This window comes from Caldisericum sp., from assembly GCF_049967455.1.
In the GTDB taxonomy this organism is placed as follows: domain Bacteria; phylum Caldisericota; class Caldisericia; order Caldisericales; family Caldisericaceae; genus Caldisericum; species Caldisericum exile_A.
In genome coordinates this window covers 114,042-161,326 of sequence record NZ_JBMFSR010000002.1, presented here as the reverse complement: position 1 = coordinate 161,326, position 47,285 = coordinate 114,042, and the positions used below count along the sequence as shown (strand labels likewise).

The 47,285-nt window shown below is 34.1% G+C and carries 53 protein-coding genes, 2 tRNA genes, 1 pseudogene and 1 other annotated feature (1 of these 57 only partly in view); of the genes and pseudogenes, 29 read left to right on the top strand and 27 right to left on the bottom strand.

From position 1 onward, the window contains the following. The 9 genes and pseudogenes from tuf to rplL form a co-directional block, all read left to right on the top strand. A pseudogene (tuf, locus tag ACP5SP_RS01725) lies at nt 1-363 on the top strand (elongation factor Tu); the annotation flags it as partial. Nucleotides 364-376: 13 nt separating this feature from the next. Beyond that, complete coding sequence (gene rpmG, locus ACP5SP_RS01720) at nt 377-529, top strand: 50S ribosomal protein L33 (RefSeq protein WP_416084881.1); 153 nt, start codon at nt 377-379, stop codon at nt 527-529. Then, a tRNA-Trp gene (locus tag ACP5SP_RS01715) sits at nt 528-603 on the top strand. The genes rpmG and ACP5SP_RS01715 overlap by 2 nt, the downstream gene beginning before the upstream one ends. 7 nt (nt 604-610) lie before the next feature. After that, a complete protein-coding gene (secE, locus tag ACP5SP_RS01710) occupies nt 611-859 on the top strand; it encodes a preprotein translocase subunit SecE (RefSeq protein WP_416084880.1) in 249 nt (82 codons plus the stop codon). Nucleotide 860: 1 nt separating this feature from the next. Continuing rightward, the gene (nusG, locus tag ACP5SP_RS01705) at nt 861-1,409 is read left to right on the top strand and encodes a transcription termination/antitermination protein NusG (protein ID WP_416084879.1); all 549 of its coding nucleotides are present in this window, start codon (nt 861-863) and stop codon (nt 1,407-1,409) included. 11 nt (nt 1,410-1,420) lie between these two features. Continuing rightward, the gene (rplK, locus tag ACP5SP_RS01700; RefSeq protein WP_416084878.1) at nt 1,421-1,855 is read left to right on the top strand and encodes a 50S ribosomal protein L11; all 435 of its coding nucleotides are present in this window, start codon (nt 1,421-1,423) and stop codon (nt 1,853-1,855) included. Nucleotides 1,856-1,901: 46 nt separating this feature from the next. Next, on the top strand, nt 1,902-2,600 hold the full coding sequence (gene rplA, locus ACP5SP_RS01695; protein WP_416084877.1) for a 50S ribosomal protein L1: 699 nt from the start codon (nt 1,902-1,904) through the stop codon (nt 2,598-2,600). Nucleotide 2,601: 1 nt separating this feature from the next. Next, nucleotides 2,602-2,737 (top strand) — a sequence feature (ribosomal protein L10 leader region). Nucleotides 2,738-2,742: 5 nt separating this feature from the next. Then, entirely contained in the window at nt 2,743-3,282 is a 540-nt protein-coding gene (gene rplJ / locus ACP5SP_RS01690) for a 50S ribosomal protein L10 (protein ID WP_424586901.1), read from the top strand. A 24-nt stretch (nt 3,283-3,306) separates the two neighbouring features. Next, nucleotides 3,307-3,693, top strand: coding sequence for a 50S ribosomal protein L7/L12 (gene rplL, locus ACP5SP_RS01685; protein ID WP_416084875.1), 387 nt, complete (start codon nt 3,307-3,309; stop codon nt 3,691-3,693). Nucleotides 3,694-3,744: 51 nt separating this feature from the next. On the opposite strand, the gene ACP5SP_RS01680 is transcribed toward rplL, so the two are convergent. From ACP5SP_RS01680 to pdxS, 11 genes are all read right to left on the bottom strand, one after another. Next, nucleotides 3,745-4,830, bottom strand: a complete 1,086-nt coding sequence (locus ACP5SP_RS01680; RefSeq protein ID WP_424596538.1) for a Nif3-like dinuclear metal center hexameric protein — start codon at nt 4,828-4,830, stop codon at nt 3,745-3,747. 18 nt (nt 4,831-4,848) lie between these two features. Next, nucleotides 4,849-5,406, bottom strand: coding sequence for an HDIG domain-containing metalloprotein (locus ACP5SP_RS01675; protein WP_424586899.1), 558 nt, complete (start codon nt 5,404-5,406; stop codon nt 4,849-4,851). Between the two features lie 4 nt (nt 5,407-5,410). After that, complete coding sequence (locus ACP5SP_RS01670) at nt 5,411-7,003, bottom strand: glycoside hydrolase family 57 protein (protein WP_424596539.1); 1,593 nt, start codon at nt 7,001-7,003, stop codon at nt 5,411-5,413. Next, nucleotides 7,000-7,602 carry a Rho termination factor N-terminal domain-containing protein gene (locus ACP5SP_RS01665; RefSeq protein ID WP_416084871.1) on the bottom strand — a complete coding sequence of 201 codons (603 nt, stop codon included), beginning with the start codon at nt 7,600-7,602 and terminating at the stop codon, nt 7,000-7,002. The genes ACP5SP_RS01670 and ACP5SP_RS01665 overlap by 4 nt, the downstream gene beginning before the upstream one ends. Further along, nucleotides 7,586-8,854, bottom strand: a complete 1,269-nt coding sequence (glgC, locus tag ACP5SP_RS01660) for a glucose-1-phosphate adenylyltransferase (protein ID WP_416084870.1) — start codon at nt 8,852-8,854, stop codon at nt 7,586-7,588. The genes ACP5SP_RS01665 and glgC overlap by 17 nt, the downstream gene beginning before the upstream one ends. A 63-nt stretch (nt 8,855-8,917) precedes the next feature. Then, complete coding sequence (gene ruvB / locus ACP5SP_RS01655; RefSeq protein WP_424586897.1) at nt 8,918-9,874, bottom strand: Holliday junction branch migration DNA helicase RuvB; 957 nt, start codon at nt 9,872-9,874, stop codon at nt 8,918-8,920. Further along, a complete protein-coding gene (gene ruvA, locus ACP5SP_RS01650; protein ID WP_416084868.1) occupies nt 9,861-10,424 on the bottom strand; it encodes a Holliday junction branch migration protein RuvA in 564 nt (187 codons plus the stop codon). The genes ruvB and ruvA overlap by 14 nt, the downstream gene beginning before the upstream one ends. Next, nucleotides 10,417-10,932: a crossover junction endodeoxyribonuclease RuvC gene (gene ruvC / locus ACP5SP_RS01645; RefSeq protein WP_416084867.1), complete on the bottom strand. Its 516-nt coding sequence runs from the start codon at nt 10,930-10,932 to the stop codon at nt 10,417-10,419. The genes ruvA and ruvC overlap by 8 nt, the downstream gene beginning before the upstream one ends. After that, nucleotides 10,922-11,686: a YebC/PmpR family DNA-binding transcriptional regulator gene (locus tag ACP5SP_RS01640; RefSeq protein ID WP_416084866.1), complete on the bottom strand. Its 765-nt coding sequence runs from the start codon at nt 11,684-11,686 to the stop codon at nt 10,922-10,924. Before ACP5SP_RS01640 ends, ruvC begins: the two co-directional genes overlap by 11 nt. A 10-nt stretch (nt 11,687-11,696) precedes the next feature. Further along, nucleotides 11,697-12,275, bottom strand: coding sequence for a pyridoxal 5'-phosphate synthase glutaminase subunit PdxT (gene pdxT, locus ACP5SP_RS01635; RefSeq protein WP_424586895.1), 579 nt, complete (start codon nt 12,273-12,275; stop codon nt 11,697-11,699). 1 nt (nt 12,276) lies between these two features. Then, complete coding sequence (pdxS, locus tag ACP5SP_RS01630; RefSeq protein ID WP_424586894.1) at nt 12,277-13,164, bottom strand: pyridoxal 5'-phosphate synthase lyase subunit PdxS; 888 nt, start codon at nt 13,162-13,164, stop codon at nt 12,277-12,279. Nucleotides 13,165-13,295: 131 nt separating this feature from the next. Here pdxS and ACP5SP_RS01625 point away from each other — a divergent pair, with 131 nt between their 5' ends. Next, nucleotides 13,296-14,642, top strand: a complete 1,347-nt coding sequence (locus ACP5SP_RS01625; RefSeq protein ID WP_424586893.1) for a glycerate kinase type-2 family protein — start codon at nt 13,296-13,298, stop codon at nt 14,640-14,642. 34 nt (nt 14,643-14,676) lie between these two features. Here ACP5SP_RS01625 and ACP5SP_RS01620 read toward each other — a convergent pair whose 3' ends face one another. Then, entirely contained in the window at nt 14,677-16,062 is a 1,386-nt protein-coding gene (locus ACP5SP_RS01620; protein WP_428075918.1) for a GntP family permease, read from the bottom strand. Nucleotides 16,063-16,413: 351 nt separating this feature from the next. On the opposite strand from ACP5SP_RS01620, the gene ACP5SP_RS01615 reads away from it, so the two are divergent. Continuing rightward, complete coding sequence (locus tag ACP5SP_RS01615) at nt 16,414-17,133, top strand: DUF72 domain-containing protein (RefSeq protein ID WP_424586819.1); 720 nt, start codon at nt 16,414-16,416, stop codon at nt 17,131-17,133. Between the two features lie 16 nt (nt 17,134-17,149). Then, nucleotides 17,150-18,013 carry a DMT family transporter gene (locus tag ACP5SP_RS01610; protein WP_416084861.1) on the top strand — a complete coding sequence of 288 codons (864 nt, stop codon included), beginning with the start codon at nt 17,150-17,152 and terminating at the stop codon, nt 18,011-18,013. On the opposite strand, the gene ACP5SP_RS01605 is transcribed toward ACP5SP_RS01610, so the two are convergent. The 13 genes from ACP5SP_RS01605 to ACP5SP_RS01545 all read right to left on the bottom strand — a co-directional run bounded on the left by ACP5SP_RS01605 (nt 17,994) and on the right by ACP5SP_RS01545 (nt 30,036). Next, a complete protein-coding gene (locus tag ACP5SP_RS01605; protein ID WP_424586818.1) occupies nt 17,994-19,184 on the bottom strand; it encodes an alkaline phosphatase family protein in 1,191 nt (396 codons plus the stop codon). The genes ACP5SP_RS01610 and ACP5SP_RS01605 overlap by 20 nt on opposite strands. An 11-nt stretch (nt 19,185-19,195) precedes the next feature. Further along, nucleotides 19,196-19,282: transfer RNA gene (locus ACP5SP_RS01600), tRNA-Ser, on the bottom strand. A 4-nt stretch (nt 19,283-19,286) separates the two neighbouring features. Further along, nucleotides 19,287-20,561, bottom strand: a complete 1,275-nt coding sequence (gene serS, locus ACP5SP_RS01595; protein WP_424586817.1) for a serine--tRNA ligase — start codon at nt 20,559-20,561, stop codon at nt 19,287-19,289. Nucleotides 20,562-20,570: 9 nt separating this feature from the next. Next, nucleotides 20,571-22,994 (bottom strand): transglycosylase domain-containing protein, encoded by a 2,424-nt coding sequence (locus ACP5SP_RS01590; protein ID WP_416084858.1) that lies wholly within the window; start codon nt 22,992-22,994, stop codon nt 20,571-20,573. Between the two features lies 1 nt (nt 22,995). Beyond that, nucleotides 22,996-23,160 (bottom strand): hypothetical protein, encoded by a 165-nt coding sequence (locus ACP5SP_RS01585; RefSeq protein WP_416084857.1) that lies wholly within the window; start codon nt 23,158-23,160, stop codon nt 22,996-22,998. Beyond that, the gene (locus ACP5SP_RS01580) at nt 23,160-23,549 is read right to left on the bottom strand and encodes a hotdog domain-containing protein (protein ID WP_424586816.1); all 390 of its coding nucleotides are present in this window, start codon (nt 23,547-23,549) and stop codon (nt 23,160-23,162) included. Before ACP5SP_RS01580 ends, ACP5SP_RS01585 begins: the two co-directional genes overlap by 1 nt. Further along, nucleotides 23,546-25,630 carry an ATP-dependent helicase gene (locus ACP5SP_RS01575; RefSeq protein WP_424586815.1) on the bottom strand — a complete coding sequence of 695 codons (2,085 nt, stop codon included), beginning with the start codon at nt 25,628-25,630 and terminating at the stop codon, nt 23,546-23,548. Before ACP5SP_RS01575 ends, ACP5SP_RS01580 begins: the two co-directional genes overlap by 4 nt. Nucleotides 25,631-25,633: 3 nt before the next feature. Next, on the bottom strand, nt 25,634-26,206 hold the full coding sequence (locus tag ACP5SP_RS01570) for a YIP1 family protein (RefSeq protein WP_424586814.1): 573 nt from the start codon (nt 26,204-26,206) through the stop codon (nt 25,634-25,636). A 16-nt stretch (nt 26,207-26,222) separates the two neighbouring features. Beyond that, entirely contained in the window at nt 26,223-27,101 is an 879-nt protein-coding gene (sppA, locus tag ACP5SP_RS01565; protein WP_416084853.1) for a signal peptide peptidase SppA, read from the bottom strand. Continuing rightward, complete coding sequence (locus ACP5SP_RS01560; RefSeq protein ID WP_424586813.1) at nt 27,079-28,044, bottom strand: DHH family phosphoesterase; 966 nt, start codon at nt 28,042-28,044, stop codon at nt 27,079-27,081. The genes sppA and ACP5SP_RS01560 overlap by 23 nt, the downstream gene beginning before the upstream one ends. Next, nucleotides 28,031-28,408 (bottom strand): 30S ribosome-binding factor RbfA, encoded by a 378-nt coding sequence (gene rbfA, locus ACP5SP_RS01555; RefSeq protein WP_416084851.1) that lies wholly within the window; start codon nt 28,406-28,408, stop codon nt 28,031-28,033. The genes ACP5SP_RS01560 and rbfA overlap by 14 nt, the downstream gene beginning before the upstream one ends. Further along, the gene (locus ACP5SP_RS01550; protein ID WP_424586812.1) at nt 28,401-29,315 is read right to left on the bottom strand and encodes a cytochrome c biogenesis CcdA family protein; all 915 of its coding nucleotides are present in this window, start codon (nt 29,313-29,315) and stop codon (nt 28,401-28,403) included. Before ACP5SP_RS01550 ends, rbfA begins: the two co-directional genes overlap by 8 nt. A 10-nt stretch (nt 29,316-29,325) precedes the next feature. Continuing rightward, nucleotides 29,326-30,036, bottom strand: a complete 711-nt coding sequence (locus tag ACP5SP_RS01545) for a DUF1614 domain-containing protein (protein ID WP_424586393.1) — start codon at nt 30,034-30,036, stop codon at nt 29,326-29,328. A 69-nt stretch (nt 30,037-30,105) separates the two neighbouring features. Between ACP5SP_RS01545 and ACP5SP_RS01540 the strand changes: the two genes are divergently transcribed. Genes ACP5SP_RS01540 through ACP5SP_RS01515 form a run of 6 tightly spaced genes read left to right on the top strand, consistent with a single transcriptional unit; the run spans nt 30,106 to nt 34,528 of the window. Next, nucleotides 30,106-30,894 carry a prepilin peptidase gene (locus ACP5SP_RS01540; protein ID WP_416084848.1) on the top strand — a complete coding sequence of 263 codons (789 nt, stop codon included), beginning with the start codon at nt 30,106-30,108 and terminating at the stop codon, nt 30,892-30,894. 21 nt (nt 30,895-30,915) lie between these two features. Then, nucleotides 30,916-32,025, top strand: a complete 1,110-nt coding sequence (gene pilM, locus ACP5SP_RS01535; RefSeq protein ID WP_416084847.1) for a type IV pilus assembly protein PilM — start codon at nt 30,916-30,918, stop codon at nt 32,023-32,025. Nucleotides 32,026-32,034: 9 nt separating this feature from the next. Continuing rightward, nucleotides 32,035-32,616, top strand: coding sequence for a hypothetical protein (locus tag ACP5SP_RS01530; RefSeq protein WP_428075914.1), 582 nt, complete (start codon nt 32,035-32,037; stop codon nt 32,614-32,616). Beyond that, on the top strand, nt 32,613-33,191 hold the full coding sequence (locus ACP5SP_RS01525; RefSeq protein WP_416084845.1) for a hypothetical protein: 579 nt from the start codon (nt 32,613-32,615) through the stop codon (nt 33,189-33,191). The genes ACP5SP_RS01530 and ACP5SP_RS01525 overlap by 4 nt, the downstream gene beginning before the upstream one ends. Nucleotides 33,192-33,196: 5 nt before the next feature. Next, nucleotides 33,197-33,466: a hypothetical protein gene (locus ACP5SP_RS01520; RefSeq protein WP_424586391.1), complete on the top strand. Its 270-nt coding sequence runs from the start codon at nt 33,197-33,199 to the stop codon at nt 33,464-33,466. A gap of 9 nt (nt 33,467-33,475) precedes the next feature. Further along, nucleotides 33,476-34,528, top strand: coding sequence for a M24 family metallopeptidase (locus ACP5SP_RS01515; RefSeq protein WP_428066396.1), 1,053 nt, complete (start codon nt 33,476-33,478; stop codon nt 34,526-34,528). On the opposite strand, the gene surE is transcribed toward ACP5SP_RS01515, so the two are convergent. Beyond that, a complete protein-coding gene (gene surE / locus ACP5SP_RS01510) occupies nt 34,525-35,280 on the bottom strand; it encodes a 5'/3'-nucleotidase SurE (protein WP_416084842.1) in 756 nt (251 codons plus the stop codon). The genes ACP5SP_RS01515 and surE overlap by 4 nt on opposite strands. Before the next feature lie 53 nt (nt 35,281-35,333). On the opposite strand from surE, the gene alr reads away from it, so the two are divergent. The 8 genes from alr to ACP5SP_RS01470 are packed head-to-tail and all read left to right on the top strand — an operon-like array spanning nt 35,334 to nt 44,093. Continuing rightward, nucleotides 35,334-36,455 (top strand): alanine racemase, encoded by a 1,122-nt coding sequence (alr, locus tag ACP5SP_RS01505; RefSeq protein ID WP_428075912.1) that lies wholly within the window; start codon nt 35,334-35,336, stop codon nt 36,453-36,455. Between the two features lie 51 nt (nt 36,456-36,506). Further along, nucleotides 36,507-37,028: a ribosome hibernation-promoting factor, HPF/YfiA family gene (gene hpf, locus ACP5SP_RS01500; RefSeq protein WP_416084840.1), complete on the top strand. Its 522-nt coding sequence runs from the start codon at nt 36,507-36,509 to the stop codon at nt 37,026-37,028. A gap of 5 nt (nt 37,029-37,033) precedes the next feature. Continuing rightward, nucleotides 37,034-39,463: a preprotein translocase subunit SecA gene (gene secA / locus ACP5SP_RS01495; RefSeq protein WP_428075910.1), complete on the top strand. Its 2,430-nt coding sequence runs from the start codon at nt 37,034-37,036 to the stop codon at nt 39,461-39,463. Then, nucleotides 39,460-40,551, top strand: coding sequence for a peptide chain release factor 2 (gene prfB, locus ACP5SP_RS01490; protein WP_424586388.1), 1,092 nt, complete (start codon nt 39,460-39,462; stop codon nt 40,549-40,551). Before secA ends, prfB begins: the two co-directional genes overlap by 4 nt. Continuing rightward, nucleotides 40,514-41,404, top strand: a complete 891-nt coding sequence (locus ACP5SP_RS01485) for a YitT family protein (RefSeq protein WP_416084837.1) — start codon at nt 40,514-40,516, stop codon at nt 41,402-41,404. The genes prfB and ACP5SP_RS01485 overlap by 38 nt, the downstream gene beginning before the upstream one ends. After that, entirely contained in the window at nt 41,401-42,057 is a 657-nt protein-coding gene (locus ACP5SP_RS01480) for a cell division ATP-binding protein FtsE (RefSeq protein ID WP_416084836.1), read from the top strand. Before ACP5SP_RS01485 ends, ACP5SP_RS01480 begins: the two co-directional genes overlap by 4 nt. A gap of 34 nt (nt 42,058-42,091) precedes the next feature. After that, entirely contained in the window at nt 42,092-42,928 is an 837-nt protein-coding gene (locus ACP5SP_RS01475) for a cell division protein FtsX (RefSeq protein WP_416084835.1), read from the top strand. Next, nucleotides 42,918-44,093, top strand: a complete 1,176-nt coding sequence (locus ACP5SP_RS01470; RefSeq protein WP_416084834.1) for a murein hydrolase activator EnvC family protein — start codon at nt 42,918-42,920, stop codon at nt 44,091-44,093. The genes ACP5SP_RS01475 and ACP5SP_RS01470 overlap by 11 nt, the downstream gene beginning before the upstream one ends. On the opposite strand, the gene ACP5SP_RS01465 is transcribed toward ACP5SP_RS01470, so the two are convergent. After that, nucleotides 44,094-44,831, bottom strand: coding sequence for a glycosyltransferase (locus ACP5SP_RS01465; protein WP_424586386.1), 738 nt, complete (start codon nt 44,829-44,831; stop codon nt 44,094-44,096). Between the two features lie 119 nt (nt 44,832-44,950). Between ACP5SP_RS01465 and ACP5SP_RS01460 the strand changes: the two genes are divergently transcribed. The 3 genes in view from ACP5SP_RS01460 to metK are tightly spaced (at most 13 nt apart) and all read left to right on the top strand, a layout consistent with a single transcriptional unit that may run on beyond the window. Next, on the top strand, nt 44,951-45,148 hold the full coding sequence (locus ACP5SP_RS01460; protein ID WP_424586385.1) for a hypothetical protein: 198 nt from the start codon (nt 44,951-44,953) through the stop codon (nt 45,146-45,148). Then, a complete protein-coding gene (gene coaBC, locus ACP5SP_RS01455; protein ID WP_424586394.1) occupies nt 45,123-46,301 on the top strand; it encodes a bifunctional phosphopantothenoylcysteine decarboxylase/phosphopantothenate--cysteine ligase CoaBC in 1,179 nt (392 codons plus the stop codon). The genes ACP5SP_RS01460 and coaBC overlap by 26 nt, the downstream gene beginning before the upstream one ends. Before the next feature lie 13 nt (nt 46,302-46,314). After that, nucleotides 46,315-47,285: the 5' portion of a methionine adenosyltransferase gene (metK, locus tag ACP5SP_RS01450; protein WP_424586384.1), read on the top strand. It continues 217 nt past the right edge of the window; the window shows 971 of its 1,188 coding nt (coding positions 1-971); its start codon is at nt 46,315-46,317; the stop codon falls past the right edge of the window.

The following is a 47,285-nucleotide window of genomic DNA, read 5'->3' as shown; positions in this document are numbered from 1 at the left end:
GTTGGAGTCCTCCTTAGAGGTATCGATCACGAAGAAGTTGAAAAGGGTATGGTTCTTGCAGCTCCTGGTTCCATTAAGCCCTACAGAAAATTCCAGGCACGTGTCTATATCCTAAGTAAAGAAGAAGGTGGAAGACACAAACCCTTCCTTACAGGTTATAAGCCTCAGTTCTTCTTAAGAACTGCAGATGTAACCGGTACCATTACCCTTCCTGAAGGTGTCCAGATGGCAATGCCAGGTGATAACGTCGATATGACCGTCGAACTTATCTATCCTGTTGCTCTTGAAGAAACCCAAAGATTTGCTATCCGTGAAGGTGGTAAAACTGTAGGTGCTGGAGTTATTACAAAGGTAATTGAGTAAGAGGAAATAGAACATGAGGGACATAATTCTACTCGAATGTACTGAATGTAAAAGAAGAAACTACGCAACTACTATTAATAGAAAAAATAATAAAGATAAATTGCAGATTAAGAAATATTGTAAATTTTGTAAGAAACATACTGTGCACAAGGAGGTAAAGGCATAGGCTCGTAGCTCAATTGGTAGAGCAACGGTCTCCAAAACCGTAGGTTGGGGGTTCGATTCCCTCCGGGCCTGCCAGTAAATTATGAAAGAGAAAGAAACAGCAAAAACTAAAACCACAACAACACAAACCGTTACTTTGCCAAAGACCTCTTTTAGAGATTTTGTTAGAGGTGTTTGGATTGAGTTAAGATATAAAGTTAAGTGGCCTACAAGGAAAGAGTTGATCCAGGATTCTTCAATTGTTGTTGGTTTTCTTGTGTTTTGGACTATTTATGTTGGTGGTTGGGACTTCTTGTTTGCACAACTCTTAAAACTTGTATTGAGTAAATAAAATGAGAGAAGACGAAACTAAGGTTGCTCGTTGGTACCTTGTACATACATACTCTGGCAAAGAGCAAAAGGTTCTAAACGAACTTAAGGATAGAATTAAAGGATACGGTTTAGAAGACCGTATCCTTGAGGTTCTTTTGCCTGTTGATTACTATAGTGTTGTTGATAAGAAGGGTAAAAGAAAAATTAAACCTGTGAAGGTTTTCCCCGGATATATTCTTGTAAAGATGATTATGGATGATGAATCTTGGTATGTTGTAAGAAATACTCCAGGTGTTTTGGGTTTTGTTGGACCGACAGGAAAGCCTACACCTATCTCAGAAGAGGAAATTAAAAAAATAATAGAGGAACGAGTAACCGAAGAGAAGGCAAAAGAAAAATTACACTTTGATATTAATGATAGAGTACGCATTCTTGTAGGGCCTTTTAAAAATATGGAGGGTGTAGTGGAAGCAATAGATGAGGAAAAAGGCACTGCAAGAGTTGTACTCAAAATGTTCGGAAGAGAAATGCCTGTTGAAATACAGAGTGAATATATTCAGAAAGTTTGAGGTGATTTTATATGGCCAAGAAAAAGAAATTAGTTGGACTTGTAAAACTCCAATTAGAGGCAGGTAAGGCCACTCCTGCTCCTCCTGTAGGTACTGCACTTGGACCAAAAGGAATTAATATAATGGATTTCTGTAAGAGGTTCAATGCTGCAACTCAAGGGCAGGAAGGCTATATTATTCCTGTTTTGATTAGAGTTTATGAGGATAGGAGTTTTGACTTTATTTTAAAAACTCCTCCTGCATCTTCTTTAATTAAGAAGGCGCTTAAGATTGAGAAGGGCTCTCCTGAGCCGAATAAGAAGAAGGTTGGGACTATAAAAAGGTCTCAACTTATGGAAATAGCAAAGATTAAAATGAAGGACCTTAACACAACAGACCTTGAGGCAGCAACTCGAATAATCGAGGGCACCGCAAGAAATATGGGTGTTACGGTCATTGAAGGTTAAGTAAATTTGTGGGAGACTTAAAGTCTTTTACCACAAGGAGGTTAAAGTGAAAAGAGGAAAAAGGTATTTAGAGCTTTTGAAGAAGATTGATAGGCAAAAGGCCTATTCAATTGATGAAGCAATTGAAACTGTTAAAAATCTCAAAAGTGCAAAATTTGATGAAACAGTAGAAGCAGCTTACGTTTTGAATGTTGACCCAAAGCAAGCGGATCAAAACGTGCGTGGTGTTATTACTCTTCCACATGGTACAGGTAAGAGCGTAAGAGTCCTTGTTTTTGCAACAGCTGATAAGGCACAGGAAGCGAAAGATGCTGGTGCTGATTATGTAGGAGGCGAGGATCTCATCCAGAAAATAGAAAAAGAAGGATTCCTTGATTTTGATGTTGCCATTGCAACACCAGATATGATGAAATCCTTAGGACGTATTGCAAAGATCCTCGGACCGAGAAAACTTATGCCAAGTCCTAAGTCTGGAACAGTAACAATGGACATTTACGACACTGTGAAGGAATTTAAGGCAGGTAAAATTGAATTTAGAGTAGATAAAACTGGCGTTATCCACACTGTAATTGGCAAATCTTCATTTACTCCAGAACAACTTAAAGAAAACTTACTTGCTTTAAATTCTGCAATTATTAAATCAAGACCTGCTTCAGTAAGAGGGCAGTATGTAAAGAAAGTTTACCTTTCACTAACAATGTCTCCAGCAGTAAAGGTAAACGTTAATGAACTTTTAAGAGCATAAAATTGAAGTAACTTTAAAACCGAAGACAGTTGGTGGGGATTTTCCCCTTAAAGCTTGCCAACCGAGGTTGAAAGAATAAGGTTGCATGTTTACCTCTTTCGCCCGGTTGGCAACAACCGGGGTTTTTATTTAAGGAGGCTCTATGAAGAGAGAAGAAAAACGAAAGATTATTGATGAGATTGAGGAAAATTTGAAGAAGCTAAAAGAGCAGAGTGTTTTCTTTGTAGATTTTAAAAGTATAAAAGGAAACGACATTACCAATCTAAGAAAAGATTTTAAACTATCGGGTATCTACTATAGAGTAGTAAAAAATGACCTGTTAAGAATTGCCTGTAAGGAGCTCTCAATTGAAGTTCCGCATAATATTTTTGTTGGTAATGTTGCACTCGTTGTTTCTTCAATGGATCCTACTGAACTTGCAAAGAAATTTGTTGAAGCAAAAGATGCAGATGAAAAACCTTTCTTTGAGATGAAGGGTGGCTTTGTAGATGGTAAGTATCTAACTGGTCCTGAACTTGTTGAACTTTCAAAACTTCCACCAAAACCAGTAATTATTGGAAAACTTTTATATCTTTTGAATTCACCAATTCAGAGGCTTGTTACTGTGCTCTCAAAACCAGAGAGAGATTTGGTTACAGTTTTAAACCAAATTAAAGATAAAAAAGAAAGTATAGCAGCATAAATTAAAATTTTAAGGAGGCTTAACATGACAAAAGAAGAAATTATCGAAGCAATTGAAAAAATGAGTGTTTTGGAGCTTTCAGAACTCGTTAAAGCACTTGAGGAGAAATTTGGAGTAACTGCAGCAGTTCCTATGGCAGCTATGCCAATGGCTGGTGCAGCACCACAGGCAGCACCACAAGAAGAGAAGACAGAATTTGACGTAGTTCTTGTTGGTTTTGATCCTGCAAAGAAGATCAATGTTATTAAAGTTGTAAGAGAGACTCTAAACCTTGGTTTGAAGGAATCCAAGGATGTAGTTGAAGCAGCAGAAAAAGAGCCACAGAAGATTAAGGAAGCTCTTCCAAAGAAAGACGCAGAAGAGCTTAAGAAGAAATTAGAAGAAGCAGGCGCAAAAGTAGAATTAAAGTAAAAAGTAATTCTTGAATCTTCTTAACAAAGGCAGGGAAACTTCCCTGCCTTTTTAAATTAGATTGAATGGTGACTTTTCTGAAGTTGAAAGTTTAATATTTGATGGGTCAATATAATTTTTTAATCTTACAAATAGCGCATTTTTAAAAAATTTTTCTGTTTCAAAATGTTCAACGTCAAGCACATTTAATCCTCTTTCCTTAATTGCAAGTGCAGTGTGATATCCGATATCACCTGTTATGAAGAGTTCTGCATTGTTTATTACACTTTCAAAAATTGATCCACACGCTCCGGTACAAATTGCAACTTTTGATATTTTTGCATTTGCATCACCAATGTATCTAACATAAGAAGTGTTTGTTTTTTCCTTAAATGTTTTAACAAAGTTTACAATATCTTGTTCAATTTCAAGGGTTCCAATTGCTCCAATTCCTTCATTTTTCTCAAAAAGAATTTCAAAGACATCAATTGCAGGTTCTTCGTAAGGGTGTGATTGTCTAAGTTTATATAAAGCTTTAGAAAGATCTCTTTCTCTAACAACAACCTCTATTCTTACTTCATTTACAAACTCTCTTTTGTTTTTTTCACCAATAAATGGATTTGCATTTTCAAGTGGCCTAAAAGTACCAACTCCCTCGACATTAAAAGAACACTCATCGTAATTTCCAATGTGTCCTGCGCCGCCTTCAAAAAGTGCAACTCTTACTTTCTCCACAAAGTCCTTAGGAACATATGTTGCAACTTTGTAAACTTTCTCTTTGCTTTGGATTATTGGTTTTTCTTTTTTAATACCAAGCAAATTTAAAAAATAATCATTTAGTCCATTTTCTGCAATGTCAAAATTTGTATGAAAACTTATTATGTTTATTCCATTGGTGATTGCTTCATAAAATGCTTCACTTTTGCCTTTTTCAATATTCTTAATTGCTTTAAAAATTACAGGATGATGGGTTATTATTGTTTTTACTCCAAGTGCTTTTGCTTCCTCAACAACACTTTTTTGTAAGTCAAGAGCAATAAGTATGTTTAAAGCTTCGCTATCCAAATCACCAAATTGAAGTCCAGAATTATCATAATCCTCCTGAAGAACAAATGGAGCAATTTCATTAAGGATATAGATAAGTTCTTTTACTTTCATTTCTTAAAACCGAGTTATTTAAAGTCCAAGCTCATCTGCAATTCCAATAAGAGCTTGTAAGGATAATTCAAGAAACTCATCCAAAGGAATTCCAAGTTCCGTTTCACATGATTTTATTTGTTCTCTATCTGCACCTGCCGCAAAGCTCTTCTCTTTAAATTTCTTTTTCATTGACTTTAATTCAACCGATGCAAGTTTCTTATCTGGTCGAACGAGTGCTACTGCAATAATGAAGCCTGTTATAGGATCTACTGCCCAAAGAGCTTTGTCAAGAAGTGAAGTCCTTTCTACACCATGTCTTTCATTATGTGCTAAAACTGCATGCACTATATCATCTTCAAATCCAAGTTCTTTAAGCCATTGTGCACCAATTTTACTATGAATTTCTGGGTTTTCTTTTGTCTCTTCATAGTCGATATCGTGAAGCAAACCTGTAAGCCCCCACTTTTCTTCGTCTTCTCCAAATTTTCTTGCAAGGGCCCTCATAACAGCTTCTGTTGCAAGCATGTGTTTAATAAGATTTTCATCATGTACTTTTTCATGTAAAAGTTTTAATGCCTCATCTCTTGTAAGCATTTTTTCACCTCTTTTCTTTAAAGATTCTATAATCTAAGAATGGAAATATACTATCTTTTTTTTCAAGATACGATAAGAATGTTTCATCTATTTTGTCTTCTAAGATTTCTTTGTAAAGTTTATTAAAAGTATTTATATGGAATCTTTGCATTTCTGTTGCATAATTAATTGCGCTTCCTACTGTGATCAAAAATGCCCAATCAGAACTTTCGGCTAAAAGCAGTTCTTTTGCACACATGTTTAGAGCTCTTTCTTGTAATTTACTTTTCGGTTTTTCGAATTGTTTTGCAAGATTGAGCATACGCTTTCCAATAACACTTAAATGAGGATAAATCCAATCTGTATTATCATTAAGCCATACTCTAAAATAACCTCCATCTCCCCAAGAGGAGATTGCAGGCTCAGATACTTGCATAACAGGATATCTATCAATATATTCGGATAGCGTTGTTGTCTCAATCACTTCAGAATATTTATCAATCTTTCTCATTAGTGTTGCAAGAAATTCAGGTCCTTCAAACCACCAGTGTCCAAAAAGTTCTGTATCAAATGGAGCAACAACAATCGGTTTTCTGTCCATGATACTTGAAAGATACTCTATCTGTCTTTCTCTATTAAACATGTAATTTCCTGCATGTGTATCTACCATCTCAAGTGCTTTTGTTCTATCGTAGAGTTCTTTTTTATCAAGTCCTGTATTTCCTGTGATTTTATGGATTTTTATTCCAGAATCAACCTTAAATCCTGCTGGGTGTATGTATTTTTTAACTTTATTTTCTTCAATTTCATAAACAATATCTTTATAAAATTCCCTGTAGTTAAAATCTCCCGGATATCCTTCTTTCGCTGACCAGACTTGTTTTGAAGCCTCAGGATCTCTTCCAAAAAATGCAACGCCGTCTTTGCTTACGATTGGCGCCGAAATTCCATAGAAGGCTGTAGGCTTAGCATTTATTAAACCGTGAGCATCTAGTATCGTGTATTCAATCCCGTATTTTGAAAGAATTTCAGAAACTGGTGGCGCATAAGCGCATTCACCAAGCCAGATTCCACGAGGATTCCTTCCGAAGATACGCTTATAATTCTCAACTCCAACTTCAACCTGCACTTCTTGGATTTTTCTATGCGTTTCCAAAGGAAGGATTTCATGTGTTGCAGTGCAAGTAATAACATCTATAAATCCCTCGTTTTGAAGATCCTTGAAGCCGTTTATTACATTTCCTTTTAAGGTGGTTCTAAAAAATTCGTAGAGCGTTTTAAGCCTTTCAAGATAAAAACGGAAATTTTCTCTCTTCTTTTCATCTTTCTCATTTTTAAGAAGATCTTCAAGAAGGGCAATTCGCAAATTTATGTACCGCTTGAACCGATTCATAAGGAGATCATCCAAAAGCATATTGGAAAGGGGTGGCGTAAGAGACATTGTAAGTCTAAAATGGATTCCCTCATTTTTTAACTTATAGAAGTTATACAAGAGCGGAAGATAACTTTCTGTTATTGCTTCGTATAACCAATTTTCCTCTATGAAGAATTCTTCTTCGGGATGTTTTACAAAAGGTAGGTGTGTGTGTAAAACTATTGCAAGATATCCCTTTTTCATTGTCCTTCTCTCTTGTAACGTAAATATTTTATCTCTCTTGCGGTTTTAATTTCTTCATTAATGACCTCTTTCATCTTATCTTTTTCTACTTTTTGTGGTTTTGCTTTCTTTAAGGTTCTTATATCTACAAATTCAGCCTTGCCTTCAGTTCTTTTTGTTGTTGGTATAATAATTTCATTTGATTCAATTATTTTAGCAAATTTGCCATTTTTCTCTATCCCAAGAACTGCTTTTATCTTTTTATCTTCTTCAACTCTTACATAGCTTTTACCATGCTCGATATTAACTTGAATTTCAAATTTTTCATGTTTATCTTCAAAAACTTTCAAAATGCCTGTGCCGCTTTCTTCTTTTACTTCCCAGTTTACAAAGGCATATCCAGGCTCCTTAGGAATTATAATTAAGTGTGTTTCTCCAGTTTTCTCTTGAAGTTCTTTTCTTAATTTCTCTTCAATTGCTTTCAGCTCCTCAAGAGGTTTTTTTGCCTTTTTTATTGCTTTTATTAATTCTTCTTTTTTCATCTTGTTTCTATTTTTAATTCCATGCAGTTTTGCAAGTCTTAAAAGTTCTTTTCTTTTTAGCTTATTGAGATTTTCCATACTGCTCCTCCATTAGTTTCCTCGGAAATTTATATCCTCTTTCAAGGACTATAATATTAGAAGTAGTTACATAAAAGTACTTCTTGTCTATTTCAGGGTTATATCCGATTTCAACTCCATCGGGAATTTCAACGTGTTTGTCAATAATTGCCCTTTTAATCTTTACATTACGACCTATCTTAACTTCTCCAAATATAATTGAGTCTTCTATAATACTTCCTGCCTTTACTTTTACGTCGTAAAAAATAACTGAATTTCTTATTGTTGCACCACTTATAATGGAACCTTCTCCAATAATTGAGTTTTCAACTTTGCTTTCAATAAGCGTTCCGTCAAGTTCACCCTCAGTTATTTTGCAGGGAGGATACTGCCTTGAGTGAGTGTATATTGGCCACGATCTATCAAAAACATCAATTTTGGGATGTGGTGAAAGTAAATCCATATTTGCACAGTAATATGCATCGATTGTACCAACATCCTGAAAGTATCCATAACTTCCGTCTTTATTTCTAAATTGGTGAGAGAAAACTTTGTATCCGTGATGGATTGCATAAGGTATTACATCCTTCCCGAAGTCGTGGGAAGATGTTGAAATCTCTGCGTCGTGTGTAAGTAGTTCAATCAGGACATTGGGCTTGAATAGATAAACACCCATTGATGCAAGACATTTTGTTGGATCATCTTTAAGTGTTGGAGGATCTTTTGGCTTCTCTTTAAAATTTATTATTCTTCCTTCTTGAGTGGTTTCCATTATTCCAAAGGCACCTGCTCTTTCCTTATCTATAACTATTGTTGCAATAGTAATATCTGCATCGTTTTTAAGGTGTGTATATATCATGTCTTTGTAGTCCATCTTGTAAACATGATCACCTGAAAGAATGATTACAAGTTTTGGTTTTTCCTGTTCGACAAAGTACAGGTTCTGGTAAACTGCATCTGCGGTTCCTAAGTACCATCTTTCGCCGAATATCTGCTGTGGTGGGACATCAACTACATATTCGTTAAATCTCACATTAAGAAAATTCCATGCAAGTGCAAGGTGTCTTCTTAATGAGGCTGACTTATACTGTGTTGCAACTGCAATTCTTCTTATGCCAGAATTTACACAATTACTCAAGGTAAAATCTATAATTCTAAATTTTCCGCCAAAAGGCACTGCAGGTTTTGCTCTTTCTTTTGTAAGAGGGTATAATCGCTCTCCTTTTCCGCCTGCAAGCAAATACGCAAAAACATCTTTTTCGATGTCTATCATGATAATCCCCTTTTATTTATTATTATAGCACTATATTTTGAAAATTGAAAAATTGGTTGATTTTTAGAAAAGCGAATCTTTGGATTTAAATCCAAGATATTCCTTTGCGGCTGTTGTTATAATTCTCCCTTTTTGCGTTCTTACGATAAAATTTATTTTTATTAAGTATGGTTCTACTATCTCTTCAATAGTACCTCTATCTTCTCCCATTGCAGTTGCAATTGCTTCAATGCCTGCAGGACCGCCTTTAAAATTATTTAGGAGAATGTTTAGATATTTTCTATCAACTTCATTAAGACCATACTCGTCAATGTTGAGACTTTTAAATGCATTCTGTGCTACTTCTTTGTTAATTATTTTAAAACCATTTACATCTGAATAGTCTCTTACCCTTTTTAAAAGTTGAATGCCTATTCGTGGAGTACCTCTTGCTCTTTTTCCTATTTCATAAGCTCCTTCTTCTGTAATGTTTATGTTGAGAAGTTTTGCGTCTCTTAGGATAATCTTCATTATTTCTTCTGGTGTGTATAGTTCTAGATGGAAAACCATTCCAAATCTATCTCTTAGTGGCGGAGAAATAAGTCCAAAACGTGTAGTTGCGCCGATAAGAGTAAAAGGCTGTAAATTTAATGTTATAGTGTGTGCGCTTCTTTTAGAACCAGTTATAATTGGCAATTTAAAATCTTCCATTGCCGAGTACAAAACTTCTTCAACAGGTTTAGGTAATCTGTGTATTTCGTCAATGAAGAGAATATCATTTGGAGAGAGATTTATAAGGATTCCTGCAAGGTCAGATACCTTTTCAATTGAAGGACCTGTTGCATATTTGAGGCTTACCTTAAGTTCCAGAGCAATTATCTTTGCGAGAGTTGTTTTTCCAAGACCAGGAGGGCCATAAAAAAGTATGTGATCAAGATGATCGTTTCTTGATTTTGAAGATTGGATTGCTATTTTTATACTCTGAACGACCTTTTCCTGCCCAACGAATTCATCAATACTTTGCGGTCTAATGCTTTTCATTGCTTAGTTTTTTAATGCCTTCCTTTATCATCTCTTCTAAGGGTTTTGTTTTATCGAGGCTTTGTACTACTTCTTTAACTTTATTTTTATCAAATCCAAGAGATATAAGTGATTGAGCTACAGTGTCAAGAATTTCATCTTTTGTTTCTTCAAGTTTTTTAAGTTCTCCTCCAATTTCAAGAACAATTCTTTTTGCAGTTTTTTCTCCAAGTCCTTTTACCTTTAAGAATGTTGAATAATCTCCATTCTTTATGGCTTCTTTTATTTCGTTGAGTGTTAAAAAACAGAATATATCAAGTGCCTTTTTTGGTCCAACTCCAGATATTTTATCTGTTATAAGTTTAAAAAAAGTTAGTTCATCTTTATTTTGGAAACCAAAGAGATTAATTTCATTTTCCTTTATATCTTCAAAAATATATAATTCATATTCACTACCTAGTTCAAACTTCTTGGGATATGGCACAAGAACTTCGAATCCGATACCTTTGACATCTAAAACGATTGCATTTTCTTCTTTTTCTATAATTATTCCTCTAAGTTTTCTAATCATCTGATACCTTAGAATAAAAATCGTATGAGTAAATATGGCATAAGGCAACTGCAATTGCATCTGCTGCATCATCTGGTTTGGGAAGATCTCTAAGGCTTAAAATTGCCTTTAGAGCATCTTGGATTTCGCTTTTTGATGCTCTTCCAAAACCAATTACTGTTTTTTTTGCTTGAAGCGGAGTGTATTCAAAAACCTTTTTGTTATGAATATATGAGGATAATAGAACAACTCCTCTTGCCTCACTCACACTTACTACCGTTTTAAGATTTGTATTAAAGAAGATTTTCTCTATTGCTACAAAATCAATATCGTAGTCGTTAAAAATTTGAGATAGGTCTCTATAAAGAACGCCGAGCCTTTCTCCTAACTCGGCATTCTTATTTGTTTTTATAACTCCGTATTTTACAAGATTTATTTGATTTTTTTCTTTTTCAACTATTGCAAAACCTGTTGTTGCTACACCTGGGTCAATACCAAGAACTGTAAATTTGTCAATTTTACGATCCAATTCTTTCTGCAATTGCCTTTAACTCTTCTTCGTCAATATCGTAATTTGTGAAGTAATCCTGAACATCGTCATGATTTTCAAGTTCATCTGAGAGTTTAACTACTCTTACCGCATCTTCTCCTGTAACTTTTACAAGTGTTTTTGGTATCATTACCAAGTCCGCTTCTTTTATCTTAAATCCTTTTGATTCAAGAGCAGTTTTGACTTTATCAAGATCTTGTGGGGCTGTATAAACTGTAAATACTCCTTCTTCTTCTTTTAGATCTTCAGCACCTGCATCCGCTATTTCCATAAATAAATCATCAAAGGACAAACCATTTGAATCTTCAAGTTCAATTTGTCCTTTTGTTTCAAAATTCCAAGAAACAGCACCAGATTCTGCAAGGCTTCCTCCATAGTTTGAGAAGATTTTCCTGAGTTCTGCAACAGTTCTATTTTTGTTGTCTGTGGAAATTTTAATTATGAACGCAGTACCCGCAGGACCATAAGCTTCATAAGTGAATTCTTCATATGTAACACCAGGGAGTTCTCCTGTTCCTCTCATTATTGCCTTTTTGATATTATCCATAGGCATGCCAAGTCTTTTTGCTTTATCAATTGCGTTTCTAAGTCTTGCATTGGTTTCTGGGTTTCCACCGCCTGAACGGGCTGCAATAATTAGTTCCTTTGTTAACTTTGTAAATAATTTTCCACGTTTTGCATCTTGTGCAGATTTTCTTGCTTGTATGTTATGCCATTTAGAGTGTCCTGACATTATAACCTCCCTATTTATTTAAAAAACTTTTAACACTTTCTATAAACATTTTATGAATTCTGGGATCATTTCCAAGTTCGGGATGAAAAGCTGATGCATATACATTACCTTGTTTTAGAAACACTACTCCTTCCTCAAGGCTTGCAAGCGCATCAACATCACTTCCAAGATCGATAGCAACAGGTGCTCTTATAAATATCGCATGAAATGGATCTTCCAAACCTTTTACCTGAAGGTCTACTTCCATGCTATCTATTTGTCTTCCAAAGGCATTTCTTACAACTGTTATATCAAGTATACCAAGTGAAAATTGATTGTAATTTTTGATTCGTTTTGCAAGAAGAATCATTCCTGCGCATGTTCCATAAACAGGCATACCTTCTTTAATTCTTTCTTTTATCACATTTTCAAGACCAAATTTAGTTATAAGCCTTCCCATGGTGGTACTTTCGCCACCTGGCATTATAAGACCATCTATTGCCTTTATTTCTTCTACTGTTTTAACTGGAATTGCCTCTACACCCAGGCTTTTAACCATGTTAATGTGTTCAGAAACTGCACCTTGCAAAGCTAAAACACCTATTTTCATACTATTCGCTCCTTACTTGCATTAATTCATCTTCTGTGAGTTGTCTTATATCAATACCTTTCATCTCTTCTCCGAGTTCCTCTGAAACTTTTGCAATGATTTTCGGATCATCAAAATATGTTGTAGCAGCAACGATTGCTTCTGCTCTTTTTCGTGGATTAGAAGACTTAAAGATGCCAGAACCCACAAAAACTCCATCTGCTCCAAGCTGCATCATTAAAGCTGCATCTGCAGGAGTTGCAATTCCACCTGCTGCAAAATTAACAACGGGAAGCCTTCCTAAAGCTTTAACTTCTTTGACAAGTTCAATTGGGGCACCAAGTTCTTTTGCTTCAACATAAAGTTCTTCTTCGCTCATATTCTGAATTTTTCTTATTTCATCCATAACCATACGCATATGTCTAACTGCTTCTACAATATTCCCAGTACCAGGCTCACCTTTTGTTCTTATCATTGAGGCACCTTCTGCAATTCTTCTTAAGGCTTCACCGAGATTTCTTGCTCCACAAACAAAAGGAACCTTGAACTTCCATTTATCTATGTGATGAGTTTCATCTGCTGGTGTTAAAACTTCACTTTCGTCAATAAAATCAATTCCAATTGCTTCGAGGACCTGTGCTTCAACAAAATGTCCAATTCTGACTTTTGCCATTACAGGAATTGAGACGGCATTCATTATTGCCTTAACAAGTGCAGGATCCGCCATTCTTGCAACACCACCCTGCGCCCTTATATCTGCCGGGATTTTTTCCAAAGCCATAACGGCAACAGCACCAGCTTCTTCTGCTATTTTTGCTTGCTCTACGGAGGTAACATCCATTATTACTCCACCCTTTAACATTTGAGCAAGTCCTCTTTTCACTTTAACACTTCCAAAGATTTCTTCCATATCGTTTACCTCCTAACCTTTATATTTTACATCTTTTTCTTAAAAAATCAATATTGAATTTGCGTTTTCTTTATTGAATTTGTAGACTATATAATTGAAGCAGGAATATAAAACATCATTAGGAGGTAAAAGTGATAGATGAAAAAAAATTATCCCAAAATACTTACAAAGAGGAGTTTATTAAATATCGGACTGTTGTTCTAAAGGCACTAAATAGAGCTCTTGAAAGTGTTGACCCTTATAATAGCGTTAAAAAATTTGTGAAAAGAATTGACGATAAGATTGAGATTGATGGTAAAAGTTACAATTTGAAGGATTTTTCCCGTATATATGTGATAGCATTTGGAAAGGCAAGTATTAAGATGTTTAAAGCAATTTCAGAAATTGTCAAAGTTGACAGTGGAGTTGTTGTAAGCAATGCATTTTCCGATTTTGAATTGTCTAATGTGAGATTTATAAAAGGTGGACATCCTATACCTGATGAAAAAAGTGTTGAGGCGGGAGAGGAAATTCTAAGACTCGCAAGAAACACAAGTGAATCTGATTTGACTTTTGTACTTATATCCGGTGGTGGCTCAGCTCTTGTTGAAAGTCCTTTGATCGAGTTATCAAGACTTCAGGAATTAACCAAGTTGCTTATGAAGAAAGGAGCAGATATTAATGAACTAAATGCAGTAAGAAAGCATCTTTCAAGAATTAAAGGAGGGAAGCTACTAAAAAGTCTTAAGGGAACGGTTATTTCACTTATCATTTCTGATGTAATTTTTGATCCTCTTGATGTCATTGCATCAGGTCCCACTTATTTTGATTCTTCAACTTTTGAGGATGCAGTTTCTATTTTGAGAAAATATAATCTTAACGATGAGTTTGATGATGTTGTAAAAATTTTTGAGGAGGGTTTAAGAGGCAATATTGAAGAAACTCTTAAGCCCGGCGAGAAATTATTATGCGCATTTGAGAATCACATTATTGCTTCAAATTACATTGCAAATAAAGCACTGCTTGAGTTTTTAAAAGAAAGTGGTATTAATACATTTTACCTTGGCCCTGGAATACATGGCATTGCCTCATCTGTTGCAAAGGCGATTGCAGGTATTGGAAGATCAATTGATTTAGGCTATATAGATATAAGAAAGCCTACTGCGATAGTTTTTGGCGGAGAAACAACTGTTGAAGTTAAAGGGAATGGTATTGGTGGAAGAAACTCTGAATTAACACTATATATTGCAAAACATCTTGAGCGGACAAACTTTGTTTTTGCGTCAATTGGAACAGACGGGATAGACGGAGTGAGTCCTGCAGCCGGTGCTATAGCAGATTCGCAAACTTTGGAAAAAGCAAAAAGACTAAATTTAGATATCAATATGTATCTTGAAAATAATGATTCTTTTACTTTTTTTGATAAACTTGGTGATGCAATTATTACTGGACCAACTGGTACAAATGTTGCAGATATTTCAGTGCTTTTGATCTTTTAAATAAGTAAAGGCCACATATGTGGCCTTTACAATATTATCCAAATATTAGTGAAAGAATTAATACTCCTATCATTGCACCAATACCTGTAACAAGGGATCCTGCTGTTTGAAGTTTATATGCTTGTCCTACATCCATATCTGAGAAGTTTGCGACAACCCAGAAGTAGGAGTCATTTGCATGAGATACAATCATTGAACCAGCACCAATTGCAAGAACAACCAATGCTTTTTGAGGTGTTGTAGTGTAACCAAGTGAGGGAAGCATGGGGGCAAGAATAGATGAGGTAGTAATTAAAGAAACTGTTGAAGATCCCTGTGCTGTTTTAATTGCTGCGGCAATTACAAAAGGAAGGAAAAGTCCCATCCGAAACTTTGCAAGTTCTGTTCCTAAAAAGTTTCCTACTCCACTTGCTCTTAAGACACTTCCCAAGGATCCACCTGCAGCAGTAATAACAAGGATTATAGCAGAAGTCTTAATTGCTTCTCCAATCCAACCATCGAATACTTGTTTTTCCCATTTCGTGAGTGTTGATGCAATAAACACACCTATAAGTAATGCAATGTTTGGATTTCCAAGAAAAACAAAAAGTTGCTTCCAAAACCCTGTTCCAAAAGGATTTGAAGGGAATGATGCAATTGAGTTTAAGGCAATAAGAATGAGTGGAAGAACTATTGGTAAAAATGACATAAAGGGACTTGGGAGTTGTCCAAAACTCTGTTTGAGTTCTTTAAAAGTCCTTCCATGACCTGGATCAATCCAGATATTTTTGCCGACTTTGACTGCATAAAGCCAACCAGCAATCGTTGCAGGAATTGAAGCTAACAAACCTAAAAGAATTACAATTCCAAGGTCTGCCCCAATGTTTCCTGCCGCAGCAACTGGTCCTGGTGTTGGCGGAACAAGACAATGTGTTGAATATAGGCCCATGCTAAGTGCAGTGCCCATAACTGCAAGTGAAATTCCTGAGGCCTCTGCAAGGCTTCTATTAAGTGCTTGTAGAATTACAAATCCTGAATCACAAAAAACAGGAATCGAAACTATATAACCGGCTATAGCCATTGCAAGTGGAGCATTATAGCTTCCAACAATTTTTAGAATAGTTTCAGCCATGACAATTGCAGCTCCGGTCTTCTCTAAGAAATATCCAAGGATTGTCCCGAGCACAATTACAATACCAATGCTTGTAAGGGTACTGCCAAATCCACCAGTAATTAAATTTATAACACCTGTGATTGTTTGATTGTCTTTTTTTACATCAAGAAGCGGTGGTGTTCCTGTTAAAACAAAAGAGAGAAATCCATAGATAAGTGCTGCAAGTAAAAGTACTAAAAATGCATTTACCCTTAGCTTTGCTGTCATGTAAACAATAAATGCAATTACCAAAATTAATAAAACTGTCTGAATTAACCCTGAGGACATTTTGCACCTCCTTTAATGTGTTTTTTGTTTTCGATAACAATTTTAAAAGTTTTTATAAAAGTTTGTTCTGTTATCACCTCCTTTTATTCTCTTTCTTAAATTGTAAAAAATTTTTTCATTTCAAGAATATTGTCATCTTTTTTTGATCTTTTTGGAATTGTCATATTAAAGCCCCAAATTTACAAAAATTTTAGTGCAATTCCTTTTACTAAAAATGCTTTAATTATGGGTTTTAACTAATCAAAGAGAAAATACTTTTATTAGATTTATAATAAATTGCTTTAGTTGGGAACTTATAGAATTTTTATAATTTTTCTTTTTAAAGGTGTAAAATATTCATTGGAGGCTTTTATGGAAAATTTTATAGGTACTTCAGGTTATTATTATCAAGGTTGGATAGGTGAATTTTATCCTGAGGGGATGAATTCAAAGGATTTTTTTGAATACTATGAGCGCTTTTTCAATACAGTTGAACTTAACTCAACTTTCTATCATATGCCTCGGAAAAATACAATGAAAAGTCTTAAAAGAAAACTTAAAGAAGACTTTCTTGTAAGTGTAAAACTCAATAGGACAATCACACATGTAAAAAGACTCAAAGATGTTAAGGATTTACTTCAAATGTTTTTTGAAAGTGTCCTTGAATTGGAGAAAAATTTAGGTGTTGTGCTTGTTCAACTTCCACCTTCTCTTAAAAGAAATGACGAACTCTTGTATTCATTTATAGAAATACTTCCAAAGAACGTAAAATTTGCAATAGAATTTCGCCACAAAACATGGCTTGATGATAATGTTTTTCAAATACTTAGAAATAACAATATTGCTTTTGTTGTTACTCATGGAGATAATTATCCGTTGTGCAAAATTGATACAGCAAATTTTGCATACATAAGGCTTCATGGTCCAAAGGAACTGTATGCCTCTTCCTATTCGAGTGAGGAACTTAAAGAGTGGGCAAACCATATAAGATCCCTAAACAAAAAGGGTTTAAGTGCTTTTGTGTATTTCAATAACGATTTTTATTGCTATGCAGTAAAAAATGCCCTTACCTTGAAAAAATTGCTCTCCTGAATTATAATCTTTCATTATGAAAAGTAGAAAAATATTCTCAATAGTTTTACTTATATTTTCAACGCTTATTTGGGGTTCAACTTTTACGCTTGTTAAATCGATACTTAGATTTATAACTGATTTTCAACTGCTCTTCCTTCGTTTCGGTTTTGCAAGCATCTTAAGTGTTTTTGTGGTAATCAAGTATAGAAAATTACTAAAAAATCCCAAGATATTTTTATTTCTTTTTGCGTTAGGGGTTTCTCTTTTTATTGCATATACTTTTCAAACTGCTGGACTAAAATACACAACGCCTACAAAGAGCGCTTTTATAACTGGTCTTTATATAGTTTTTACTCCTGTATTTTCCGCAATGTATCTTAAGGAAAAGCCGAGAAATTTTGAGATTATTGCTTTGATTTTATCTTTCATTGGGCTTTTGTATTTATCACAAATTAATCTAAGAAGTCTTGGCTCTATTAATTTTGGCGATATCTTAACTTTGTTATGCGCGATTTCTTTTGCTTTTCAGATTGTTCTTACAGAGAAGCTTGTTAAAGATTTGCCAAGTTTACTTGTAACTTCATTTCAGATGGTTGTTTCGTTTATATTGTCTATTCCATTTGCCTTTCTAAATAGTACCTTTAATTTAAACACTTTCGTTTTTATTTCGACTTTGTTTTTGGGTGTTGTTGCAAGTTTCTTTGCGATTCAAACGGAGTCTTTTGCATTAAAATATATCGATTCAACTGAAGCTTCTCTTATTTTTATCCTTGAACCAGTATTTGCATATTTGTTTTCCTTCTTTATTTTGGGGGAAAAGCTTAATGTCTATGGAATTATTGGTTCTATATTGATTTTAACATCAATGTTTATAATTGCTATTTATAATAGAGAATAAGTGGAACAAGCATTTCGTCTTCTGTAAGATTTCCGTGCTTTCCTAAGAGGCTTACTTCGCTTTCTTCCGAAATGAATTCTATACACGAATTATCTTTGAAGATTATTACATAATCTCCAACGCGCTCATCAAAGTTAATAGTTTCTCCAAAAAGTCCAAGATTAAATGCTTCTTCTTTGGTTAAAGCAACAATATTTTCAAACTTTTCGAAAAATTCTTTTTTTAATTTTCCGTTTGTGTAAATATAAGGTGCTCTTACATCTGAAGCTGGTAAAAGAATATTTGAGGAACCTGGTTCATCTCTTAGTTTGATAACTTTTCCTTTTGATGTATCAATCTGTCCGTGATCAGCTGTAATTATAAGGAGTGTATCATTATCAATTTTTTCAAGAAGCATCTTTAAGAAGTAATCGATGAATTTTATTTCAGAAATCACCGTTTGAGAAAAAGGGCTATAGTGGTGGGAAAGCGCATCAATACTCCACCAATAAGCATTAATAAATACAGTATCGAGTGTAAGCAACTCTAAAATCTTATTATATAAGTCAGAGAGTGTCAAGTAACCAATTTCTTTTGTCCCTCTATATACTGCTTTATCAAAGGTACTTGAAAGATAATCAGATCTTACAATTGAATAATTTTGTATCCTATAGTCATTTAATATTTCAAAAATTGTCTTAATTGGGATGAACCAACTTTCATCAAATTTTATTGGGCAATTTTTATTCACGGAAAGCTTTTGGAAAAGAGGATTAATAAGATTTCCAAATTCTTTTGCATAGAACCTATATCCCAGTGCGCCATGTATTCCGGGAGTACTTAAAGTGTATATAGAAGGCAATGCTGTTGCAGTTGTGGAAGGAAATGTTGAAGTAATAACTGTGTATAGGCCGTTATTAATCATTTCTTCAAAGGATTCAAGCAAGACTTTATTCCTTACGAAATTAAGAAGATTAAATCCAAGTGCATCGATGAGCAAGAGAACAACTTTTTTCTTTTTAGGAATTTCCAAAGATTGAATTACAGAAAGTTTTTCAAAGTTATTTTGAATTTCATAGTTTTCAAGAATAAAACTTCCTATATTTGAGATATTAAGGCCATTATATATTGGTGTGATAAGACCATTAATTTTTGACTTCTTTTTTATCTCTTCGATCGTATCAATAAACATAATTAATTAGATGGCGGAGGGGATAGGATTCGAACCTACGAGGCTCATCGCCTGCCGCATTTCAAGTGCGGTGCCATCGACCACTCGGCCACCCCTCCACTTCTATTTCCTTGTTATTTTATCAATTCCCATGTATTTTTGCAATACCTTGGGGATAGTTATACTTCCGTCTTCATTCTGATAATTTTCAAGGATTGCAGCCATAGTACGTCCAACGGCAAGCCCTGAACCATTTAGCGTATGAACGAATTTTAAATCTCCATCTTTTGTTTTATATCTTATGTTTGCTCTTCTTGCCTGAAAATCTTCAAAATTGCTTACTGAAGATATTTCAACATATTTTTCTTGTGCTCCCATATAAACTTCTGGATCAAATTTCATCGCAGCTGTGAATCCAAGATCTCCTGTGCACATCATCTTGATTTGATAGGGAAGTTCTAAGGCTCTTAAAATATCTTCTGCGTTATCGAGGAGCTCGTATAGATTTTTGTAAGAGTCTTCAGGTTTTGTAAATCTAACCATTTCAACTTTATTAAATTGATGTACCCTTATAATTCCTCTTGTATCTTTTCCAGCAGCGCCTGCCTCTTTTCTAAAACAGGCAGTATATGCAACATACTTAATTGGTAGATCTTCTTCATTCAAGATTTCATCTCGGTGCAAATTAGTTACAGGAACTTCCGCTGTAGGATCAAGATATAATTCTTCTCCTTCAATTTTGTACATATCTTCTGCAAATTTTGGTAACTGCCCAGTTCCAATCATTGAATCTCTATTAATTAAAAATGGGGGAAAGACTTCTTTGTATCCATGATGTTCTACGTGGTAATCAATCATAAAGGATATCAATGCCCTTTCTAATTTTGCGCCTAATCCTGTCAATACATAGAACCTTGAGCCAGAAATTTTTACTGCTCTTTTAAAATCTATTAAACCTAATTCTTCTGCAATTTCCCAGTGTGGTTTAGGGGTAAAACTAAACTCTCTAATTCTTCCTTCCTTTCTTAAGACTAAGTTTTCTGTTTCATCTTTACCAACAGGAACTGAAGGGTGCGGGAGATTTGGTATGCTTAAGAGTATATCTTTATAGGTTTTCTCAACACCTTCAAGTTCTTTTTCTATTTGATCTATCTTGTCACCTAATTTACGGACTTCTGCACGGATATCATCTACGTTTTCTCCCTGTTTTAATTTTTTTCCAATACTTTCTGAGAGTTCTTTTCTTGTGTGTCTCAAATTATCGATTTCCTTTATGAGTTCTCTTCTTTTTTTATCAATTTCAAGGAATTTATCTACTAGATTTGGATCGGATCCCTTGTTTTTAATTCCTTCTTTTACAAACTCTGGTTTTTCTCTTATCAAATTCGGATCAAGCATTTTAGCCTCCTATGGATTTATTGTAATTGTTTTTTCTCCATATGCAATAACATTTCCATTTGAATCCTTTAAGTATGCTTCAATTTTCATATCACCTGTTCTAAGCGCAAGAATGGAGTAGTTATAAGTTCCGCTTTGATCATTTGTAAGATTTGCAATAGGTAAATTATCAACAATAAGAGTTAATGTTTTGTTATTTAAGTCAAATTGAGATGCATTAACTGAAATATTGACGGGATCGCCAACCTTATATGTATCTTTATCTGTTAAAACAAGCAAATTCTGTGTAATAAATTCATATCTTGGGTCATATTGCGTTGGTTCAGTTCCTTTTACAAACGCTCTTTCTTCTGTAAGATCCAAAGGACATGTGGGGGGTGCAAGAAGTCCCGAATCTTTAACAACCCTTACAACAACAAATCCAAGGTCACGTATATCTGTTGGTGGTAAAAATCCATTGTGGTATGCGTATTTTATTATTGTGGTTCCATCAGCTGGTTTGTCTGTTAAATAACCCGTATCGTTGTATGCATTTTTAAATGTAAGATTTTGAGGTTGAGGAAAATTGTTTTTAGGAAAATATTTCATTGCAGTAAGCATAAATTTCTTCCAGATCATGGCAGGAAACCTTGCACCTGCATTCATTACATCGGGGAATGTAACTTCATCTGAATCAGGTCCTACCCATACACTTACAGAAATATTAGGTGTATATCCGTCAAACCACGCGTCTCTCCAATTGTCAGTACTCCCCGTTTTACCTGCCGATGGAAGACCGTTTATTTTTGCATTTGATTTATGAGCCATTACATAACTAAAAATGTTGTTCATAATGTATGCAACATCTTCTGGAATTGCTCTGTAGGATTGATCCTGGTGTTCGTAAAGAACTCTTCCGTCTGCTGAAAGTATCTTTGTTACAATATAAGGCTCATGGTAAATTCCTCCATTTCCCAAAGTTGCATATGCATTTGCCATCTCGAGTTGTTTTACCTCAAAACTTCCAATTGCAATTGAAGGATAAGAATTTAGTGGTGTTGTTATCCCAAATTTTCTTGCTGTGAGTATTACTCTATCAAGACCAACACTAAGCGCAGTTTTTACTGCAGCAACGTTTGAGGACTCATTTAGAGCATCTCTTACACTTAAATACCCAAAGTATCTTCCTTCCCATTCATGAGGTGTCCAGTTATCAATGGAATAGTTTTCTGAAAGAATTATGGAGGATGGTGTGATAGAGCCATAGAGGATTGCAGAAGTATAGTCAAATATCTTAAAGGAAGATCCTGGTTGTTTTAATGCAACAGTTCTATTAAATTTGGTATTTTCGTAATCTCTTCCTCCAACCATTGCAAGTATTGCACCTGTATTAGCATCAACTGCAGTAAGTGCTGCTTGAGGTTGTATCACTCCTTTTGAGTCTTTTTTTCCTTTTGGAAATATATTGCCTTTTTCTGCATTAGTTAAAACTTCATCTATTGCTTGTGTTGCTGCCTTTTGTAGTTCTGGGATTATGGTTGTGTAAATCTTTAACCCGCCTGCATACAACATGGTTGAACCAAATTTTGATGCAACAAAATCTTTAACATAGTCAATCACATAACCCATATTATCTTTTTCAATAACTTTATTTGTTAGTTTAATCTGTTCATTAATTGCTTGATTATATTCTTCTTGGGTTATTATTCCGTAAAAGAGCATTTTGTCGAGGACTTCTTTTTGTGCTGCTTTTGCATAGTCAAAATTAGCGTAAGGGTTGTATTCGGAAGGTGCCTGTATAATTCCTGCAAGCATTGCTGCTTCTGCAAGATCAAGATCTTTTGCGTGTTTACCAAAGTAAGTTAAGGCAGCCTGTTCAATGCCATATGCACCCGAACCAAAATAAACTTGATTAAGGTACATTTCCAGGATTTGGTCCTTTGTAAATCTTTTTTCGAGTTCTATTGCAAGTAAAGCTTCTTTAACTTTTCTGTCTATGGTTCTTTCTTGCGTTAAAAACATAGTTCTTGCAAGTTGTTGAGTAATTGTGCTTGCACCTTCAATTGTTCTTCCGCCACTTATTAATGCAACATAAATTGCTCTTAGAATGCCTTTGTAATCAAGTGCTCCGTGCTCATAAAAGCGCTTGTCTTCTTGTGCAAGTACAGCTTTTATAGCTATAGGCGAAATTTCACTAAGCTTCACATATATTCTATTTTCCGTTGCATAAACATTTGTTATTAAATTTCCTTTGTAGTCGAATATTTGAGATGCTTGGTCTGGAGAGAAAGAATATATATCAATATTAGGAAGGTCTTTTTTCGCTTTATTTATATAAAATGCAAAAATACTTCCACCAATTATCCCAACAATCAATACAAAAACAAGAAGTGTAACTATAATTGCTTTAAATATGGATTTTTTCTTTTTCTTGTTTTTATTTAGTTCTTCCATTTTAATCACCTGCCCCTTTAAACATTAGGTAAAACAATAAGCCAATTAATCCTTCAAGAAAGAGCAAGACTCTGTATAGTGGAGGCAATTTCTCTTTTCTTAAGAGGATGTTTGTAAGAATCCCTGTAACAAACCAAATCGAAATTATAACTATAATCATTCTCATTATTTATACGCCTCCTTGATGAAGTATTTTCCTAATCCTGTTGCTTTTATTTCACCATTTTTATCTTTAATTTCACCGTATGCTTGAAAGATATTATGTTTTGTCTCTTTTGGATATCCATAAGCAAATAGTTTCTCGTTTATGAGGCAGTGTTTAAGGTATTTTACATTAAGTTCCACAGTGTAGAGGATATAGCCTTCAAGAAATTTTACATTCGCCATCATATCGTCAAGAATTGCAGCTATGATACCGCCGTGTATAATACCTGGATATCCTTCATAATCCTTGTCCAATGAGAATTCTGCATATGTAAATCCATCTTTTAACTTTATATCCAATTTTAAACCCTTAGGGTTTTCTTTGCCACATACAAAACAATTGAAGCTCATCTTACCTTCTCAAGGGGTGCATAGCGTAGGTCTAAGTTTTTAACTCCAATTTTTAAAAATTGAATAGTTGCATAAGGAATGTCTCCCTCAAAAGCTACATCTAAAACTTTACCTAAGCCCCAAACTCTATGAAGCACCATATCGCCTTTTCTAATTGCGAATGTGTGCTGTTCTTCTTTCTCTTTATTGTACTCGAAAATTTCCATTTCTTGCAAAAATCTCGAAGTTTTTGTTGGATTAAGACTCCCGAATTTCGACCTTCTTAATGCATAAATTAAGAAAAGTTGTTCCTTTGCTCTTGTTATACCAACATAACACAATCTTCTCTCTTCTTCAATATCTTTTGTTGTTTCGAGAGATCTAAAATGAGGCAATAAACCTTCTTCAAGACCAACAAGAAATACTACAGGGAATTCAAGTCCTTTTGCTGCGTGAAGCGTCATTAAGGAAACTCGATCATCTTCTTTTGATTCATCTATGCTTGTTATAAGGGAAATTTGTGTGAGAAGTGTAGAAAGATTTGCATCTTCTGTTTCTCTTGTAAAATTAATTACCATATTTTCAAATTCTTTTACGTTTCCGATCCTTTCGTCGCTTTCTTCCTTAAATTTTTCTTGAAGGTATTTTATATATTTTGTTTTTGAAACTACTTCCTCAACAAAACGCGGTAGAGGCAACGTTAAAGATAATTCTTGTAATTCTTTTATTAGCTCGTAGAATTCTTTTAAAGGTTTTGATTCTTTTATCTTAAGATAATCTTCAATGCTCTCGAAAAGAGACTTTTCATTCTCACCTGAAATTTTTTCTAATTCTTCGATGGTTTTTTCTCCAATTTTTCTTGGCGGAATGTTAACTATTCTTTTGAAACTAATATTATCATTTGGGTTGTTTACAATTGTAAGATATGCAATAATGTCTTTAATTTCTGCTCTTCCGTAGAATTTTTGGCCTCCTATTACCTGATATGGAATTCCCTCTTGGATAAGGTATTCTTCGAAGGCTCTTGACTGGAAATTTGTCCTATAAAGAACTGCAAAATCTTTGTTTCTGTAGTCTTTTTCTTCTTTTAAAGTTTTTATTTTATTCACTACAAATCTAGCTTCATCCAGCTCGTCAAGTGCTTCGTAAAAGCTAATTGCATTTTCAAGACTGATATCTGAAAAAAGCTCTTTCTCGGTCCTTCTTTTGTTGTGTTTAATGAGTTTATTTGCGATATTGAGAATTTCTTGTGGAGATCTGTAATTTTTTTCAAGTTTGACGACCTTTAAGTCTGGGAAATCCTCGTAGATTTTATCGATAAATTCCGAACTTGCCCCCCTAAATGAGTATATGCTTTGATCATCGTCACCAACAAGAGTAAATCGCCTTGTTTTTTCTGTTAATATCTTTATAAATTCGTATTGCATTCTGTTTACATCCTGATATTCATCTACAAGTATGTGTCTAAATTTTGCTTGGTAGTAATGTAAAATCTGTTCATTTTCTTGAAAAAGTTTGATTGTAAGCATTATAAGGTCATCAAAATCCAATGCATTATTAACTCTAAGAGTTTTTTCATATTTTTTGTAAACTTTTGAAACAACTTCTTCAAAGTAGTCGCGTGAAGAGAATTTGCTTGCATCAATGAGGTTCATTTTTGCTTTAGAAATATAATCTTTTATTTCGTTTGGATTGATATATTTTGGATCAAAGTTTAGATCTTTCATAATATCTTTTATAAGATTTACAGAGTCGTCTTCATCGAGGATTGTGAAATTTTCTTTGTATCCTAAAAATTTGGCTTCTTTTCTCAAAATTTTGGCACAGATTGAGTGAAATGTTCCTATAAAGAGATCTTTTATTTCCTCTCCTATGATATGCTCAGTTCTTTCTTTCATTTCCTTGGCTGCTTTATTTGTAAACGTTACTGCAAGAATTTGTGAAGGTCTTATATAAATTGAATCAATAAGATATGCAATCTTGTATGTGATTACCTTTGTTTTGCCAGAACCAGCACCAGCATATACAAGGAGTGGTCCTTCGATATATGTTACTGCCTCAAGTTGGGCAGGATTTAGTTCATTAAGATAATTTTCTTTCATAAGTTATATTATAGCAGGAATTATTAATAGGAGTATGATTATATAAGGAGCAAAGAATAGAAGGTTTGCTTTTGATATTTCAATTTCATAGGTTTTACTTATAGCCAAAATAAAAAGTATTATTTCCCAAATAATAAAAAAGATATTTAAAGTTTGTGAATATCCTATATTTAAAAATGAAAATATGACATATATAAACCTTGAAAGCATTATTGGTGTTGATGCAAAGGCAAGGTTTTTCATAAGTTTTATGCCGTTGGTTTTTCCAAAAATAATTTGAGATAGCAATTCGTAAATTGAGGCAGAGAAAAGCGTTGATACAAAAGGAAGGCAAAGTGTTAAATACAAAAATTTGTAAGAGGTGACTGTAGCTTGAAGTGTTTTTATTAATTCATTTGTTAGTTCAGGCAAGACATTTTGAATAGAGCTTAATCCAAATTTTACAAGAACAACCGAATACAAATATAAAATAGTACCGTTTAATAATAAAAAGAGTAAAAAAGTAATTGTCTCTATTTCTTCCTCAAATGCTTTCTGCGGTGATTTTATGACTTTTATTATTCTTTCAATAAGCATTCTTTTCTCCTATTGATTAGTTTATCTTATATTCAAAAATTATTTGAGAGGGGTCTTTCATGTGTTGTAAGAAGTCTAAAGTTTCACCAAACAAACTTTGTAAAAATGATTTTTGGATTCTGTATTCTTTTACATCAATTGTCTCTAGATTTAAATCTTTTTTAAGTTCACTGATTGTATCATCCAAAGTTCCAATTTTGTCGACAAGTCCAAGTTTATAAGCTTTACTTCCAAGATATATTTGTCCTTGTGCCAGGTTTCTCAGATTAACTTCGTCTAGGTTGACTCTGTTTTCTTTTACAACATTCAAAAACTTTTCATACATCTCATTTACTATTTCTTCAAACATCTTTTTCTCATCATAAGTTAGTTCTCTATAAGGCGATCCAATATCTTTGAATTTTCCACTCTTGATAGTAATAATGTTGATTCCAACTTTCTTTAAAAGTTCTTCGTAATTTAGAAGGTTCATTATTACTCCAATACTTCCTGTCTCTGTTAAAGGTTCTGCAAATATTTTATCCGAAGACATGGCTATGTAGTATCCACCCGAAGCGCACACCTCTCCCATTGAAACATAAATTTTGATATTATTCTTTATTTTAAATTGCTTTATTAGATTATAAATTTGGTCAGTTTCATATACAGTGCCACCAGGACTTGAAATTCTTAGAATAATTCCCTTTGGTTTATTTTTGCGGAGTTCGCCAAATATTTTTTTAACATCACTCGAATTAAATGAATTTTGGCCAACTTCGCCAATAGTTCCTTCAAGATACACTACAGCAATAAAATTACCAGATTTAACAGTGATATTATTTTTGAAAGAAACAAGGTAAATAAACAAGACTATGAATAAAAATATTAAAATATCAAGTGTAATTTTTTTCTTCATCTTTTACTGCCTTTTGGATGATTTCAAGAATTTGATGCATTTTCAAATTTGTTTTAAAACCTGCCGCTTCTTTGTGTCCTCCCCCGCCAAATATTTCGGCAATTTTTCTAACATCAATGTTATTTTTGCTTCTCAAGCTTCCTTTAAACCCACCATCTTGGAGTTCTCTTATAAAAAGGATAATTTCGATGTCTTTTTGCTTTCTAAGGTAATCTACAATACCCTCAGTGTCGCTTTCTGTTGCGTTGTAATTTTTGAAATCTTCTTGTGTAATGTATGAAAAACCAATTTTATCGATAATTTCAAGGCGTAGAAGTGCAAGACCAAGAAGTTTTAGATGAGGCAAAGTTTCCATCTCATATACCATCCTTGAAATGTAATACGGTCTTGCTCCCATTATAACAAGTTCTCTTGCTATATTAAAGGCAGCTTCTGTTGTATTATTAAAGCGAAAAGATCCTGTATCTGTAAGAAGACCCGTATAAAGAGCCTCTGCTATGTCTCTATCTATTGGAAGATTTTCTTCTTTTATTAATTCAAAAACAAGGCAAGAAGTAGATGGATAACCGACTTTCACATATTTAACATGAGAGAAATTTTCATTGCTTATATGGTGGTCAATCCTTATTATTTTCTTGAAATTACTTAAATTGAAAGTAATTCCTTCAACCCTGTCAATATTAGGCGCATCAAGTAAAAGGAAAACATCTGTTTGTATTCTTTCATCAATTTTTTCGTTGATCTTTTCAAAATTCTTTAAGAAGGCAAAATGGTTTGGTATTTCTCCTGGCACAAAGTAGAAAACTTTCTTGCCCAATTTTTCAAGAGACATTCCTAATCCAAGAATTGAACCAATACCATCGCCATCTGCATTTATATGAGTCGTAAGGAAGAAAGATTTACTCTTCGAAATTATGTCTCCTATTTCTTTAAGTTCCTCCAACATCTTCTCCTTTTTCTTTCAATTCCTTTTCTACTTCGTCTAAAATTTCAAGAACTTTATTTCCCTTCTGTATTGATAAGTCAAAATGGAAATTTAGGAGTGGTACAAATTTCATGTTTTTGAGTCTGTGTGCAACGTCCCTTTGGATTCTTCTTGTTGCTTTAATAAGTTTTTGTTTTATTTCCTCCTCTTCGTTTTCATGTCCAATGATAGTGTAGAAAACTTTAGCGTATCTTAAATCCTCAGACATTTCTACATGTGTTATTGTAACGCTTTTAAGTAATGGGTCATCAAGAGAGTGCATGTAAGTAGAAACCTCTCTTAAAATAGCCGATTCAATTTTGTGCTTTCTTAATTCACTCATTTTGCCTACCTACCTTATACATTGAAATTATACTGAAAAGTAATAATACGGCAAAAGGAATTAAATGCAAATTTAAATTGCCTCCATCTATAAACTTTACTTGAAGTGCAACATAAGTTGCAACTAAAATAATAATTATTCCAATTACATCACTTAAACTTATCTTTTTGATTGACATGATTGCAAAACCAATTGAAACAATAATGACTGCGGTTATGTAGTCAGAATGAAGGCCAAGTCCAAATATTAGTGCAAGTCCGATTCCAATAATAAGTAATCCTGCAAACATCTCAATTTGTCCGAAGTACTTCTTAATTGACTTAAACGCTTCAAAGAATTTATTGATTGCAAGAGCAGTTAGAACAAACGGAATTCCTAATCCCAAAGAGTAGAACGTGAGGAGAATTATGCCTTGAATTACTTGCGAATGTGTTCCAGCCATAATAAGAATCGTTCCTAGAATTGGTCCAACGCATGGAGTCCATCCGAAGCTGAAGGCAAATCCCATTAGAAATGCCTTAAGTAACGATGGAGTTGAGGCCTTTATGTTCATCTTTTTTTCATAGCTAAGAAAATTAAACCTAACAATTTGTGAAGTATGAAGCCCAAAAATGATTACAATTATTCCTGCAATAATTTCAAATAGTCTCTTATTTCTTGATAGGAATTTTCCTACAAATGTTGCAGTTGCACCAAGTAAAATAAAGACAAAGGAGAAACCCAATACAAAAGCAATTGAATTGAATAAAAGTTTCTTTGTATTTGTTGTTCCTCCTTTTAGTTCAATTAAAGTCTCTCCAGTTATGTAAGATATATACGCAGGTATTAGAGGAAGCACGCATGGTGAAACAAATGAAACAAAGCCTGCAATTATTGCTTGTAGTATTTCAGCAAGAGATAATGTCATAATTTATCTCCTATACAAGAAGAGTAGATAGGATTCCTGTTAAGAATATACCATCAAATGTCCCTGCACCTCCTATGCTTACAACTGGTGCACCCAATTCGAATACTTTGTTCAAATTAAGAATGTCTGCGCCTATAAGAGTCCCAAGTGTCCCACTAATATAGGCAACAATCGGCGCGTAATGTCTTGAAAGAATTAACGCAACAATTGCTGTTATGATGGGAGGAATAAAGAATGGAACAGCAATTCCAATACCTCTAACAGGCTTTGCAAATGAATGCACAACGAGTGAAACAATCACAATACCAACAATTGTAAGAAGTGCAACGTCTATTTTTCCAACAGAAAGGATTCTAAAGAATTCGTATATTGAGATAGCTATAGGAATAATCGCTCCACCCAAATTTATTGCTACAATTGTTGTTTGCTCTGTTACAAATGGAATTCTATACGGAACACCATAAAAGTAGACTACCTTTTCTTGGACAATTGGGTTTTGTGTTGTTATTTTACTTATTGGGATATTTATTGCACTTCCAAAAAGTGATAAAAGAAAAACAAGCGTTCCTGTTATTGGACTGAACCCAAGCCTTGAAAAGGCATCAACAATTCCACCAGCAAAAAGAAAAAATAAAATTGGATAAATTAGCAAGAACAGGAAAAACAAAATAATTAACATTGTAAGTTCAAAAGGAAAATAAATATAGTTTTTATTGTTCATTTTTACCTCCTATTTAATTCTATTATATTATAGCATTTTTTAAAATTTGTTTTTTTGTATAATTGAACTATGGAAAATGTATTGCTTTTGTTTGATCGCTTAAAAGTGTTCTTTGCTTTTGTATTTTTTATTTTCGGTGCAGTTATCGGATCGTTTCTAAATGTTGTAATATATAGACTTCCTCGCCATGAATCTCTTATTTTTCCTCAATCACACTGTCCTAAATGTGGACACAAATTATCAACTCTCGATTTAGTTCCTATTGTTAGTTATATTGCTTTAAAGGGTAAGTGTAGATACTGTGGTGCAAAGATTTCTCCTATTTATCCAATTGTAGAATCTTTAACGGGGATTTTATTTGTTTTAACTTATTTGAAATTTGGTTTTTCGTTGCTTACCTTAAAATACATAATTTTTATTTCTTTTCTTATAATTGTATCTTTTATTGACTTATTTGAGGGTGTGGTTTTTGACTCAGTGGTGATACCTGCCACTATTATTGGTTTAGTATTTGGCATATTTACAAATTTTAAAGACACGATTTTTGGTATTGTTTTTTATGCAGTTTTATTTTTTCTTATAATTGTAATATCGAAATTATTTTACAAAGAAGGAGGAATGGGCGAAGGAGATTTAACATCAGGAATTATGATAGGAGCGTTTCTTGGATTTAAATTTGGCATAATTGCCTTTATTCTTTCTTTTGTAATTGGTGCAGTTGCTGGGATTTTTATAATGCTTATTAGCAAGAAGGGTGGAAAAACTGAAATTCCATTTGTCCCCTATATGGCTATTGCATCTCTTTTGACAATATTTTTTGGTAATTATATTGTTGCTTTTTATTTAAATTTGTTTTAGAATGTTTTTAAGGAGGTAAATATGGGTCTTTTTGCAAAAAGTAAAACGCCTATTATTGGTGTGGACCTGGGATCGGGTTATATTAAAATAGCACAGTTTGAGAGAAAAGGAAACGATCTTAAACTCGTTAATTTTGGAGTTCTTGATACTCCAGAGGGGGCTATTGTCGAAGGCAGAATTGAAAAACCTGAAGAAATAAGAGAGGTTATAAAACAACTCTTGTCTATTTATTCTTTCATTGGAAACAGAGTTGCAACTAACGTTTCCGGAAAACTTGTAACTGTCAAAGAACTTATAATGGATGATCTTCCTCCACAGGAGCTAAATGAAGCAATAAAATGGGAAGTTGAAAAAATTCTTCCAGCACCAATCGATAAAATGGCTTTTGATTACCAGGTTTTGAGTAAAGTAAAGGAAGGAAATGCAGAGAAGCTATACATACTTTTTGCAGCAGCTCCAATTGAAGTTGTCGAAACGACAGCACAGCTTTTTAAGAGCCTCAATCTTGATCTTGTTTCAATAGAAGTTGAAGCTTTTTCTGTTTTAAGGCTTTTAAGATTCCTTGGTGAGTTTGCGGGAGACCCAGAAAGAGTAATTGCTGCAATTAACATTGGACATAGTTATACTTCAATTAACATGGTGGATAAAGGGCTTGTGAGGTTTTCAAGAATAATTCCCTGGGGTGGAAAGAGATTGACGGATAAGATAGCATATTATTTTGGAATCGATTCAAACCTTGCAGAGAACAAAAAACATGAAGAATTAGATTTATCAAACAAGGATTCTCAAATATTTAAGGCGGTTGAAGAAGATTTAAACGAGCTATCACTTGAGATAAGAAGATCCATAAGTTACTACTTTGCAAAGTACAACGAAGGAAAGGTCTCTGAGGTTACGATAATTTTAGAAGGTGGGACTGCTAACACTAAGAATATAGATCAGTATTTAGAGGAAACTACCGGTTTTCCTTCTGTTGTAAACAGGCTTTTTGCAGATATTGCAAAATATGACCCCAATCTATTTACTAAAGAGTATCTTTATGAAATGGCTCCAATGTTTGCTGTTGCAACAGGGCTTGCATTAAAGGAACATCAAATAACAAAGAAAAAAGAGAAAGCGAAGAAAAAGTGAGGTGGGTTTATGGAGGTTAAAGATTTTTATGAGATTGACATAAATCTTCTTCCACGAAGGAAAAAGATTAGACGTGCTATTGATAAGGAAACAAGAACTATTATTAATGTAGGTATTGCATTTCTGATAATCCTTGCAATTATTTATGCAGGGCTCTATTACCAAATCTACACAAAGAATCAGTATCTTAATGACCTTAATACTCGTATTGCTTCTCTTAAAAAGGTTGAAGATACTTTAAATTTGAGGAACAAACTTGGAGACGATATATTCTATTACGAAACCACAATCGAGAAACTTGTTAACTCTCAAATAGATTTTAACAATCTACTTATTGATATAGCAACATCTATACCAAAAGAAACTGTTATAGAAAATTTGAATGTTGATACAGACAAAAAGCTTATTCAAATTACAGGACACACAACAGACCTACAACATCTTGCATGGACTGCAAATGGTCTTTCTCAAAATCCAAATATTTTTAATCTTACTGTGGACCAATACAATGTGCCCTATGTAAAAATCCCAAATTCGCCTAACTATACAACGTTTACAATTTCATTTCAATGGAAGGGGATGGGAAAATGAGAGAGGAAACCTTCAATAAGCCTCTGAGTCTTAATGTTAGCACAAAGTTGGTTGTTGCAATTATACTTTTTTTAGTAATATTGGTGTTATTCTATATGTATGTTGTTACTCCCAAGATAAACGAGATTAATGCTTTAAATGACCAAATTTCAAAGGCTGAAGAGCGTCTGAACCTCTTACTGCTTGCACAAGAAAAATTGAGTTCAATAGAAAGAGAGATAAATCTTTATAACGATAGACTTGTAGTTTTAAAGCAAATTCTCCCTCCCCAAAGCGATGAATTTCTTTTTGCAGAAGAATTTGTTGCAATTGCAAATAAAAGTGGTGGGAAAATCACAAGTTTAAATTTCGAAAAAAGCAATCAGCAACAGCAGAATGCTTTGCCTACCTTTACACTTTCTTATGAAGGTCCAAAATACGATAACATTCTATCTTTTAATAAACTTTTGAAGGATAATTACCCTCAGATTATAAACATAGTTCAACTTTCAATATCAAAACTTGTTGACCAATCAGGTTCTATAAAATATATCGCAAATGTTAAAGGCGTAATAAATCTTTCGCAAAGGAAGTGATGGCTATGGCAACGAAGGAAACTAAAGCAAAAAGATCTTTCAAAATCTCAAAAGAAACCATTATTTTAGTAATTATTATACTTGTTATTTTTGCTGGGTGGAATCTTGTTCTGCCACATTTATTCAAAGTTGAAGAGGTTAAAAATGTGAGTTTGCCTCAGATAAAAAGAGGTGATGTTGAATTTATAAATAAGCAAATTGAAAATAGGACTCTTCAAGTACCAACTCTTATCCCGTCGGGCAATCAACTTGGAAAACAAAACCCATTTGAATAGGAGGAAGATATGCACAAATTGTTCGAAAAAATAGAAAATGCAAATGTTGATGCATTATTCATAAGCAAAATTCAAAATGTTCGATATATAACCCATTTTACAGGAGAAGAGGGTTTTGCAATTGTAATTCCTCCAAAAATTTATTTACTTGTTGATTCTCGTTTTACAGAACAGGCTCATATTGAGGCAAAAGAAGATGTAGAGGTTATCGAATGGTCCGATTTAAAAGAGGCAATTAGTTCGATTTTAGCAAAGAATAAAGTGCATTTCCTTGCAATTGAGGAAGGAAGTTTAAAATTTTCTACATACAAGTTGCTTTCTCAATTGGGATTTCTTGTTCTCGTTGGGACATATGACTTTGTTGAAGAAATTAGAATGGTTAAAGAGAATTGGGAGCTTGAGAAAATTCGAACTGCATGTGATATTTCTTCAAAATCGTTTCTTGAAACACTAAAATTCATTAAAGAAGGCATTTCAGAACTTGATATAGCAGCCGAACTTGAGTATCGTTTCAAAAAGTTCGGTGGTGAAAAGCCATCCTTTGACACAATCATTGCATCAGGAGAAAGAGGTGCCTTGCCTCATGGTGTTGCCTCCAAAAAGATTATAAAGGCGCATGAGCCAATTGTTTTCGACTTTGGCGTTTTCTTCGAGGGTTTTGCATCAGATACAACGCGTGTCGTTTCTGTTGGTGAAGTCTCAAAAGAGGTTAAGGATGTTTATACAGTTCTTATGGAATCCCAGGAACTTGGAAAAAACACCGCAAGAGAAGGTGTCTTAGCTTCGAATGTTGACAAAACTGTTAGAGATTACCTTTCAAACAAAGGTTTGGGATCTTATTTTACACATGGTCTCGGACATGGTGTTGGGCTTGAGATTCATGAACTTCCTTACGTTAATGCACGTTCAAAGTATACGCTTTCAAAGAATATGGTCATAACAATTGAACCAGGATTGTATTTTCCAAATAAGTTTGGACTAAGACTTGAAGATACTGTGATTGTAAAAGAAGACTCAACAGAAAATCTTATAAATCTACCGCACGAAATAATTATTGTTTAAATATCTAAATTAATTTTTGAAAGTTCTTTTAACACAGCATAATCAGTTTGATCAATAAGCAGGGGTGTGATTGCGGCATACCCCTCTTTTACATATTTTGAATCAGTTCCTTCTTCGTATGGATCCTCAAGAACACCACCAATCCAGTAAAATTCTCTTCCGAACGGATCTTTACCGATAAAGACTCTATTTTTATATCTTCTCCTTGATAATTTTGCAAATTTTACACCTTTAATACTGCTTATATTCGGGAAATTGATGTTGAAATAAGTGTTTTTGGTTTTTATTATTTTTGAAAGTTTATCGATAATTTTTACAGAGGTACTTGCTGCTAATTCAAAATTTGGATTTTCAAAGTCATTTACGGAAATTGCAAAAGACAAAATATTGTTAATTGCCCCTTCTCTTGCTCCTGCAACTGTACCTGAATATATAATGTCATCTCCGAGATTTGGTCCTTTATTTATCCCTGAAACTACAATATCAATCTTTTCTTTTATAAAGACATCAATAGCAAGAAGCACACAATCAGCAGGAGTCCCTGATACCCTAAGTGAAAGCTTCTCACCAATTCCGAGCGGAAATTTTTCTGCACGAAGTGGTTTGTGAAGGGTTGTTGCATGACTTAGAGCGCTCTGTGGTTTTTGAGGTGCAACAATATAGATATTGCCAAGGTCCAGAAGATTTCTTGCAAGTGTTTTTAAACCTTCTGATTCAATGCTATCGTCATTCGTAATTAAAATGTTCATCATTTTTTCACACTATAATGATATACTTTTAATAGCAATTTTGCAAGGAGTTTAAAGTGGAAAACGAGATTGAGATGAATAGACCCACATGGGTTGAAGTAGATTTAGAAGCTATTAAGAATAACTTTTTGAGAATACAAGAAAAAGTCTCATCAAAAAGTGTAATTTGTGTTGTGAAAGCGGATGCTTATGGATTAGGAGCATCTAAAATTGCAAGCACCTTAGAAGAGGTAGGTGCGAGTGCCTTTGCGGTTGCATCAATGGAAGAAGCTTTATCCCTTAGAGACTCTCAAATTAAAAAACCTATTCTTGTTCTTGGTTATGTAGATACAAGAAACCTCCATCTTGCATCTCTCAATGAAATTCGTATAACTCTTTTTGATAAGGACTTTTTGAAGCGTATTAATGATTATAAGAACGAAACGCCATTAAAAATACATGTAAAAATTGATACAGGAATGCACAGACTTGGAATTTCGTTAACCGAATTACCTTCTGTATTTGAAGAATTAAACAAAATTAAGAATGTAATTGTTGAGGGTATTTACACTCATTTTGCATCTGCTGATTCAGATCCCGAATACACAAGATTCCAGATAAATCAATTCAATGAAGCGATTAAGTATTTAAAGGATAGGAATATGCTTCCGAAAATAGTTCATGCAGCAAATAGTGCGGCATTGCTTAACTTTGTAGAGGCTCACTATTCCGCTGTAAGGCCAGGAATTCTTCTATACGGAATTTCTCCCAATCCACAAACACTTCAGTTAGGGACAGATTTTAGAGAAGCTTTAGCAATAAAAACAAGGATTGTGAAAGTTACTCAGTATGGTAAGGGGGAAAGAATAAGTTATGGGGGTACTTACAAAACAGAAAAGGAATCCCTCATTGCAACGATTCCAATTGGGTATGCGGATTGTGTTCCGAGAAATCTTTCAAATAGAGGTTATGTACTTGTGAAGGGACTAAAGGCACCAATTGTGGGTAATATTACAATGGATATGATGATGATTGATGTGACTGGTTTCCCATATATACATCCGGGAAATGAGGTAGTTATTGTTGGAAGTCAAGGGCAAAACAGGATAACATTGGAAGAATTTGCAAGTCTATCAAAAACGATACCTTATGAAATTTTAACACGTCTCAACAAGCGAATTAAACGTATCTATAAATGACGATTTGAAAAAAATGCTTAATCTTATATACTTATTTAAGGAGGTTTAACTATGGAAATAACAATTACAGCAAAAGGTGTTGAAAAATTACCAGATTTTACTGAAGAAGAAATCAAGAAAAAAATTGGAAAGTTAGAAAAGTATTTTGATAACATTCAGCAGGCAAATGTAGTAATTAATAAAGTAAGAGGCATCTACGAAATGGAAGTAACAATATTTGCCTCTCAAAAGATAATAAGAGGTGTTGGAAAAGGTTCCTTAATTGACGAGGCTCTTGATAATGTTTTGGAAAAACTTGAGATTCAGGTAAAGAAGTTAAGTGACAGACTAAAAGGCGAGAAAAGAATTTCAAAAGAAGAGATCTTTGGAAGTGTAGAGGAAGAGGAAAGTGAATTTCCAAGAATCACTAAAGTAAAGACTTTTCCGGTAAAGCCAATGAGTTTAGAGGAAGCAATGCTTCAAATAGAGTTATTAGGACACGACTTCTTCATCTTTAGAGACGAAGAAACAAACGAAATTAATGTTTTATATAGAAGAAAGGATGGTAACTACGGTTTAATTAAACCGCAATAATAGATATGCTTTTAGACTTTTTAGATCCAGTAAAGAGAAACCTCAAAAGGTACTGGGATATAGTAAAAAAGATTAATGAGATTGAAGAGGATATTTCTTCCCTACAAAATGAAGATTTAGCTAAGAAGACTTATGAGTTTAAAGAAAGACTTGCAAGGGGAGAAACGACTTCTGATCTTCTTGTTGAAGCCTTCGCTGTCGTTAGAGAGGTTGCAAAGCGTACCTTAGGGATGAGACATTTTGATGTTCAGATCCTTGGAGGACTTGTGCTATTCCATGGCGGTATTGCGGAAATGAAAACAGGTGAAGGTAAAACCCTTGTTGCAACCTTGCCATTGTATCTTAATGCTCTTGAAGGCCATGGCGGTCATCTTGTGACTGTTAATGATTATCTTGCTAAAAGAGACGCTCTTTGGATGGGTCCTATTTATAAGTTTTTAGGGCTTACAGTTGGTGTTATTCAGCACGAAGAAGCTTTCCTTGTTGATTGGGAAGATAAAGAAAAGTTTACGGTAAAACTTGTTCCATGTTCAAGAAGACAAGCATATTTAGCAGATATTACATATGGCACAAACAATGAATTCGGTTTCGATTACCTAAGAGATCATCTCGTTGTTTCAGAAGATGAAATGGTTCAGAGAGAGCTATACTATGCGATTGTCGATGAGGTTGATAGTATTCTCATAGATGAAGCACGAACACCTTTAATTATTTCTGGTCCAGCAGAGGAATCTACTGAGATGTACTATGTTGCTAAAAAAGTTGCAGATAACCTTGCAAGAGATATTGACTATGAAACAGATGAGAAATTGAAAACCGCATCACTTACACAGGATGGAGTTAAAAAAATAGAAAAACTACTCCACATAGATAACTTATATGACGAACGCTTCGTTGATCTTGTAAAGCATATCAATCAAGCATTAAGGGCTAAAGAATTTTTCCATAGGGACGTTGATTACATCGTAAAAGATGGTGAAGTAATAATTGTTGATGAATTTACAGGACGACTAATGTTTGGTAGGCGTTATAGTGATGGTTTGCACCAAGCAATAGAAGCAAAAGAAGGTTTGAGAGTTCAAAGTGAAAATCAAACTCTTGCAACGATAACATTCCAAAATTATTTCAGAATGTATAAGAAACTTGCAGGTATGACCGGTACCGCACTAACTGAGGCAAGAGAATTTAAAGAAATTTATAACCTTGATGTATATGTTATTCCTACAAATAAGCCTGTTATAAGAATTGATCATCCCGATGTTGTATATAAAACCGAAGATGCAAAGTTTAGAGCAATTGTCAAAAAAATTGAGGAGCTTTATAAGAAAGGACAACCTGTACTTGTAGGAACTCGCTCTATAGAGAAGTCTGAACGTCTTTCAAAGATGCTTAAACGACTTAACATTCCTCACAATGTGTTAAATGCAAAATATCACGAGAAAGAAGCGGAGATTATAAAGGATGCAGGACAGTATAAGGCTGTGACAATCGCAACTAATATGGCTGGACGTGGTGTTGATATAAAGCTTGGTGAAGGAGTTGCAGAGTTAGGTGGACTTTTTGTACTTGGCACAGAGCGACACGAGGCAAGAAGAATTGATAACCAGTTAAGGGGACGATCAGGAAGACAGGGCGATCCTGGTGAGTCTCAGTTTTATCTTTCTTTGGAAGATGAATTAATGAGATTGTTTGGAGGAGATCAAGTAAAATCAATTTTGACAACGCTCAGAGTAGATGAAGATGAGCCTATTGAACATCCTCTGCTTTCGAGGATTATCGAAAACGCTCAAAAGAAAGTAGAAGCTTATAACTTTAGCATTAGAAAAAATCTTCTTGACTATGATAATGTCCTGGAAAAACAAAGAGAAGTAATCTATAAAGAGAGAGAAAAAATTTTGAAAGAACCTTCAATAAGAGATGAAATAATTGAAATGATAAAAGAGGTAGTTGCAACTACAGTTAATGCACACTATGTTACTGAGGAGCTTGACGATGAAAGAAAAGTTGAACTTGAAAAAGCATTAACAAACATTCTTGGGAGGAATGTGAGACTTGGCGAAGTTTCTAATATAAAAAAGGATGAGTTAATTGAGCAAATTCAGGATCTTGCAGTTAAATTGTATGAAGAAAAAGAGACACGTTTTACTCCTGAAATAATGAGAAATGTTGAAAAATATCTTCTTCTAAGGAATATTGATTCCAACTGGAAGGATCACCTCTATGCAATGGATGAACTAAAGGAAGGTATCGGCCTTAGAGCATACGGCCAAAAGGATCCTCTTCTTGAATACCAAATTGAAAGTAGGGCACTTTTTGACGCAATGCTTGATAGAATAAAATACGATACTGTCTTTATGCTTTACCGAGTTGAACTTGCTCCAAAGGAAGAGAATAAAACCAAAAACGATAAAGTTGATAAAAAGAAGAAGAGATGATAACTGACGAAACAAAAAGACAAATACTGGAGACAATTGAAAAAATTGAAACTCTCCTCGATCCTGAGTGGCTTAAAGAGCATGAAGAGACCGTAAAAACATTAGAAAATAGGACCTTAGATAAAGATTTTTGGAAAAGTCCAGACTCTAAAGAAACGTTGAAACTTTTGTCTATGACAAAAAAAGAAATATCAAAATTCAGAGAACTTGAAACTCTAAAAAACGACTTGCAAACTTTACTTGAACTGTATGAAGAATCAGAAGAAAATCTTGATAAGGAAGCTCTGGAAGTTCTTGAAAATGCAAACAAGCTTGTAAGAGAATTTGAAATAGAGAGGTTCCTTAGTGAGCCATATGATGATTTGAATGCTTTTGTTTCATTTTCATCTGGTGCAGGCGGAGTTGATGCGCAGGATTGGACTTCAATGCTCCTAAAAATGTACTTGAGATTCTTTGAAAAAAAAGGTTTTGAGGCAAAAATAATTGATCAAACTGTAGGAGAAGAAGCAGGTATTAAGAGCGCTACTGTTTATGTTAAAGGCGAGTTTGCATATGGTCTTCTCAAAGGTGAATCTGGTGTGCACAGACTTGTGAGGATTTCTCCGTTTGATGCCAATAGGAGACGACATACTTCATTTGCGCTTGTTGAGGTTTTGCCTGATCTTGGGGAAGTTGAGGACATAGAAATAGATGAAAAGGATTTGAAGATAGAAATTTTTAGAGCAAGCGGTCATGGAGGGCAAAACGTCCAAAAAGTTGAAACAGCGGTAAGAATTACACATATCCCCACCGGAATCACTGCAACATGTCAGGATGAAAGATCTCAGTCTCAGAATAAGGCAATGGCAATGAAAATTCTTAAGTCAAGATTGATGGTTCTTGAAAAGAAGAAACAAGAAGAAACTTTAAAGGGTTTAAAGGGGGCCTTTCGCTCGATTGAATGGGGAAACGAAATCCGCTCATATGTTCTTCAACCTTATAAACTTGTAAAGGATCACAGAACTGGGGTTGAAATAGGAAATGTGGATGAAGTGTTAGAAGGAGAACTTGATGAGTTTATCTGGGCTTACCTTAAGTCCAAGAAATAAAATTCTTCAAATTCTAAAAGAAGCTACTGGAATTTTTGTAGGTTCGCTTATATATGCCATTGCAATTGACGTTTTTATTCAACCGAATCACATTGCTCCTGGTGGTTTCATAGGTATTGCAATCATCTTAAACCACTATTTACCATTTTTAAAGGTTGGTATAACTGTTGTTTTAATGAATATTCCCCTTTTAATTTTAGGTCTTCGAAGGATTGGTTTAAAATTCTTCTTTGGGACTATTCTTGGAACAATCCTTTCTTCTATCTTAATTGATATTCTTGCACCATACTTGCCCTCATTTACAACTGACCCAATGCTTGCTGCTCTTTACGGTGGTTTTATTATGGGTGCAGGCATTGGTATTGTTTTTAGATTCTATGCCTCTACCGGTGGTACTGACCTTCTTGCACAACTTATTTATGATTTTACTGGTCTTCCTTTTGGTCAGGCCTTGATGGTTGTTGATGTTGTTATAATTGTAGCGTCGGGTTTTGTTTTTAAGGACATTAATGTTCCGCTTTATTCTATAATTGCTGAACTTATTTCTAACTATGCAATTGATCTTGCACAAGAAGGATTTTTATCTTATAAAGTTTTGTTTATAATCACAAGAAAAGGCGAGGATATTAAAAAGAGAATATTTGAGGAAATTGGAAGAGGTGTTACCGAGTTTGAAGTGAAAGGCGGTTATACTAAACAACTAAGAGATCTTCTCTTAGTTGCAGTGCTACATACAGAAGTTATGAAAGTAAAGAGGATTGTTGTCGAAACAGATCCAGAGTCATTTACGATTGTTGGAGACGCATCTGAAATCATTGGGCAGGGCTTTAAGTCTCCCAAGGAGAGGTTATGATAGAGTTAAAGAATGTCTCTAAGATTTACCCAAATGGAGCAGTTGCACTTGATAAAGTAAATTTAAAGTTTAATAAAGGTGATTTTGTTATCCTTATGGGAGAGTCGGGGGCAGGTAAGACTACACTTTTAAAGATAATAAGAGGCGATGAAGAGCCAACCGAAGGGCTTGTAACTTTTGAAAGTATTGATATTAGAAAATATAACAAAACAGACTTGAGAAGAAAAATTAGCTTTGCCTTTCAAGATTTAACTTTAATTGATGATAGAACTGTTTTTGACAATGTATCCTTGCCAATGCAGTTTAGAGGGATAAGTTTCAAAGACATTCATAACAAAGTTGAAACTGTTTTAAGTGAAGTTAAACTCAGAGAAAAGATGTATAAACTAGTGAAGGAATTGTCTTATGGAGAAAAACAGAGAGTTTCTATCGCAAGAGCTTTGATTGTTGAGCCGAATGTTTTATTACTGGATGAACCCACAGGCAATCTTGATGTAGACACAGCAAAGGCAGTTCTAAATTTTGTTGAAGTTTTAAATGAGAGAGGAACGACCGTTATAATGTCGACACACCATTTAATTGAATTTGGCAATAAGCCAAAAGGAATTATTAAAATTAAAAAAGGAAGGATAGTCGGAAAGGAATATGTATAGGCTATTTTATATATTGAGACATACATTATTGGTTTTGAAGGAAACTAAAAAAATTGCTATTGTAACGATTATCTCACTTTTAGTTGGTATGGTTGCGCTTGGATCAACTTATATAATTGGTAAAAAACTCTTTCAGAGCTCTCTCACATTGAAGGAAAAGGTGAGAATTGTTGTATTCTTTAAACAGAATTTAAATGGAGCTGATGTTGAGTCAACTATTTCAACGATAAACGCAATTGATGGGGTAAAAAGTGTCACTCTAACAACACCAGATCAAGCAAAAGAAGAGTTTATAAAAATTTTTCCTCAGTATCAGGGTATTTTGACAAGTTTAGGTAAAAATCCTCTTCCTTATTCTGCAACAGTTGAATTAAATGATATAAGTCTCGGAAAAAGAATTACAGATATTATTAAAGATTTGCAAACTGTTGATGTTGTTGTGTTTTCTCAAGATACCGCAAATAAAATAAACAATCTTATTAATGTAATTTATCTCATTTTTACATCTGTGATGCTTGCAGTCCTTGTTGAATTTATATTTACGGTTCAGAATACAACAACACTTTTACTTGATTATAGAAGAAATGATATAAGAGTGCTAAAGCTTATAGGAGCAGATGCGGTATTTACTTTTCTTCCTTTCTTGCTAATCGTTGTCTTCCTTAATTTGGTTGCTTGGGGTATATCGTATTATTTGATAGAGAAAGTTAATGAATTAAGCTCAGGGATTGTTCAGGGGATAATACCTTACGCAACTATTTCGGGAAATATTAACTTTAATATGTTGCTTTTTGTATTACTTATCTTTTCAATAGTTTCTTCGCTTATAGGAAGCATTATATCTATTTTGAGGTTTAGAAATGTTAAATGAAGCGAGGATATTTCATTTTAAAAAAATTGGTGCTAAGTTGTTAGTTTTAGTTTCTATATTAACTTTGCTTTTTAATGTTACTGTCGTTAAATCTGGCCTCGAAGAGGAGCAAAAAAAACTTGCTCAGTATAAGGCTCAACTTGAACAGATTAAGAAGAATATCGTAAGTATTGATCAATCTACAAGAGAGATTAATGCATTGGTCAATAATCTTTCAAGTGAGGTTTCATATCTTGAAGAAGAAATAAAGAAAACTCAGATAAAAATCGATGATCTTAACACACAAATTAAAGTAAAAGAACAGGAAATAAAAGATAAAGAAGCGGAAATTTCAAAAAGGCAAAAGGATCTCGAAGAGGCAATAAATCTTTCATATAAACTTACTGCAATTTCTCCTGTTGAACTTCTGTATGAAGGAAGTGATCCTGAATCTGTTTACAAAAGAATCACATACATAAGTTATATTTCTGATTATACCAGAAAGTTGATGGAACAAGCAGAAAAAGACAAGCTTCAACTTGAGAAATTTAAAAGCGATCTGTCAAAAGCAGAAAAAGAATATGAAGCAGTGTTAAAGGAGAAGCAGGAACAAGAGAACATACTACTTCAAGAAATTGATATGAAAAATAGGCTTCTTACAACGCTCAAGGAAAAGAAGACATATCTTTTGTATAAACAGAGCGAACTTGAAGAAGAAATCAAAAAGGAAGAAGAACTAATTCAGAAACTAATAGAAGAGCAGAGGAAGAAAGGTATTTATTCTGGTACTTTTATTTGGCCTGCAAAAGGTCCAATAACATCAGAGTTTGGAATGAGGTTTCATCCAATTCTTCATATATGGAGATTGCACGACGGTATTGACATAGGGATTCCCACAGGTACGCCAATTAAAGCCGCAGCATCGGGAACTGTTATAGCAACGAAGTGGCTTGAAGGATACGGAAATGTTGTAATAATATCTCATGGACAGAACTTCTCGACCCTTTATGCACATTTGAAGAGTTTCGTTGTAAAAGAAGGTGAAGAAGTTAAACAAGGGCAAATTATTGCTTATTCTGATAACACAGGTTGGTCAACGGGTCCACACCTGCATTTTTCAATTTACAAGATTGATCCAATAACTGGAAAGTCAACACCTGTAAATCCTTTAGATTATTTGCCGTAATTATCTTATTACGGGGTATTTTATTTTCCTTCTTTCTGGAATAATGTTCCACCAAACCCAAATTATAAATTGTTTCATATAGCCTACCTTATCAAATCTACGTGTAGATGTGTATACCTTATCAGTCCAAAAATAGTAAAACTTACCAAACTTTTTTGCCTTCTTTATGAGAGTTAAATCTTCGTTAAACGTCAATGACTCGTCGAATTTTATTTTTTTGAATATATCTTTTCTCACTATTTGTATAGACATTGAACTTTGGCTTACCCATCGTCCAAAGTTATAGAAATTAAACCATGCTCTTGCTTTAAATGAATCATTTAATGGTCTAAGAGAGGTTGCTATTATTACAACATCTCTCATTTTTGTAATCAATTCGTTCAATTCTTTTAGAAAATCTTTTTCAAGATGTGTATCAGCATCAAGAAAGATCAGCCATTGAGTATTTGAATTTATCAAACGTGCACCAAAATTTTTTGCAGCTGAGACTCCATTCTTTTCGAGTTTTGCAACCTGCATATCAAGTTTGGTTGTTTTTTTAAAATCATCAATTATTTCATTTGTTTTATCTTTCGAACCATTTTCAACTACAATTACTTCAAACTTATCTTTTGGATAGTTCAGATTTTCTAATTTGCTTAAGGTTTCGTATATGTAATCCTCTTCGTTATGAGCGGGAATGATAATTGAAAAATATAAATCATTTCCTAAGCTTTTTATTTCCATCTCATTTTTCATTTCCTTAGATTATAAGTAAATTTTGTTTTAAAGCAAATTGACTATATTTTTATTTTTGATAAAATAATTTTATGCCATAAAATAAATTTAGGTAGATATTTAGTTTAGAGAGGTGAGGCATGCAAGATTCAGAAATTTATATGAAGCTTTTGAAGGAAGTTATTGATAACAAATACAGGCTAATACAAGTGCTTATTGAAGAAGGGCAAAAGTTATATAAGTTAAATCCAACCGTTTACAATCCGTTTTATGCGGCTGACTTTATTTACAAGGTCCAAGAATATCTTTTGAATAAGGAGAAGGAAAATAGAGAATAAAGTACTTCTTGCTGTAACTGGTGGGGTTGCAGCATACAAATCTCTTGAGGTTTTAAGGCTCCTTGTAAAGAAAGGTATAAAGGTTAAGGTAGTTATTACAAGGGGCGGAGAGAAATTTGTTACTCCTTTTTCTTTTCTTTCGCTCGGCGCAGAAGAAGTATATACAGATAATGATCAATTTTCTGTTATTAATGGATCATCAATACATCTTGTGCTATCAAGGTGGGCGGATCTAATTGTTGTTGTTCCTGCAACTGCTGATTTTATTTCAAAAGTTGCCTCAGGAATTTCAGATAGTTTACTTTTGACAACGCTTCTTGCCTCAAGAAAACCTACTCTTATTGCTCCTTCTATGAACGAAAACATGCTTCTACATCCTGCAACTCAGAAGAACATTGAGATACTTAAAACATTTGGTTATAAAATTTTAGAGCCAGATGAAGGTTTTTTAGCAGATCTTGAAAAAGGTAAAGGTCGCCTTAAAGAACCAGACGAAATTTTTGAAGAGATTCTTGTTGAACTATCGCCTAAGAAATTACAGGGATTAAAGGTGCTCGTAACAAGTGGCTCAACGAGAGAATATATTGATCCAGTTAGATTTATAACTAATGGTTCGTCTGGAAAAATGGGTATCGCCTTTGCAAAAGTGGCAAGAAGATTAGGTGCAGATGTCACGCTAATTGTTGCACATACTTCTCAGAAATTGCCTTTCGGAATGAAAATTGTAAGAGTCGATACAACAGAAGATCTCTACAATGCGGTTGGTAACGAAGTAAGAAATTGCGATTTGTTTGTAATGGCGGCAGCACCATCTGATTACAAACCAAAAGAGTCGAAGCCTAATAAACTTCCGAAATTCAACAATCTTACATTAGAACTTATTGCAACTGTTGATGTCCTCAAGGAAGCCTCAAAATATAAAGATAACAAAATATTTGTAGGATTTGCACTTCAAACAGATAATCTTATTGAGAATGCTAAAAAGAAGTTAGAAGAAAAAAATCTTGATTATATAGTTGCAAATTTGCCTGAAAATATTGGAAGCGATACAGGAAAAATCCTTTTGATAGATAGAGCAGGCTCAATAAGTGAGTTTGAAGGCGATAAGGAAAGCATAGCAGAGTTTGTTTTTTCTAAAATATTCAAATTTTAATTAGGAGGTTAAGATGGTTAGAAACGAGAAAAAGAGATTTGTGACAACAGAGTCAGTTGCTGAAGGTCATCCAGACAAACTGGCAGATCAAATTTCTGATAAAATTTTAGATGAGATTATAAAACAAGATCCAAGTGGTCGTGTTGCTTGTGAGACCTATGTAACGCATGGTCTTATAATTGTAGGTGGAGAAATTACAACAAGTGCATGGGTTGATATTTCTGAGATTACTCGACAGACTGTAAAAGAAGTTGGTTATACTTCCCCAAAGTATGGTTTTGATTATAGAACTTGTGCAGTATTAAATGCAGTGGGAAGGCAATCTCCTGATATTGCAAGGGGAGTGGATAAAGGTGGTGCAGGTGATCAGGGAATTATGTATGGTTATGCTATTGACGAAACACCTCAACTTATGCCTCTCCCAATAGTTCTTGCCCATGGGTTAACCCAAAAACTTGCTTCAGTTAGGAAATCTGGTGAACCGAAGAACCTTGCACCATTCCTTGGACCTGATGGAAAAGCGCAGGTTACTCTCAGATATGAGGAAGGAAAAGCAATTGAAGTTACAGATGTTGTGATTTCAACTCAGCATACAGAGGAACTACTTGATCCTAGAACAGATGAAATGAGCGATGAAGCAAGACAACTCATTATCGAGAATATTGCAAAGCAAGTAATCCCTTCGCATCTTCTTACACCTAATACAAGGTTTCACATTAATCCGACTGGGAAATTCGTTGTAGGTGGCCCTCAATCTGATACAGGTATGACTGGAAGAAAACTTGAGGTGGATACCTATGGTGGCCTTGCTCCTCATGGTGGTGGTGCATTCTCAGGTAAAGATCCAACAAAAGTCGATAGGTCTGCAACATATATGATGCGTTATCTTGCAAAGAATATAGTTAAGGCAGGTATTGCAAAAGAGTGTCTCATTCAAGTGGCATATGTCATTGGAGAAACACAACCTGTATCATTTATGGTTGA

Bases quoted from the DNA above. Each gene is read 5' to 3' on its own strand.
- secA (WP_428075910.1), top strand. From the start codon at position 37,034: ATGCTTTTAGACTTTTTAGATCCAGTAAAGAGAAACCTCAAAAGGTAC.
- ACP5SP_RS01640 (WP_416084866.1), bottom strand. From the start codon at position 11,686: ATGTCAGGACACTCTAAATGGCATAACATACAAGCAAGAAAATCTGCA.
- ruvA (WP_416084868.1), bottom strand. From the start codon at position 10,424: ATGATTAGAAAACTTAGAGGAATAATTATAGAAAAAGAAGAAAATGCA.
- rplL (WP_416084875.1), top strand. From the start codon at position 3,307: ATGACAAAAGAAGAAATTATCGAAGCAATTGAAAAAATGAGTGTTTTG.
- hpf (WP_416084840.1), top strand. From the start codon at position 36,507: ATGGAAATAACAATTACAGCAAAAGGTGTTGAAAAATTACCAGATTTT.
- pdxS (WP_424586894.1), bottom strand. From the start codon at position 13,164: ATGGAAGAAATCTTTGGAAGTGTTAAAGTGAAAAGAGGACTTGCTCAA.
- prfB (WP_424586388.1), top strand. From the start codon at position 39,460: ATGATAACTGACGAAACAAAAAGACAAATACTGGAGACAATTGAAAAA.
- ACP5SP_RS01675 (WP_424586899.1), bottom strand. From the start codon at position 5,406: ATGCTTACAAGAGATGAGGCATTAAAACTTTTACATGAAAAAGTACAT.
- rplJ (WP_424586901.1), top strand. From the start codon at position 2,743: ATGAAGAGAGAAGAAAAACGAAAGATTATTGATGAGATTGAGGAAAAT.
- ACP5SP_RS01585 (WP_416084857.1), bottom strand. From the start codon at position 23,160: ATGAGAATGATTATAGTTATAATTTCGATTTGGTTTGTTACAGGGATT.
- ACP5SP_RS01485 (WP_416084837.1), top strand. From the start codon at position 40,514: ATGAGTTTATCTGGGCTTACCTTAAGTCCAAGAAATAAAATTCTTCAA.
- ACP5SP_RS01465 (WP_424586386.1), bottom strand. From the start codon at position 44,831: ATGAAAAATGAGATGGAAATAAAAAGCTTAGGAAATGATTTATATTTT.
- serS (WP_424586817.1), bottom strand. From the start codon at position 20,561: ATGCTTGATCCGAATTTGATAAGAGAAAAACCAGAGTTTGTAAAAGAA.
- ACP5SP_RS01570 (WP_424586814.1), bottom strand. From the start codon at position 26,206: ATGCTTATTGAAAGAATAATAAAAGTCATAAAATCACCGCAGAAAGCA.
- ACP5SP_RS01545 (WP_424586393.1), bottom strand. From the start codon at position 30,036: ATGAACAATAAAAACTATATTTATTTTCCTTTTGAACTTACAATGTTA.
- ACP5SP_RS01460 (WP_424586385.1), top strand. From the start codon at position 44,951: ATGCAAGATTCAGAAATTTATATGAAGCTTTTGAAGGAAGTTATTGAT.
- ACP5SP_RS01480 (WP_416084836.1), top strand. From the start codon at position 41,401: ATGATAGAGTTAAAGAATGTCTCTAAGATTTACCCAAATGGAGCAGTT.
- ACP5SP_RS01605 (WP_424586818.1), bottom strand. From the start codon at position 19,184: ATGTTTATTGATACGATCGAAGAGATAAAAAAGAAGTCAAAAATTAAT.
- ACP5SP_RS01530 (WP_428075914.1), top strand. From the start codon at position 32,035: ATGGAGGTTAAAGATTTTTATGAGATTGACATAAATCTTCTTCCACGA.
- ACP5SP_RS01665 (WP_416084871.1), bottom strand. From the start codon at position 7,602: ATGGAAAATCTCAATAAGCTAAAAAGAAAAGAACTTTTAAGACTTGCA.
- secE (WP_416084880.1), top strand. From the start codon at position 611: ATGAAAGAGAAAGAAACAGCAAAAACTAAAACCACAACAACACAAACC.
- ACP5SP_RS01540 (WP_416084848.1), top strand. From the start codon at position 30,106: ATGGAAAATGTATTGCTTTTGTTTGATCGCTTAAAAGTGTTCTTTGCT.
- surE (WP_416084842.1), bottom strand. From the start codon at position 35,280: ATGATGAACATTTTAATTACGAATGACGATAGCATTGAATCAGAAGGT.
- rpmG (WP_416084881.1), top strand. From the start codon at position 377: ATGAGGGACATAATTCTACTCGAATGTACTGAATGTAAAAGAAGAAAC.
- ACP5SP_RS01515 (WP_428066396.1), top strand. From the start codon at position 33,476: ATGCACAAATTGTTCGAAAAAATAGAAAATGCAAATGTTGATGCATTA.
- glgC (WP_416084870.1), bottom strand. From the start codon at position 8,854: ATGATAGACATCGAAAAAGATGTTTTTGCGTATTTGCTTGCAGGCGGA.
- ACP5SP_RS01610 (WP_416084861.1), top strand. From the start codon at position 17,150: ATGAAAAGTAGAAAAATATTCTCAATAGTTTTACTTATATTTTCAACG.
- ACP5SP_RS01470 (WP_416084834.1), top strand. From the start codon at position 42,918: ATGTTAAATGAAGCGAGGATATTTCATTTTAAAAAAATTGGTGCTAAG.
- ruvB (WP_424586897.1), bottom strand. From the start codon at position 9,874: ATGAAAAGCATTAGACCGCAAAGTATTGATGAATTCGTTGGGCAGGAA.
- ACP5SP_RS01525 (WP_416084845.1), top strand. From the start codon at position 32,613: ATGAGAGAGGAAACCTTCAATAAGCCTCTGAGTCTTAATGTTAGCACA.
- nusG (WP_416084879.1), top strand. From the start codon at position 861: ATGAGAGAAGACGAAACTAAGGTTGCTCGTTGGTACCTTGTACATACA.
- pilM (WP_416084847.1), top strand. From the start codon at position 30,916: ATGGGTCTTTTTGCAAAAAGTAAAACGCCTATTATTGGTGTGGACCTG.
- ACP5SP_RS01590 (WP_416084858.1), bottom strand. From the start codon at position 22,994: ATGGAAGAACTAAATAAAAACAAGAAAAAGAAAAAATCCATATTTAAA.
- ACP5SP_RS01680 (WP_424596538.1), bottom strand. From the start codon at position 4,830: ATGAAAGTAAAAGAACTTATCTATATCCTTAATGAAATTGCTCCATTT.
- ACP5SP_RS01615 (WP_424586819.1), top strand. From the start codon at position 16,414: ATGGAAAATTTTATAGGTACTTCAGGTTATTATTATCAAGGTTGGATA.
- ACP5SP_RS01580 (WP_424586816.1), bottom strand. From the start codon at position 23,549: ATGAGCTTCAATTGTTTTGTATGTGGCAAAGAAAACCCTAAGGGTTTA.
- ACP5SP_RS01550 (WP_424586812.1), bottom strand. From the start codon at position 29,315: ATGACATTATCTCTTGCTGAAATACTACAAGCAATAATTGCAGGCTTT.
- rbfA (WP_416084851.1), bottom strand. From the start codon at position 28,408: ATGAGTGAATTAAGAAAGCACAAAATTGAATCGGCTATTTTAAGAGAG.
- ACP5SP_RS01575 (WP_424586815.1), bottom strand. From the start codon at position 25,630: ATGAAAGAAAATTATCTTAATGAACTAAATCCTGCCCAACTTGAGGCA.
- rplK (WP_416084878.1), top strand. From the start codon at position 1,421: ATGGCCAAGAAAAAGAAATTAGTTGGACTTGTAAAACTCCAATTAGAG.
- pdxT (WP_424586895.1), bottom strand. From the start codon at position 12,275: ATGAAAATAGGTGTTTTAGCTTTGCAAGGTGCAGTTTCTGAACACATT.
- ACP5SP_RS01520 (WP_424586391.1), top strand. From the start codon at position 33,197: ATGGCAACGAAGGAAACTAAAGCAAAAAGATCTTTCAAAATCTCAAAA.
- ACP5SP_RS01670 (WP_424596539.1), bottom strand. From the start codon at position 7,003: ATGAAAAAGGGATATCTTGCAATAGTTTTACACACACACCTACCTTTT.
- sppA (WP_416084853.1), bottom strand. From the start codon at position 27,101: ATGAAGAAAAAAATTACACTTGATATTTTAATATTTTTATTCATAGTC.
- ACP5SP_RS01620 (WP_428075918.1), bottom strand. From the start codon at position 16,062: ATGTCCTCAGGGTTAATTCAGACAGTTTTATTAATTTTGGTAATTGCA.